Genomic DNA, 43,541 nt, shown 5'->3' with positions numbered 1-43,541 from the left:
GTATTTATCAGCCATGATGTGTCTCCCCCCGTTTTTAGGAAGTGTAGGAAAAGACACAAAACTTTGAACACTACCTTAATGCCTGAATATGACTGCTGATGCCAGCCGGATCATTCGTGTAATCTGTAATGGTAATGGACGCTGAGATAAATGTGCCGTTATCACTATATTGCGGAATACCGGTGATCTGAACGCCATTATACGGAGCTTGGCTGTTGGCTTTTTCTTTCCAGTCGCCAGACTGCCAGGTGTGTACAGTCGCGGGTGTTTGCTTATCAGTCATCATCGTTTCTCTTTGCAGAAGAAGGAATTGAAGCAGGTGTTACAGTCACAGCTGTAACACCTGGGCTATTCAGTCTTATTTGTTGATGTTTTCCAGATGGAATTCAAATGGTGAAGCTGTTGGCCCAGAACCACCACCTGTCATCACAAGATCGGCACTTTGAATGCCGAACAGGTTAATTTCAGTGTTTACTTGCTGGATAATCGCTGAATTCATCACTTCGCCTTCAACTACTTGCGAGACAACCCCGACGAAAATACTTGGATGGAATTGGAAAACCCCTTTCTGGCCAGGTGACACATTGGTTTTAGCTGCCAGTAGCTTTCCATCACGATAGATATTGGCATTAATCGAACCACTGCTCAGGTTATTACGCACTTCGACTTCTTGCTGAGATACGGCGGGTGTACTGGCAAGCCGCAGGACATCACCCGAAGTATCTTTTACCATTTCATAAGCCTGGCCGTCGTAGGCTGTCATCTGTGGTGTGTAGTTACCGAAGGAATCACTTGCACAGACTTCGAATTTCAAAGGATAAACGAAAGGATGGTTATCATTACGCCCACAGTTTTGGATAACACGCCACGCAATGGCTATTTCGTCAAAACTCTCGGCGACATTTTTCTGGAAAATAACCACTTCGCTGTTGTTGACATCATTAGAGCGGTTAATGAAGTTTAAGTTGATTTGTGACTGTGACATATTATTTTCCTCATAGATTAACTGACGTTTATATTCGTTGGTTAAGGTGCTTGAGTTTTCAAGCACAAGTTAAAGGTAATGCTATTTTGTACTAATAACCTTTGTTTCATACCTTATTTTCTTTTTGATATCTTGGTATTCGGTTTTTAATGTGATGGACTTTGTCCTTTAAATAAAAAAGCCCATTCAATGGGCTTTTTTATTTGTGACGGGAGACGGATGGGCTATGGCGCTGTACCCGTCACCTGATAACTTGCAGCATTGTCAAAGCTTTGATTCAGTGCTGATTGCACTTTTCTCAATACCCCTTGTTGGTTGGGCTGATCGTTAGTCATTGTTTCTTCGGACACATTGACGTGAGCAACAGTGCTATTGCCATTCACGCCATTGACCTGAACCTGAAGGTTATGAAAACGATAGTTACCTTGCATAAAGGTTCCCTGCATGTCCAGACGCATGGTTTGGTTTTGGACAATTGTGCCTGCATTATTACGGTAAATATCTGCATAGGTCAGTTGTCCGATAACATTGTAAACCGCTTCCTTCTGATTGTTGTTAAACACATTGGGTGAGCCAGGGAATAAATTATTGATGGGGCCTGTTTGTTGTACGTTAATTGCCATGATAAATTTCCTTCTAACGTTATAGTGAATTTTCCTATATTGTTCTTTGACGTTGAAAATGACTGTCTCAGAACAATGTAATTGTTATGTCATCTTGACATATTTTCCTTTTGTACAATCACCTTAAGCTTTGCGTTCAGCATAATTTATGATGGGTTAATCCTGCATGGAGGACTTAAATTGCTTTCTGAACTGACTAGGACAGTTATGGTAGATACGCTTAAATGCCGTTGAAAAATTGTTTGAGTCCATGTATCCCACTTTTTCTGCGATTTGAACAATGTTGAGAGAGGATGTTTCTAGTAATTCTGCTGCTTTATGCATTCTCTGTTTTCTTAACCATTCAAAGACAGTCATACCTAAGTGATCCTTAAATACTTGATTGAGTTTATTTCTGTTTGTTCCAAGTATCCGGCAAAGTGTTTCTAGCCTGACATCCTCAGATATCGAACCATTGAGGTGTTTAATGCACTTCTCAATTAAAATAAGTTGTGAGTCCATGGAATCCCGGTTGTTGTTTATTTGTTCCGGTAGGGATTCATTACTTTGGTGTGTGTTGTTTGTTTTTTCATTGGAATGCAGTATATGCATTATTCGGTAGTTAATCTCTTTGCTGATGAAAGGGCAGCTAATGTAATCAGTGATACCAATGTCAAATAATTGCTTCTTGTGATTGTATTCACTATTAATGATTGCAATGAAATCAGGTGACGTTGTTTGTTGCAGTAGAAAACGAAATGTTAGCGCATTTTTTGTGACCTTTATGAGTTCGAAATCATTGTTGATAGCATCAATGATGACCAAGTCAGGTGTGTCTCTAAATTGTAAGTGTGAGATGTTTTTGATGTTTTTATGAGCAAAAAGGACATTTCCTTTAAAGAGTTTCTCTTGCAGTTCTATGGAGTAAGTTGGTTTTTCACTCAATACCCATGCCAATGACAAGTATTTTTTTTACAGTTTGTTATATTCATTTTGATATTCCTTTATTAATTATTTCTTATATTGGCGTACTGTTAAGTAACGCTCTGACGTTGTATGTGTTAGCAATGTTATTGCTGTCTCAGTAGTAACTGTAAGAGAGTTGTCTCTATATTGCCTTTGAGATAATCACTAACAGCTTTGTATTATGCACTAGGGGTCTGCTATCTATAGGTCTGAGGGTTTTATAAATATTGTGGTTGGTGTTTTCTTGTCTAATGATGGCTTAAGGCAAGGCTGATATAGATGTAATTTATGGCCAGTAACACCGATTAGCATTTCTGGCATTAAGGTAAACAGAAGTTGATTTAACATTTCGACTTGAAATATATAGCGCAATATTCTGTTTAAAATGGTATGTAAACATATGTTACTGTTTCAGGAGAATTATTCAAACTTACGCTTTTTGTCGTGCCGATACGACTTTGCACTGTAGCTGGATACCATAGTCTCAGAAACCGACTTATCTATGGAGGCTTTTAGCCCTTCCATTAACAGGATTTCATCTGATCGATCTATATAGTCTTTGATGCCTTGTGCCAGCTTTTCAATGATCTTATCTGCCTGCCGAATTCTGAAGCTGGTGGACTCGGCCAGTTTTAACAGATGGTGTTTATCCGGAAAGACTTTGCTGTTCGCCATCTTGAGTGCCATTTTATTGTCAATGGTGTCGTAAATCAGGGTATGGGTGATATCAAAAGGCGGGGAGACAAATATGTGTTTCATGTCTTGTGTGTATTGCAATGCGAAGTTTTTCAGATGTGCATCACCGTTGCCGATCAGGCAGTTAAAGACAATGTATTTATACATTTTCTCCACCTCAGCCAAACTATTGGTGTACAGGTGGGTTGCTTTGAGCAGAGTTTCGTAGCTGCCTGTATATTTGGCATCCGGGTTGTTGGGCTTTTTCAATAAGGTGGTGAAGTCCTCATATCCCAGTAACTGGTCATCTGGTTTGTCAAAACGTTCGACAATAAAGGTTTCCATATTGTCGGACAGATAGGTGGCCGGCGGCGCTAAGCCGCAATGGCGCGCCGCTTCCATACAGACATATTCATTGACCGTCAGTAACGGAAACTCCGCATCGAAAGATTTAACGATCAGATCTTTTTGTTCAACCGTTCGGTCTGTTTTGGGAATGCTGACCTTAGGCTGCACACCGGCCAGCGCATTGCGCAGGTAATATTTCTCGAGCAGTTGCGGAAACAAAGGTGTATTACCCTGGTAAGTCAGAATGTCAGTGAGGGATACCGAATCGGCTTCCGGAAGCTGCAATTCACTCTGGTAGCTGAGCATACCTATGCTGTGTTTGCCCTGCAGTGCGAGCAGATACATGTCATTGACTCGGGCGTATCTTGCCAGTTTTTCAGCAATGAACCGGCGGTTGAAGCCTTCGGGTAGATTCTGCGCAAAAATAGGGTGTAATGCACCGGAGGAATAGCCATCCAGATTAGGCTTTGTCATGGTAAGAGAGGCATGGCGCTGAGTTTGTATCGGCTGATAATGATGAACGGAACCATGCGTTAACACGCCTAATTCGTCTTCATCCAGACACACAGTTATCTTTTCTATTTTGGCGGGCAGGTGATCAAGAGCCATGCTCAGTCCTCATCAAACAGTGTGTCGATATCATCCCAGTCTGGTAACTGATGTTGCTTGGGCGATACTTGCAATTGCAAGTCAACGGCATCCAGGTAGCGCTCGAAAATGTCCAGGGAACCGGTAAAGCGGCCATTTTCAATTTCTGACAGGGTGGTTTTGTTAATGCCTGTCTGTTCTGCCATGGCTTTCTGTGTCGCGCCTTTGGCTTTTCTCGCTGCGGCTATTGCTTTACCTATGCTCTCTCTGTTGGCCATGTTGAAATCCTATTAGCTATATAGCAAACAGTGTAGTTGATTGTTTGTAAGTTATCTATATAGCTAACTTGTAAGTGGATGATTGATAAGTTAGCTATATGGCTAATATTGCTGATGTGAGATACAAAAATTGTGGCTTGTTGTCAGATCAGACCCATGACCTGTAATTTCAGAAAGACTGCCAGTGTTTTGGCATCCTGGATCTCATTGCTGACCACCTTTTCGGTGAAAGCCTTAACGGTCATAGTCACGACTTCGAGGATTTCATCTGCATCAAGATCACCTTCAGCCGGCGAAAGCCCTTTAGCCAGAAAGACATGCTGAACCTCATCACAAAAACCGGGAACAGGCAGGAGTTCACCCAGAGCCAGCCACTCACTGGCGGCGAGTTGTGTTTCCTCCGCCAGCTCTCGCTTCGCGCAATATGCGATCTCTTCACCTTTTTCCAGAGTGCCAGCGGGAAATTCCAGAATCCAGCGTCCGATTGCTGGACGGTATTGGCGTAACAGAACCAGTTCCCCGTGCGCCGTGACAGGCACAATGACCACCGCGCCCGGATGGCGGACTGTGGTAAAAGTGATGTCGCGTCCATCCGGCAATTGGTGTGTCCCTTGTTCTACGGAAAAGCCTTTCCATTGGCACAGGGTTTGTGATTTCATATTGCCTCAATGTGTTTTCATAACTGAATGTGTCAGCCAGTGTAACACTGAAGGCTGGGCAGAGTGTTTATCGCTGCGATAATGTCTGGCATTGATTACAAAGAAATTCTCGGTTTGTGGGCCACGAGCGAAGCGGCACAAGCCATGCGCCAGATGACGGTTGAAGATTCTCTGATATACTCAGCATCTGCAGCATAATGAAGAACTAAAAAACAAGGAGATTGTATGCGCGTTCTGGTCACAGGCGGTATGGGGTATATTGGCAGTCATACCTGCGTACAAATGATAGAAGCGGGGATGACCCCAATCATTGTCGACAACCTGTACAACAGTAAGAAGACCGTGCTGGAGCGAATTGAAAAACTGACCGGCGTCAGACCGGCGTTTTTTGAAGGCGATATTCGTGATCGCGCATTTCTGGATAAAGTATTCCGTGAGAATGATGTTGAATCAGTGATTCACTTTGCAGGTCTGAAAGCCGTAGGTGAATCGGTTGCAAAGCCACTGGAATACTATGACAACAATGTTCACGGAACGCTTGTGTTGGTTGAAGCAATGCGTGAAGCCGGTGTGAACAGCATCATCTTCAGTTCTTCGGCCACAGTATACGGCGATCCGGCGAGTGTGCCGATTCTTGAATCCTTCCCGACCAGCGCGACCAACCCTTACGGCCGCAGTAAACTTATGGTAGAAGAGTGCCTGACGGATATTCAACATGCTCACCCCGAAATGAGCATCACACTGCTGCGTTACTTCAACCCGGTAGGGGCGCATGAATCTGGTGAAATGGGAGAAGATCCTCAGGGGATCCCCAACAACCTGATGCCGTTTATTGCTCAGGTCGCCGTGGGCCGTCGTGAATTTTTGTCTGTGTTTGGCGATGATTACCCAACGGTTGATGGCACGGGTGTACGTGATTACATTCATGTTGTCGATCTGGCGGATGGCCATGTGGCAGCACTGACGCACAAAGGGAAAGAAGCCGGTCTGCATATTTATAATCTGGGAACTGGCAATGGTCTGAGCGTTCTGCAAATGGTTGATGCCTTTGCAAAAGCCTCAGAGAAAGCGGTGCCTTATCAGATTGCACCGCGACGCCCCGGTGATATCGCAGAATGCTGGGCAGATCCAGCCAAAGCAAAGAAAGAATTGCATTGGGCTGCGTCCCGTACTGTCGATCAAATGACGCGCGATACCTGGCGCTGGCAGTCTCAGAACCCGCAAGGTTATCCGGACAGCCATTAACAGTAGCGATATGTATTGCAAAAGCGGCCTATGACGGGCCGTTTTTTATTGTCACTCCTAAACCACCGCCGATGGCGGGGTGATTGTAAAAGCCGCCTTCTCAAAAGGCGGCTTTTTACTTGCGTAATATGATTAACTTACTGCTTTTTAATGCCTTTTCATCGTTAAGACACATAATCTTCATGAGTTTGTAAGATTTAGTGCATATGCTCCGCTCGTTAAACCTATTTGGATATGCGAAGAATAATAAGGAGCATACAATGTGGAAGCGTGATGAGCAGGACTCGCAACTAACTAAAATGATTGAGGCGAGATTATCGCGCCGTCATTTTCTGACTGGAACCGCTGCTGCAGGTGCAGGGGCATTTCTGGCATTAAACCCGGTAGCCAAAGCCGTGGCTGCTTCACCGACATCCTCCCTGCTGAATTTTGAAGCCGTGCCCGTTTCTACCGCAGATACCGTAGTGGTACCAAAAGGTTACAAGGCAAGCCCGCTGATGTCATGGGGCGATCCGATCTTTCCCGGTGCGCCTGAATTTGACCAAAGCGGAAAGCAGGATTCACGCACACAGGAGCGTCAGTTCGGTGATAACACAGATGGCATGAGCTTTTTTGCCGTTAGTGAAGATCGCGGCGTTCTGGCTATCAATAATGAATACACCAACTACGAGTATTTGTTTGATCACCAGGGTGGCAACATGACGGCGGATGATGTGCGTAAGGCACAGGCAGCCGTCGGTGTGACTATCGTTGAAGTTGTGCGTAAAAACGGCCAGTGGGCTATTGATAAAAGCGGTAAACGAAATCGTCGTATTACTGCCAATACGCCTATGATGCTCACAGGGCCGGCCGCGGGTCATGAACTGATGAAAACCAAGGCGGATCCGGCAGGAATCAAGCCATTAGGCACGTTCAATAACTGTGCGAACGGTCAAACACCCTGGGGAACCTATCTGACCTGTGAAGAAAACTTTGATGATTTCTTCGGCAGTGATGCAAAAGGTGATGTCAACGCAGATCAGGCCCGTTATGGCATATCGGCGTCGCCCAGTGACTACAAATGGCATCAGCATGATGAACGCTTCGATGTACTGAAAAACCCGAATGAAGCCAACCGCTTCGGCTGGATCGTCGAGATCGATCCAAATGATCCACAGTCAACACCAATGAAGCGTACGGCATTAGGCCGTTTTAAACACGAAAATGCTGAATTGACGCTGAATAAAGATGGTCATGTTGTGGTGTATCTGGGCGATGATGAACGCGGTGAGCACCTGTACAAATTTGTTTCTAAGCACCGTTTTCAGCAAGGTAATGATGCCGCTAACCGCAAATTGCTGGAAGAAGGCACTTTGTATGTTGCCCAGTTCGGTATGAATGACGATCAGCTGAAAGGTCAGGGGAAGTGGATTGAGCTGACGTACGGTAAGCATGGTTTAACACCGGAAAATGGGTTTAATGATCAGGGCGAAGTGTTGATTTTTGCCCGTCGGGCTGCCACTCAGGTTGGTGCAACTACTATGGACCGTCCTGAGTGGGTGGCTGTGCATCCGGACAACAAGCATGTGTTTTGTACACTGACGAATAATAAGAACCGTGGTAAAGAAGGGCAGCCCGTTGGGGGGCCGAATCCACGAGCTAAGAACAACTATGGTCAGATTCTGTGCTGGATGCCATTAAATGGTGATCACACCAGTGAAGGTTTTGTCTGGGATTTGTATCTGATTGCCGGCAACCCTTCGGTTCATAACGGTGACTTGTACGCCGGCAGCGACAATATCAATACCGGGAATATGTTTAACAGCCCGGATGGTATCGGGTTCGATAGCGCAGGCCGTTTGTGGATTCAGACCGACGGTAACTACTCGAACAAAGGCGATTTTGCCGGGCAGGGCAATAACCAGATGCTGTGCGGTGACCCTATGACGGGCGAAGTGCGCCGCTTCCTGACCGGACCGGTCGCTTGTGAAATTACAGGGCTGGCATTCTCGCCGGATAACAAAACCATGTTCGTGGGCGTTCAGCACCCAGGCGAAGAAGGTGCGCCATCGCATTTCCCTTACGGTGGTAACACCAAACCGCGCTCGACTATCATGATGATTACCCGGGAGGACGGGGGCGTGATTGGTGCCTGATGGCGCGTGATAGCGAAACATTAACAGCGTACTACTAACCAAAACGAAAATGGCCTCAGTAATGACTGGGGCCATTTTGTTTCAGGCTTTACTGTCTCTGATTACGGTTTAACACTGTAGTGATGATCAAAATGCGTTGTACGATGTCCTGTTATCTTGTCGTGGTTAATCAGGATAACTATGGTATAATCCGCCGCTAAATTTTCTTCCGGCTGTGAGCCAGATCACAAGCAATCAGCGGGAAATATTCTTGTTTTAGAGCGTTTTACCGGAGCAATACTTTGCACTTTAAAGATCTTGGTCTTGATCAGCGACTGTTGAAAAAATTGAATCATATGGCCTTCTCGCAGGCGACAGAAATCCAGCAGCAAGCGATTCCTGTTGCGATTGCTGGAAAAGATTTGCTGGCTTCCTCGAAAACCGGTTCCGGTAAAACTCTGGCATTTTTGCTGCCGGCCATGCAGCGCATGTACCGCGGTAAACCTTTTACCAAACGTGACCCGCGCGTGGTCATTCTGACACCGACCCGTGAGCTGGCAAAGCAGGTTTATGCACAGTTACGCACCCTGAATGCCGGTACACCTTATGACAGCACGCTGATCGTAGGTGGCGAGAACTTTAATGATCAGGTAAAAGCGCTGCGCAATGACCCAATGTTTGTGGTGGCAACACCTGGCCGTTTAGCGGACCATCTGGAGCACCGCAGCACGCACCTGAACGGTCTGGAAATGCTGATCATGGATGAAGCGGATCGCATGCTGGATCTGGGCTTTGCGCCGGAGTTGCGTAAAATTCACCAGGCCGCTGATCACAGACGCCGTCAGACCCTGATGTTTTCCGCCACATTAGATGATCCGGAAGTCATTGATATCGCATCTGAAATGCTGAATGAACCTAAGCGTATTGCTGTTGGTCATGCGGCTCAGGATCATGGTGATATTGAGCAACGCTTTATCTTGTGCGATCACCTGGATCACAAGCAGGCTATTTTGGATCGCTTGCTGGAGCAGGAAAATTATGACCAGGTCATTATTTTTACCGCGACACGCGAAGACACAAACCGCCTGACTGAGTTGCTCAATGAACGCAAACTCAAAGCGGTGGCCTTGAGCGGTAACCTGAATCAAACGCAACGTAACAACATCATGAGCCAGTTTGAGCGCAATGTTCACAAAATTCTGGTGACGACGGATATTGCATCGCGTGGTTTGGATATCAGTAAAGTCTCACACGTGATTAACTTTGACATGCCCAAGCATGCCGAAGAATATGTTCACCGTATCGGACGTACTGGCCGGGCCGGTAATAAAGGTGACGCGGTTTCGCTGGTGGGGCCGAAAGACTGGAAAAGCTTTAAGAATGTGGAAGCTTTCCTGCAGAAACAAATCAGTTTCACCGCCCTGGAAGGGCTGGAAGGTAAGTTTAAAGGGCTGAAACCTGCGCCTAAGAAAACTTATCAGCCGAAGAAAAATACCAAGGCGAAACCTCAGCAGGATAAAGCCAAAGCGGCGTCTAAACCGAAGAAGAAGCTGGATAAACGTTTCTATGACAACATGGCTGTCGGGGACAATGTCTTCATGCCGAAAAAGAGAAAACCGGCAGAGCCGTCAGCAGATGATGAATAACTGAAGAACAGAACTGAAGAAAAACAGGCCAGCTTTGCACTGGCCTGTTTTTTTATGCGTTAACTTTTTATGCGTTAACTTTTTATGTGTTAACCATGCGGTTTTGACAGGTGTTGAACAAGGGCTCTGACAAACCGGGCAGCTTCGCCCCCGGTGCAGGCTCTGTGATCAAAGGTCACTGACAATGGCATGGCTTTCACAGAAAGCGGTTTATTATCTTTCATCGCGAGTTTATCAATGAGCCGGCCGGCCCCTACAATGGCCACCTGTGGCGGAGTGACGACCGGCGTTGCATAAATGCCCGCAATCGCACCGAAGTTAGACAGTGTGATGGTGGCATGCTGAAACTCTTCCCGGCCTATTTTTCTGGCCCTGATACCTTCTGCTGTTTCGTCTATCCAGCGCCGGATGGCTTTGGGATTCAGACTGCCCGCATCCCTAAGTACCGGAACATACAGACCATGAGGACTGTCTACCGCGATACCAATATTGACTTTATGGTGTACGCAGCGCGTCATGGTTTCGGCATCAAACCAGGCATTCAAAGCCGATTCCTGTTCGCAGGCAGAAACGATGGCCTGAATAATACGAGTGGTGATGTCTTCGTCTTTCGGCCATTTGTCCAGCAGTGCTTCTTCTGTGATGGTAACCGCAGCGACCTGCTGATGAGCTTCTGTCATGCTGCCGACCATAGTCCGGCGAGCGCCTTTTAGCACTTCAGTGCCCGGCAGTTGCTGATCGCAGGCCCGGTAGACATCGGCTTCGACAATGACGCCATTGGGTCCGCTTCCGTTGATCTGCTTAAGGTTTACCCCCAGTTTCTGAGCCAGCAACCGAGCGGCAGGTAAGGCGCTGATCTGTTCTGATGATGGCTTTACCTGACTGCCAACCCAAAATTCATCAACGCTGACGCTCTGTGCATGGTGAGAGACGTTGCCCACCACAGTGGCGGCATCGGCACGCTGGCTTTTTTCAGATTGACTGACTTCTTTGACATTGGCATCGGTAGAATTTGTTTCGTCGATCTCCAGCAGCAGACTGCCAATAGAGATGACATCACCTTCATTACCGTGCCGGCTTACAATGGTGCCACTGTAGGGCGCAGGCACTTCAACTGTGGCTTTTGCTGTTTCAACGGTCAGCACGACCTGGTCGACTTCCACGGTATCACCGACACTGACATGCCATTCAATAATTTCAGATTCGGCGAGTCCTTCGCCCAGATCCGGCAAGGAAAACGTCTTCATTTCCACCCCTCCACAAGTTGTTTGGCCGCAATGACAATGTCGTCTTTATTAATCATGAAATACTCTTCATTACGGTAATAAGGCATGACAGTATCCATACCAGTGACCCGAATCGGTGGCGCTTTTAACAGGCACAAAGCCTTCTCAGAGACTTGCGCCAGCAACTCAGCACCGACACCGCAGGTTTTGCTGGCTTCATGCACCACCAGTAATCGACCGGTTTTTTCCAGCGAGGCAATAATGGTGTTGATGTCGATGGGTTTGATTGAGGCCAGATCAATAACTTCTGCTTCAATGCCCATTTTGGAGAGTTCGTTCACAGCCTCCAGGCTTTCGACAACGCAGGCCCCCCAGGTGACTAATGTCAAATCTCGTCCTTTACGCAGTGTGAAACAGGTATCCAGCGGAAGTGCTTCACCGTTGTCGATGACATCGGATTTCACTGTCCGGTAGATGCGTTTGGGTTCGAAGAACATAACAGGATCATTGCTGCGGATAGCCGCGAGCAGCAGGCCGTAGGCTCGTTTTGGCGATGAAGGGATAACTACTTTCAAACCCGGAGTATGGGCAAAAATTGCTTCAACACTTTCGGAGTGGTGCTCCGGGGCATGAATCCCGCCTCCGAAGGGAGCGCGGAAAACGGCCGGGCAGGTGAGCCGGCCACGGGTACGGTTACGCCAGCGGGCCGCATGGCAAATCAGGTGTTCAAGCGCAGGAAAGACAAAGCCCTGAAACTGGAACTCAGCAACCGGGCGAAGCCCCTGGCTTGCCATTCCTATGGTGACACCGCCGATCAGAGATTCAGCAAGCGGGGTGTCAATCACACGCTTTAAACCAAATTCTTGCTTCAGGCCAACAGTGGCACGAAATACACCGCCGTTATCCCCCACATCTTCACCCAGTATGACCACATTAGGATCCCTGGCCATTTCGTGATGCAGAGCGAGGTTGACGGCTTCCAGCATGGTAATCTCAGCCATGGCGGCCTCCCTGCATGCGCATTGCTTTATTGATAATGGCATCCCGTTGGGGGTGCATGTCATCAGTCGGTTGTTCATACAGATAATCGAAAGCAGACTCAGGGGGCTGAGGAGCAATGGCAAGATAGCGCTCTACGGCTTCTTCCACGACTTTACGGCAGTGAGCCAGCCAGTGTTTTTCATCGTCTTCAGACCAGGCGCTTTGCGACACGAGAAACGCTTTCAGGCGTTTTACCGGCTCATACTGCCAGGCTTGCTGCAGCTCATCTTCACTCCGGTAGCGGCTGGCATCATCAGCTGTTGTGTGATCACCTAAGCGATAACTGACGGCTTCAATTAAGGTCGCACCTTTGCCTTTTCGCGCTCGGTCCAGACTTTTCATAATGATGTCATACATGGCGATGATGTCATTACCGTCGACGGTGATGCCGGGGATGCCAGCGCCTTTGGCTTTATCGGACAGAAACTCGGCGCCGCACTGTAACTTGCGTGGCACAGAGATCGCCCACTGGTTATTGTTGATGACAAACACCAAAGGGATGTTCCAGGCACCGGCGCAATTGATGGATTCCAAGAAATCCCCTTTCGATGTCGCGCCATCACCACAGGTGACCAGTGCAGCATGATGGCCGCCCTGGATTTTCAGTGCGGCTGCAACGCCAACAGCATGCGTGCATTGCGTGGCAATAGGCACACAAAAAGGAAGATCCCGGCAGGGTTGATCGTTAAACGCAAAATCACTGCCTCGCTCGTCACCACCCCAGTATTGGAGATTTTTTTCCATTGCTATTCCGCGCGCCCACATTGCAGGCATGTCGCGGTAGTAAGGCACAAAGACATCGTCTTGCCTGAGGGCGCGGCCAACAGCAATACCTATGGCCTCGGATCCTAAATGGGATGGGTAGGTCCCAAGTTTACCTGTACGCTGAAGCGCGACAGCTTTGTTGTCGTAAACTCTGGTCAGCACCATGTCCCGGTAAAAGCCTTGCAGCGTCGGGATATCCGCCCATGCCGGCAGAGGCGAGAGCAGTTGCCCCTGAAAATCTAAGTACCGGTGCATGCTTGTGGCTTGAACATTCATATCAAGCTCCTTCTGTCACTGCCCGAAACCATTAGGGCAGAAAAGTCACTATTGTTAATTGTGTATTGCTAACCCTGGCTATCCCATTCATCCTTGGCGTTGCAATTAGTTTCGCTGCAACCTGGCATTTTTGGGTATAGTAGGTGCTTTACATACATGGAGTGGCGAACACTTCTAATTGTAATCAAAGTGTTAAAAAATGCGTTGGTAGCGCATTGCCAACATAGTAAAGAATTCGGTACAGCAGGTGATTTTCCAGTGTTAAATGCTGTATTTTTATGGGTGTTAGGGAGATGTTTGGATGAAGTTGATTGGAATCGCCAGACGTAAAGCGTCACGTGCTGTTATGGAAGAATTAAATCAAGTCAATGTAAGCTGTGAAAACGGTGTGGAAGATGACTTTCGTGGTAAACCCGGCAAGCGACAGGTGACAGTATTGTCCCTTGATTCCTGGCAAGATGCCTGTGATGAAGTGGGGGAGACATTGCCCTGGACCATCCGCCGAGCCAATCTGCTGGTGGAAGGGATACGCTTTTCCGAGCGCAATGTCGGCGATATCATCGCGATTGGTAGCTTGCAGCTTCAAATTACACGAGAAACCGATCCCTGCCCCCGTATGGATGAGCAATTTCAGGGAATGACTCAGGCACTCAGGCCGGAATGGCGCGGCGGAGTATGCTGTCGCGTGTTGTCTGACGGCGATATTCAACTGGGGAACAGTGTGCAGCTCGTTACTCAGGTTGAGCCCTAGGTTTCTCGGGCGTCGGTTTCTGTGTCATAGATTTCACAGACATAGTTTTCACAGACATAGTTTTCTCAATAGATAACAAGATGTCTCAGTGCTAAGAAATCGCGGTCTTTGGGCGTGTTGAACAGGGTATTTCAGGCATACTTTTCTATATATGAAGGGCAGCAATGTGCTGACGCTGCCCGGATTCAGGAACGGGAAGTGTGAGAAATGAAGTTGTATTTTATTGTCTTTATTGCCTGCTTTACTGCATCTGCCTGTTCGTCCCAACGCGGCAGTGATAATGTCTATGCCCAGCAAGAGAGATATGTGCAGCAGGCATGTTACAGCCATTCAGCGATAGACAGCTACGCAGAGAACTTCAACCTATTCCTGACTGAGCGCAAAAAGGAATTAAAAGTTCTTCGCCCAGAGTTAAGTTCGGAGAATTACCGGCAGCTGGATACAGCGTTGAATCATTTTGCCGACTATTGGAAAACGCTGAACGATGAGAGGGATCTTGCGTGTGAAGAGCAGGCGGCCTGCGAGTTCATGCAGCTGAAATCGCCCCAGATAAAAGTAGCCGATTCTGAAATGTGTGACGGTACAAAGTTCATGTACAGTGTCAGCCGGGCCAAGATCATCTCATTTTTTAGTGATATTGAACGGCTTCAGTTGCAGCGCACTGATTTTTGAGTTTGCTGGCAGAAGCTGCGACTTGTCCCACTCTGTGATATTGAGTTAAGTTAACGGGGCTGGCTCTTGCCGTTATCCTGGTTTTTTATAAGTTGTGGTATACTGGCGGAAATTTGTATCAGACGGCCTGTCTGAACAACAAAGAACAGGCCGGAAAATAGGAAAAACATGCCAAGTTTTACTGTGAGCTGTCCGCATTGTCAGAAGGCAGTGTCTCTGCAGACCACGTCATTATCCAATACCGTTTCTTGTTCGCATTGTTCTAAAGCTGTATTGGATGGCAGCCCGGTTGAGGCCGACAGTAAGAACTTTGCTATGCTGATTCAAAGTCCCAAACCTGTGATAGTGACGTTTTGGGGTAATAATTGTGCTCCCTGTCAGGCATTTAAGCCAGTGGTTGAGCAAGTCGCTAAACAGAAAAAGCAATACCGTTTTGTCAGGGTGAATGTTAACCAGCATCCGGATCTGGCAAAGCGCTACAGAGTAAGAGGTGTTCCGACTGTTCTGGTTTTCAGAAAAGGGCGCCAGCAGGCTACCTTGAACACCGCATTACGAAAACCTGCGTTTTTGCAATGGCTTGAAGATGCACTTGAATGAGGGCATGTCACCAAAGCGAGTTTCGCAGGTTCATTAAATCGTCATGCTTCAATGGTTGACTGTCAATAGGTCAACAGTTTAAAGCTGATACTGATATCAACACTTTGGGAAAAAATGAGGAGGAATTTATGGCTATCAGCCGTAAAATTAGTAAGGAACGTCTGGCACTGAAAATGTCTCTTGCCGGTACGGTCCTGCTTGCCACTATGGGTATAGGTTATGGGCTGTATGTGGGATCTAGTGCGATTCTGCTCGACGGTATGTTCTCTTTTCTGAGTATGGGTATGACAGGCCTGAGTCTGTATACCGCCTACCTGGTCTCAAGACCGGACGATAACCACTTCCAGTTTGGTTACGCCCACATCGAACCTTTGATCAATGTCGTCAATGGCTTGCTCATCTTGGTAACCTGTTTGTTTGCACTCGTTAGTGGTGTGCAAACCATTGTCAACGGTGGCCATGAAGTTGTGTTGGAACATGCAATGGTATACGCAGTGTTGTCTACCATCAGTTGTTTTGGCATCTATTTCACGGAAACTCACATTGCCCGTAAGGTAGACTCCGAACTTGTTCGGGTCGACTCACAGGAATGGTTGGTCGATGGCATCTTGAGTGCCGCAATTTTAGTTGGTTTTATGCTGGTCATGGTTTTCGACAAAATAGGCTATTCACATTGGAATGCTTATGTCGATCCCATTCTTGTGTCTGCAATGGCGATTGCTGCGTCGGTCCTGCCGATTAAGGTGTTACGCCGTAACCTGCGCGAGGTGCTTTTGGTCGCTCCGCATGACCAGGTGCAGAACCGGGTGGATACCGTGATTGAAGATCTGTCTAAACAGTATAACTTCGATGACTATACTCACCATTTCGCTAAAACAGGCCGTCAGTACGATCTGGAAATCAACATCCTTGTAAAAGACGATAAGTACTGGACCACAAAACGCCAGGACAAGATTCGTCAATTATTGTGGGATAAATTGAAAGGCGAGCTGGGTGATACATGGCTGTCTGTTACCTTTACCGGTCAAAAACGCTGGCTGTAATGCATCAGGCAGGTAGATAAATGAAATGCGGTCCACTCGGGCCGCATTTTTTATTAGTTAAACTTATATCAAAATCAAAGAATAGTAAGGCAAATTTTGCTGGAACTTTGTGCAAATAAAGCGCAGAATACGCGTGGCTAAAAATTAGTCGCCGGAATGTTATAGCAAACTTTCAGTTGGAAAGCCGGATTTGAACCTTTTTCTCAGTATGCTATTGATACTGGGTCCCTTTCGGATGTGCTGCCTGAACTGATAACCGCCAAACCGGAGACGGAAAAACTACTTTTATGTAGATTTTAGCTGCTCTGTTTATTTTTTCTTGGCTGGTCGTTTAAGACTGCAGTGATTATCTGAATTTGGGGAAAGTTATGTTCGAGACACTACTGGTTATGGCGTTTATTGTTGGCGGGATTGTGGTTGTATTAAAAGAAAAGAAAACCTGCAAGAACATTAACTACTCCAGTAAATCACTGTAAGTCAGCACAGAGATTCACTAGCACATGGCGGCATAAGCGCGCCTCATTACACATCAATCCCTGAGCACTGCTCGGGGATTTTTTTTTTACATTTTATCAGGCAAAAAAAGCAGGCGATGAACGGTACGGAAATTCACCTGTTTGGTTTCCAATGTCTGCCAGTGAGAAGCTCCGGGCTGGTAAGTGTGGGCATGCAGACCAAAAGTGAAACACTGGAGTTTATGTAATGAAGTGTTTTCGATATTATTGCCATGAATGCAAACTTTTACTTTTCATAAACATCAAGGATAAGTCGAGATGGCAGCTAGTTCTCGAAAAACGACAAAGGGAGAGCTTACCCGACAAAAAATCATTGAAGCAACATTGGATTTGATTGCGACGACAGGCTTAAACAGCTTGTCACACCGGAATATTGCCAATGCTGCTCAGGTTCGGTTATCACTTACCAGTTATTACTTTGAAAGCATGGATCATTTGATCCTGAGTGCATTTGAAGAATTTGCCAGACGAGAAGTGAAACAGATTCAATGGATTCAGGAGCAAGTGGACACGATACTCAGAGAATACCTGGCAAAGGGAGCCACCGAGGATCGTGAATCATGTGTTCTGCAGCTAACCGAATTGTTAACACAGTACATTTCGACGGAGTTGACAGATGAGACGCGCAGAAAGCAGCTGACAATTCGCTGCCATTTCCTGTTTGCTCTCGGGCAGTCTGAGATGCTGGTCAAGCGAGTCAGTGAGTATAAATTACAAGTGCTGAGCCTGATCAAAAAGACGGCTGAACTGATAGGCAGTCCGTATCCGGAAATTGATGCCAATCTGGTCATTTTTACCTTCAGGGAGTTTGAGTTTGCTTTGGTCAGTGGTGATCAAAACTTCAATCAGGAAATTGTTTCTAAAACCCTAAAGCGATTATTGTCGACACTTATTGCTACTGAATAACTCTAACTTTTGAACTGATTTTTTCATTTCCTTTACCTTCTTCTTTTTCGTAGCTTGACCTATAACAGCCGCTGTGTGTGTGACAACACAGCGGCTTCTTCGCTGAACTCCGCATTGTTACTGGCTTCATCAATCTGAATTGTTTGAATCATAGTCACATCTCGTTGAGATGATTTTGTGATCAATCAGTATTTATTTAAAATAATCGGACGTATGACCTATTTTGTGTGGACGTTCAGCTTTGATTCAGATAACCTCATTTCGAAACAAAATAATAACGAAGTGTTAACAATATTGTTGAGAACTTCGAAGATGAAACGACAACGGATGTCTCGTCTCACCGGAAATAGATAGCAGGGGTTGTTGCTAACCGTTTTTGCTGATGACTGTCTTAAGAGCAGTTCAAGCGGGTTTGCAATAGGGGGGAAAACCCTTGTTATCACACAGTGGTGAGACGGGTTCACATGTAGAGGTATTCGAACAATGAAGCTGAAGTATCAATCATTACTCGTCGCAATTTTGTCAGCAACGAGCTTTTATTCTCATGGTGCGGCCTATGAGTTTGGACGCTATAGCTACAGTAATTTGTACAGCCCCGATGATAAGGTGGCGGCGTCGTATTCCTATTTTAACTACGACATTCAGGGTAATCACCCTACCTTTGGTAACACTGGTGATATTTTCAATGATACTCACTATGTCCAGGGTGCAGTGAATTACTTTTTTACTGATAAGTTCTCAGGAAATGCGCAGTATTATCTTTCAAATAATATTGATACTCAGCACACAGGCGGTTTTTGGCAGGGTTCCAGCGCTAACGTAAAAACCCGCACCCTAGCCTTAACGGGCAAGTACCAAATTACCCCTTCATTTTCAGCTTTTGCTGGCCCTACCATCAATCAGACTGAAATTAATGCGAAATTTAACACCAACATGAATGGTGGTTTTGGTGGTTTAGATTTGGATCTGGGTGATGACATAGGTTTCGGTTATACAGTGGGTGCGTCTTACCACATCCCTAAAATCGCGTTACGCGCTACTGTAGCGTATCAGTCAGCGGTTGAGCACTCGTTTGATACGACCGAATCCGGTGCCTTAATTGTGAATAAAACAGGGGGTAAGGCAAGCTCAGTATCAAGCCAGGCGGAAATTGAACTACCAGAAACCATAGATTTTGATTTCCAGACGGGGGTTGCCGAGAATACATTACTGACTTTTTCTGCTCACTGGCGCAGATGGAGCGAGCATGTGATAAAAACTCAGGTGCGCGGAGAAGTCGTTACCTTTGATCGCGACAGTGTCACTTATGCGCTGGGACTGGCTCGCCAGTTTACGCCATCCTTTGGTGGTGGTATCGAACTGAATTATGCCGAAGGAGCCGGTGAGGGTAATCTGAATCCTCTGGCGCCAGGAAACGGTGCAAAGGGTGTGCAGGTAGGAGGCAAGTATTCCTTTGGCAACACCTCGCTGTTTGGGGCTGCTCAGTACAAAATGGTCAAAGACGGTAAAGATATTTCCGGCACTATCTATCAAGATAACAGCCTTTATGGCCTGACAGTCGGGGTTGAACACAAGTTTTAACTCAGCGGCATGTCCTGTCTCGATAACAACGCCCGGTCTTCCGGGCGTTTGTGTTCAGGTAAGCTGAATGGGACGCCAGACAGTTAAAAAAACCACTAGTGCGATTTTTCCTGCCATTCTTGTTGCAGTCGGCGAATGGCTTCAGAGCGCTGCTTCCATTCAGCCGTTCTTACCATCTCTGCATACTGTGCAAATGGCTTTTTGAGTAAGTTATTAAGCACGGGAGCCTGGGTTTGCGGCAATGCTTCAAGTGCCTCGATTGCTCCGCTGCGGTTATTACATAACATCACCATATCGCAGCCAGCTTGCAGAGAAGCAACAGCACGATCGCCGTAGGAGCCCAGTACATCAGCACCTTTCATGTTCAGATCATCTGAAAAGACAACCCCTTTAAAATTAAGCTGTTGCCGAAGCACCTTCTTTAACCAGTATTCAGAGCCGCTGGCGGGTTTATCGTCGTAGGAAGGATAAATCACATGGGCTGGCATCATGGCATCAAGTAATTGTTCCTCGATTAATGCTTTGAATACCGACATATCACGAACGGCAATATCATTGCGCTGATCAACAGGGGTTTCATGATGCGAATCTGCGATAACGCCACCGTGTCCGGGGAAATGTTTACCTGTTGCCGCCATTCCCGCCTCTTTCATACCGCGTATAAACTCACTGGCAAATTGAATGATTTGTTCGGGCTGATCTGAAAACGCACGGTCTCCAATGGCTTTACAGTCAAAGCCGATATCCAATACAGGTGCCAGGCTGAGATCGATATCCATAGCCAGTAATTCCGCGGCCATCAACCAGCCCCCCTGACGGGCAAGTTTGACTCCATTGTCGGCCGTTGCAAATGCCCGGGCAGGAGGCAGTAAAGTAAAACCCTCACGAAAGCGTTGGACTCGTCCGCCTTCCTGATCCACCGCAATGATCAAAGGACGTTTTGCTGCCTGACGAATGGATTGTGTCAGAGCAAACAGTTGCTCTCTGTCGTGGTAGTTGCGGGCGAAAAAAATGACTCCGCCTACTGTGGGGTGTTGAAGAATTTCACGCTCTTCGGCATCAAGTTCGAAACCTGACACATCTAGCATTAAAGGCCCCATGGTGGCACTCCGTTTTGACTGCATCTCAGAAGAAACATAGGTTTTAGAAAGCATTAAGTTATCACAAGCTGATCAGACTCAAAACAGCATTTTGCTGATTGAATCTGGCGTCAGTTAGCTGATTACTGTGTCATTGTTCACTGTATAAAACATTGTGTTTCATTTATTTCATTTGATGTGTGATTTGTGTCAATTTATTGGGCGGGCAGAGTGATTAGACTTCTTCCTTCATCGCATCGAAGATATCAAGTTAGCGTTTTCAGAGGTCTTAACATGTCAGCATTAATCGCTATAGCAATTACAACCGGTTTGTTATCTGGTCTGTGGGGCTGGGTAGCTGTTTCACTTGGCTTGTTGAGCTGGGGCGGATTTCTGGGGTGTACCACCTATTTTGCGGCACCTCAGGATGGCTTAAAGGGCATGGGCATCAGTATGGCGACCAATTTGAGTGGTGTCGCCTGGGCAATGCTGATCATTCACGGCTCAACATGGATAGGAATGGAGCTGTTCGGCTATATTGCAACCGGCATTGTTTCATTTCTGATGTGTGTACAGGCAAAGCGCGAGTGGCTGAGCTTTATTCCGGGGACATTTATCGGCTGTTGTGCGACATTTGCTGCCGCGGGTAACTGGCAACTGGTTATCCCTTCGCTAATGCTCGGCGTAGTATTTGGTTATGCGATGAAAACATCTGGTTTGTGGCTGAAGGCGCAAAGTGAAAAACGCGCGCAGAAGGCAGCGTTTAAGTCTGAACTTGCACCCGCCGCTGCCTCTACAAAATAAACGGTTACAGTGAGGGAAGTACCTCACCCTTGTGCTGCTGACAAAAAGCAGAAAGTGATGCAGAAGTCCTTCCTTTTTTGACCAGAATACAGACGCGGACAGCCTGGCTGAGCAGGGCATCCGCTTTTTGCAACAGATTCTCCTCACTGCAAGCTTCACGATCAGCATCTCTGCGGCAAAGATCAATGAAACCAGCCTGACTCTCTTCATCGGTGTAAAGCACCATTTCGGCCTGCTGCATCAGTCGCAACGCTTTCAATGTCAGCATTTCAACATCTGTGCCTGTCTCTATAATGCATACCGTCCCTGTTGCCTGATTGTCTTGAGCCAGTAGCTGGACAAAAGCCGCTTCAAGCACCTCAACAGACTGGGCATTTTCTACCTGAGGCAAGCGGAAGAATAGCTCCCAAAAGTGTCTTCGTTTATCGACGGTATCGTAATGTTGTTTCAGGCGGTTTCTTTGTTTTCCAGCGAAATCTGCCAGAAGAGACAAGTTTTGCGCGAGCTGGGTTTCCAGCTTTTCTCTGAGGTAACGTACGAGTACCGGTGAAGCGCCACCACTGGATATGGCCACCTGAATGGGGGAGCGATCTATCATGGATGGGGTAATAAAATCGCAATGGGCAGGATCGTCGACGGCATTGACCCAAATTTTCTTCTGTTGGGCATCATGAAAGATACGCTTATTCAGTTCGCGATCATCCGTCGTTGTCCACACCTGATAATAGCCCCCCAGACTTCCCGGCTGGTAAGACTCTGCCAGCCAGCGCAGTTTTTGCTGGCTGGCCAGCTTTTGTAATGCAGGATGCAGGCGTGGTGATATCAGTGTGATTGCTGCTCCGGCCCGTAATAGAAGATCGACTTTACGGCAGGCCACTTCTCCGCCACCTATGACCAGTACAGGTTTGTTGTGTAATTGGGTGAAGACCGGAAAATAGTCCATATTCGCGTCCTTGCAATAAATCAGAAAAGTGCGGGCACCGAGTTCAGGGACATTAACCCGATGAACAATCGGATTCAAGTTCAGCCTGCTTCTGTTTGTTGTGGCAAGTGGCTGGATTACAGAGAAAAAGGTTTAGTCTGGTCGTATTACCTGCTATCACTATCACAATATAAGGTTGATAACTGAAATGGCTGTGATGAATATGGTTATCTGGTTTTAATACAAACAGCTGAAATTCATAGGGATAGGTGATTAGGGTATGACAAAGAATTCATTACCGTCGTCTGTTGTCAGTGCTGACTGGTTGCTGGAACATGCCGATGCGGAAAATATCGTGATACTGGATGCGAGCTGGTTTATGCCGGGCAGTGGCCGTGATGCCAGGGCAGAGTGGGAGAGTGAACGCATTCCAGGTGCTGTTTATTTCGATTTTGATAAAGAGATATGCGATAAGGACTCCAGCCTGCCGCATATGTTGCCCGGTGCAGAGCAGTTTGCCAGCCAAGTGGCGGAATTAGGTATCAGCAACAAAGACACTCTCGTTGTTTATGATTCTCACGGACTGTTCTCATCACCGCGCGTGTGGTGGATGTTTAAAGTGATGGGGCATGACAAGGTCGCGGTGCTGGATGGCGGATTGCCCGCCTGGAAAGCGGCCGGAGGCTCGGTAGAATCAGGTGCTGTTACTGAAGTGTCTGAAAAAGGGCAATTTTCTGCCAAGTTCAGATCTGAATGGGTGATGGATGCCCAGACATTGGTGGAAAAATTAACCGACCCTCAGGTTGTGGTGCTGGATGCACGCCCTGCAGCACGTTTTTATGCCCAGCAGCCAGAGCCGAGAGAAGGCATACGCAGTGGTCATATGCCGAATGCCAAGAGCCTCCCGTTTGGTCAGTTGGTGAAAGACGGCAGGTTAGTGCCGCAATCAATACTGAAACAACGTTTTGATGCGTTTTCAGAACACGATCAGCAGCTGATTTTCAGTTGTGGATCCGGGGTAACGGCGTGTATTCTCGCCCTTGCAGCTGATGTAGCCGGCCGGAAAAATCTGACTGTCTATGACGGTTCCTGGACGGAATGGGGCGCAGGCATGAAATACCCTGTGGTATCCTGATCGAGCTGTGGCTTACCTGAGTGATCAGGTAAGCCAGAGAGTGTGTATTGGTTAATGCACAACGGGAATGTAACCGCGATCATGCAGTAATTTCTGGCTGGTTTCAGACAGGAGATAATTGAGGAAGTCACGACCATCTGATGTGAGCTTTTTGCTTTTATAAAGCATGATGAAAGGGCGGGAGATTTGATACTGGCCCGACTCCAGGTTGGTCAGGCTGGGTGAAACACCTTCGAAATCCAGCGGTTTTACTGAATCATCAACAGAGCCGAGCGACATATAGCCAATGGCGTGCTTGTTTCTGGCAATCAGGCTTTTCACCATGCCATTGGTGTTAACCACCAGAGCTTTCGCATTGATATCAGAGACGCTTTTATCTCCGATAGTACGTGTCAGACCCATAAAATCTTCAAAAGAAAATCGTGAACCGGAAGCGTTCTCTCTGCTGACAACCGCTATGGGGAGGTCATCGCCACCGACTTGTTTCCAGTTGGTAATTTTCCCCTGATAAATACCCATAACCTGTTCTTTGCTCAGGGTGTCAATCGGGTTGTTCTTGTTGACCACCAGTGCGATACCATCATGAGCAATTAATGTGGTCGATACATCCGGACGTATTTCGTCGTCATTCAGAAATCGCGAACTCATTCCAAGCTCAGCAGCCTCTTGTTTGACTGCCGAAATACCAGCAGATGACCCAGTCCCTTGCACAGCAATGGAAGCATCAGAATGTTGCTGCTCATATTGTTCAGCTAATACTTCAAGTATATGACTGACAGATGTCGAACCGGATACGGTAACGGTTTTGGCATTAGCCTGAATGGGTAACAGGGTGATAACGGCCAATAAAGAAGCCAGGCGAAGCAACATTGCGTCTCTCCAAATTTGAACTACGGGGGTAGCCGCTATGGTATGACGAGGATATGACAGAATTGTGAATCTGAACTGAAGTTACTCGACACGACTTTTTTGTTCTTTTTCCTGATACATGGCGTTATCTGCTTTAGCGAGCAGTAAGTCCGGATCACTGAGATTACCAGGATGAAACGGGACAAGGCCGACACTGATACCTAATTTGAACGTATCTCTAAGCGCTTGAGTTTGTTCATAGAGCTGATCAAGCCATTCCTGGCTTTGATATTGGTCTTCACTGGGCAACAGAACAATGAATTCATCACCGCCTATGCGGTAGACCTGACTGCCGGTAGGTGAATGCCTGAAGATAATGTTAGCTATTTCAATCAGCACCAGATCTCCCTGGCGATGACCAAGACGGTCATTAACCTGTTTGAAGTTGTCTATATCAATGTAAGCCATAATGCCGCGATTAAGGTTAATCGCCATGTGATCAAATCGTCTGAAAAGTGAGCGTCTGTTCTGCAGCCTGGTCAGATCGTCTTGCAATGCCTGCCGGCTGAGTTCCAGCTCCAGTTGACGGGATTTAGCAATTTGCTGCCTGAGTTTTTGTATTAACTCGCGGCGTTGATGCAAGAGTTTAATGAAGCAGAAACACAGTAAAAAAACACCAATATTGCTGAACACATCATCGGTGCGTGTCAGCAACCAATGATTGGCAAGTTCCGGAATGTCATCAAGAAGATCGGCAATTACACCAATCCCGTAGGTACAGGCAGACAGAAGTAATAAAAACTTCATTTCTTTACTGGCGACTTCGCGGACCAGCAGGATAATCAGCACCAGTGTCAGGCTTGAAGTAACGGCATCCAGGTTACCTTGCATGGGGATAAAGGTGGTTATCAGTACCCCAAAACATACAAAAATTGTCAGCCCGACAGGCAATTGAGAGATCTTCTTCATAATTGACTAAAATATTATCACGATGATTTGTGTTGAGATAGCGCTATGTAGTAACAAATCGAGACATAGTCCGCATCCCGAAGCCTGCAGCGCAATCCATTACACTCTGTGATCTTGTGCTCATCCTGAATGCATCAAAAATGAAATCAATGATTGATCTATGTTGGTTGCCTACCCAGTTTGATATACCCTGTTTGTAACAAATTATGTATATTAACATACTTGTAACAATGTGTTTTTTACGGCTATTCTGTGGCTAGAATGAGATTTTTCAGCGCCACCCATTTCATTGCTACATCAGACCTTTTTGCCTCGAGGAAATGACCAATATGCTATCTATGGCGGCCAATAGTTTACCCAATAAAGCGCTGCTTGCTGAGCGGGTAGAGAAACTTATCCAGGCTCTGTCAAACGGGGTCTATGAAAGAGAGCATACCATTCGACTCTGTCTGTTGGCGGCACTGTCTGGTGAGAGTGTCTTCCTGCTTGGCCCTCCCGGAATAGCAAAGAGCCTGATTGCTAAGCGACTGATCGAAGCCTTTGATGGCAGCCGCTTCTTTGATTATCTGATGACGCGGTTTTCGACCCCGGAAGAAGTGTTCGGGCCTTTATCGATTCAGGAGCTCAAAGACCACGGTAAATATGTTCGTTTGGTTGATGGCTACTTACCCACAGCCGAAGTCGTTTTCCTGGATGAAATCTGGAAAGCGGGTCCTGCCATTTTGAATACGTTACTGACTGTCGTTAACGAGCGGACGTTTAAAAATGGTCAGGACACACTGAACGTACCAATGCGTTTGCTGATTACGGCATCCAACGAATTACCGGATGAAGACAGCGGTCTGGAAGCGTTGTACGACCGTATGCTGGTTCGTGTGTTCGTTAATCGCATACAGGAAAAACAAAATTTCAAAGCCATGTTGCTGGGCGAAGGCCCTGAGATGGCGAGTTTGCCCGCTGAGCTGAAAATTAAAGAAGAAGAATATCAGCAATGGCAGGCATTGATCGATCATATCCAGCTTGATGAGGCGACATTCGAAACCATTTATCAGCTGAAATCCATGATCGAGGAGAAAGTCGAATCGGGCAGCAGCGAGCTTTACATCTCAGACCGGCGATGGAAAAAATCGGTAAGGCTGCTCAAAGCCAGTGCTTTCTTCAATGGCCGGGACAGTATCAATCCGCTTGATTTGCTGTTGCTGCAGGAGTGTTTGTGGCACAGCCCGGAATCCCGACAGGATATCCGGGAGATCTTACGCGACTTTGCCGTTAACCAAGTCTTCGGACAGCAAGCCGCCACTCAGCAGGCCGATACGGCGCAGCATCAGATAGAGGAAGTCCACCAGGCGGTTGCCAGCAAGCTTAGTGTGGCATTCGGGCATGACACGCTGATGGGCAAGGAAAGATACAAGTACGATTTTTCCGGCGCCAAGCGGTATACGGTCAACAACAATCCGCGCATGATCAAACTGGTGATGCTGCAGCATAATCCTTCTGTTTCTGAACAGGAAACCGGCGATAGCCGCTGGGTGTATGTGGATGGTGATGAATTCGAGAAAAAGATCAAAGTAGGACAATGCGATATCTATGGCTTTGTTAATAAGAATACGCATTTATGCCGGCTGCATTTTGAGATTGATGCCACAGATCGCCTGGTGATCAAAGATATTGCTAACCGGAATGTGCTGGTCGGCATGGCCGGAGATTACGGCGTCAGCCAGGAACAGCTGGTTGGCTGGCAGCAAAAAGTCGAGCAAGCAACGGATGCCATCAGTGAGGCGGCTCATTTATTGAAACTGGCACGGAGCCGCTTTCACGGGGCATTACCGCACAACTTCGTTGACCCTGAATTTCCGGTGCTGATTGAACAAAGTCTGGCGACTGCAAGTGATGAAATTGCGACAATTCAGCGGCATTTGGACAAAAGTGCTATGCGGTTAACCCGCCTGACCGAATACTTCGCATAGCTGGGAGGAGACAATGCCAGTCACCGAAGGTATTAACCTGGCTCTGATGCTGACAGAGTCGGGTATCATTGAAAATGCAGTGAACGAACTGATGACCCGGCCACAGCTGATGATGGCAGCGGACTCCAGTCCGGGAATTAAGTCGTCTATGAAGCTGCAGGTCAGTAAGTGGCGCAGCTATGTGCAGCATCGCATCGCAAAAGTGGATGTGGCCGAGCGGTTCAGTCAGGAGCTGGCTTTATATCAAAAGGTTCGGCAATGGTCTGCGGACACTTTTATGGACAATGCAGAGCAGGTGGTCAGTGAGCTTGAAACGACGTCCGGTTTTTATTTTAAAGCGCGCCGATTGCTTGACCATGATCAGAAGAAACATAACCCTATGTTTCACAGCTACTTTTGTCATCAGTGGTATGAACATTTGCAAGTAGCACTCAAGAAAGCGCAGGAATCTGAGTTAGAGCATCATAAAGAAGCACTGTTGAAAGACCTGTATCAGCGCATTGAAACCATGCAGCAAATGGAAAAAGTCGATGAAGCAGGCGATGAAAAACGCGCTGGCCGGCTTTGGGATATGGCGAAAGCCAAACTGACCAAAACGGATGTGGAACGTTTAAAATCTATCGCAAGATTTCTTCAAAAAAATAATGAAATTCAGGAGATTGCTGACAAGTTAGGCCGAATGGCTAACGCGGTCGATGATCCGAATCAGGCCAGGGTTCAGACGGAAGAGCTGAAAATGGTCGAAGAAAAGAGTGACAACGTCACTGATGATATTGTAGGTGTGCATCCCAGCGATGATCTGGCGCGTTTACTGCCTAACGAGGCGATGTTTCTTGCCTATCCTGAGCTGGAGGTGGTGTTCTACAAGCACCTTGTTGATAAGCGTTTAATGAATTACAGAATGCAGGGTGCCCAGCGCAAACTGCGCAAAGTGAAAGCCTACAGGAAGCAAAGTAAGCAGGTTGAACAGGACAAAGGGCCGTTTATAGTTTGCATTGATGCTTCTGGTTCAATGTCCGGTTATCCAGAGCAGTGCGCGAAAGCGTTGGCTTACGGATTGATGCAGATTGCACTTGCCGATGACAGAGACTGTTATGTCATGCTGTTTTCTACCCAGCACATCACGTATGAGCTGACCCGGCAGGATGGCTTAAGTGAAGTGTTAAATTTCCTTTCTTATTCTTTTCATGGCGGCACAGATTTAACGCCTGTGTTGGATCAGTCTTTGATGCTGATGAGTGGCGATAAGTATAAAAATGCGGATCTCATTGTGCTGTCCGATTTTATTGCGCCGTCGCAATCGCCGGAGATGCAGGAGCGTGTGGCAAAACTGAAACAGCATAAGAATCGTTTCCATGCCGTTTGTCTGTCACGGTACGGCAACCCGGCTTTGATGGACATGTTTGATACGCACTGGTCTCACCATCCCTCGGCGCTTGGCCGACTTTTCTCTCGTCATATTCCCTGAGTTGCCAGCCGCTGTGCAGGCTGTCATGGCTCTGCACGGCTATCAATCCTACACCGAATTCTGTGCGCTATGCTTAAGGTGGTGGATAACCAACGCCTAAGAGTTCAGGTTTTCCTATCTGGTTCAGTCTGGTACACCTACTGGGAGCATGCGTCATGAAGCTGTTTTCCATTCTGACATTATGGCTGGCTGCGCTTTGGCCAATGTGTTCTCAGGCATCCGATGTATGGTTAATTGATATCAACGGCGGGATCGGACCTGCCGTCAGTGATTTTGTATCGCGTGAAATTAACCAGGCCCATGAAGAACAGGCTGCACTTATCGTGCTCAAAATGGACACACCTGGCGGTTTAGATACCTCTATGCGGGAAATCATCCGCGCTATCACAACATCTCCGGTTGCAGTGGCCACCTGGGTTGGCCCCTCAGGAGCCAGAGCGGCAAGCGCCGGGACGTATATTCTCTATGCCAGTCATATTGCTGCGATGGCACCGGGTACAAACCTCGGTGCCGCTACCCCTGTGTCCCTGACAGGCGGATCGCCAGGCGGGAAAAAAGACAATCCTTTTGATGACTCAGACGAGCAGGAATCGGCTGGGAAAGATGACGCAGCTCAACAATCAGAGCAAGGAACACAGCCAAGTGAGGAAGTAAAAGCTGAAACAGCGATGGAGAAGAAAGTGATTAATGATGCCGCAGCGTATATCACCAGCCTGGCTAAATTGCATGGCAGAAATGAAGTCTGGGCAGAGAAAGCGGTGCGGGAAGCGGCAAGCTTGGATGCCGAAGGGGCATTGAAAGAAAATGTCATCGATTTTATGGCCACAGATCTCGATGATCTGGTTAATCAGATCAATGGCCGTACCGTGCTTATTAACGGGGTACAGCAGACATTATCGCTGGAGAATGTCGCGTACGTAGAACGCGAACAGGACTGGCGGTTTAAGTTTCTTGCTGTCATTACCAATCCGAACGTGGCCTACATACTCATGCTGATAGGCATCTATGGCTTACTGTTAGAATTTTACAATCCCGGAGTGGGTTTACCTGGTGTGCTCGGCGGTATTTGCCTGATTCTGGCGATGTATTCGCTTCAACTTTTGCCCGTCAGTTATGCGGGACTGGGATTGATTCTTCTGGGGATCATTCTGATGGTGGCAGAGGCATTTAGTCCCAGCTTTGGCATATTGGGTTTGGGCGGTATCGTTTCCTTTGTTATAGGGTCTGTCATGTTGATGGATACCGAAGAACCAGGGTATCAAATTGCCGTCCCTTTGATTGTGGGTCTGACTGCCACTTCCGCGCTGTTTACTTTTGTCATTCTTACCTTATTGCTAAAAACCCGCCGTAAACCTGTTTCAACCGGGGTAGAAATGCTCCTTGGCGATCACGGTAAAGTGGTCAGTGGCTTTCCCGGAGAGGGGCGGGTGCTGGTAGAAGGTGAAATCTGGCAAGCCCGTTGTGATACGCCATTGCGGGTGGGTCAGGAAATTGTCGTTAAGCAAGTCGAAGGCTTGTGTTTGCATGTTGCGGCCAAAGAGAAGGAATAAACCATGATTACGTATTCCCTGGCAACCATCGTTGTGCTGGTACTCGTGCTGATTATCAGCATGTTCAGAGTACTGCGTGAGTATGAGCGTGCCGTCGTCTTTCTGTTGGGGCGCTTTTATGAAGTAAAAGGACCTGGGTTGATCATCATTATCCCAATCATTCAACAAATGGTTCGGGTTGACCTGAGAACAATTGTACTGGATGTGCCAACACAGGATCTGATCACCAAAGATAATGTATCGGTTAAGGTTAACGCTGTGGTTTACTTTCGGGTGATTGACCCCAAAATGGCGATCATCAATGTCGAAAATTATCTTGAAGCCACCAGCCAGCTATCCCAGACAACATTACGATCAGTGCTTGGTCAGCATGAACTGGATGAATTGCTGTCGGCAAGAGATGAACTGAATAAAGATTTGCAGGGCATTCTTGATATGCACACCGATAACTGGGGCATCAAGATAGCCAATGTTGAAATTAAGCATGTCGATCTGGATGACAGCATGGTGCGTGCATTAGCACGCCAGGCTGAGGCCGAACGTTCACGTCGTGCAAAAGTTATTCATGCGACGGGTGAGCTGGAAGCCTCTAAAAAGTTGATGGAGGCTGCCGAAGTGCTGAATAAAGCCCCGAATGCGATACAACTTCGTTATCTGCAGACATTGACTGAGATTGCCAATGACAGGACATCAACCATAGTATTCCCTTTGCCTATCGACTTAGTCGATAAAGTCAAAAATATCGTTAATAAGAATAATGAGTGAAGTTCTGAACAAAAATAACGATATTGCGTTAAGCGACTCCGCCCTGATTGGTTATTTTTAACTCAACTAAAATGGGCGGATTTTTTAAAAAGTGGATTTTGAGCTAAGAAAATGTAAACAAATAACTTTTTGCCCTGTATAAATTGAAATATAGCTTTAAGTTGTTATGATTTTGGACGCATAAAAGTGATGCAAGCAATTTGTGTTAATTAAGTCTAAGGAATAACAATGAAAAAAGTATTTGCAGTGGCAGTTTTCGCGGGCATGATGCCTTTCTCTCAAGCAATGGCTGACCAAGATATCGGTTGTGGCCTGGGCTCTATGGTTTTCGCTGGCCAAGAAGGCAAAGTATTTAAAGTACTGGGTGCGACAACGAACGGTACTTCAGGTAACCAAACTTTCGGTATCACTTTCGGCACACTGGGTTGTGACGGCAACGGCGTGATCACTTCTCAAGAAAAACTGGCTATGTTTATCGACGGTAACATGGATAACCTGGCTCGTGATATCGCACGTGGCGAAGGTGAAACGCTGGCAACTCTGACTGACGTTTGGGGCATGAGCGAAGAAGCAAAAGCGGAATTTAACGCGACTGCTCGTAATAACTATGCGTCTATCTTCGCTTCTGAAAATGTTACTTCTGCAGATGTTCTGGCTAACCTGAACACTATGGTTGCTGATCAGAATACGCTGGCAGCTTACGCTCTGTAATTTATTACAGGTGTGAACCGCTCAGATACAGCGCCAATGGGCGCTGTATCTTTTTCTAATCTGGTGCCTTGTTCATTCAACGCGCTTGACTGAACCTATTTGATCCCATCGATGTTTTCATGAAGTTCTGGTTATCTCTGCTCCCTCTCAGCGTTTTCAGCAGCACAGCTTTTGCGTATACCCAGCAAGATCTGGTGCATCTTTCCGCCTCTGATTATTGGCATACCCTGGGGCATTATCAGTCCGGAGTGACCGGCTCGTTCACAAGCCTGGTCGATTCGCCTTCTTTCTTTGTCAGTCCGCAGGGAAAAGATGATCCTCTGGCCGAGCTTAATGCCACCGTCGAGGGGTTTGAACGCGAAGCGAAACAGCCCGATAGCTCACCCAATGATCAGAGTTTGAGCTGCCGGTATCCGGCCCGTTTCCATTGGTTAAAACAAAAATTACATACAGATTGGCCAGTAGCCGTCTGCCCTGAGCAAACCCTCTGGAAGCAGGCGCTGAATCCCAAGGGGCTGACACTGGTCTTCCCGACAGCATTTATGAACAGCCCATCGTCTATGTTCGGGCATACTTTGCTGCGTGTTGATGCCAAAGATCAGAATCGAAACCGCGAATTAGTGGCCTTTGCCATCAATTTTGCCGCCACGCCAGAGAGCAATGACAATGCGTTTCTGTACGCGGCAAAAGGACTGTTCGGGAATTATCCCGGCACGTTCAGTGTCATGCCGTATTATCGCAAAGTGCGTGAATACAACGATTTAGAATCAAGAGATATTTGGGAATATGCACTAAATCTGGACGAGGAAGAAGTTCAGCAGGTGCTGCGCCATCTCTGGGAAATGAACGGTGTTGAATTTGACTACTATTTCATCGATGAGAATTGTTCCTATCAGCTGCTGGCACTGCTCGAAGCGGGCAGGGAAGGGCTGGATCTGACATCCGGTTTTGATTATCGGGCAATTCCATCAGACACAGTCAAAGTGCTCAGAGAAAACGGACTGATTGAAATTCCCAAATACCGGGCCTCTTTTGGTACACGTTTAATGCACTATGCTCAGCAACTGGATGATCAACAACTGCTGGCCGCCCGGGCTGCCATGACGGGCCAGTACCCGACTGAAGGTTCACTGAGCGAAAGAGCCGCCATTCTGGAAATGGCTTATGAGTGGCTCAACTTTGAATTTTATGATCAGGCGCTCGCCCGGGAAGACATTGCGCCTCAGTTACAGAAATTGTTGATTGCCAGAAGCAAGCTGAATACCTCATCGCCATTTTCTGAACCCGCAAGGCCTGCCGTATCGCCTGATGAAGGCCACAATTCAAGCCGGTTAGGATTGGGATACCGCTACAGCAATCATGGCGCCGATCAGGCGCTGCTGGAATGGCGAGTGGCCTATCATGATTTACTGGATAACGCTGGCGGTTACATTCCGGGGGCACAGATCAGCTTTTTCGACCTGCAGCTAGGGGTTGACCAGGATGGCGATGTGGATCTTAACCAGCTTTATCTGCTCGACGCCATGTCACTGGCGCCTGATTATCGGGTATTTGATTCCTTATCCTGGAATATCCGTGCCGGCTACGACCGGCAGCCAGATACTACCGGCTTGACTGGCCGGTACTTCATGCAGGGCGGGTACGGTAAATCCTGGGGAGATGCTAACCGTCTCCACGCTTATGCGCTAGTGTCGTCAGAGCTGAACTATTTTGATGCTCAGGGTGAGAACCTGTCGCTGGGGCTGGGGATGGAGTCGGGCTTGGTCTGGCAGGCTAACGAAGAGCATAAACTGGCCCTGTCCGCCCAGGGGTTGTATCAGTGGGATGCTATGCGCTGGCGTACGGAATCACAGGCAAGTTGGCACTGGGCGTTCAGCCAGCAGCTGGGATTACGCACCGAAGTTACCTATCAGCAGTGGCAACGTGATGAGCTGTCCTCCACATTGCGACTCTTTATCTATTTGTGATTGTCTATTTGTGATTGTCTATTTGTGATTGTCTATTTGTGACTGTCTGCTGTGATTGCCTATAGTGATAACGCCTTGCGGTTGTTTGCCGCAGGGTGTTTTTACCGGTAATCAGCTCGTTCTTCTTTGACTGTTCACCGCATGTTTCTGCACTCAGTATGCAGTGAGCCGGACTGTGAGATTTATCAGCGTAATGTGATAATTTTGCTACCATAAAATCCGTAAACCCATTATTCTTGGCGCCGCTTGATTCCAGTGCTAGTAACTACGTTCGTACAACCTGTTTTTTTACTCATTTTTGAACGTCATTTTTTGCTAAACATTGGGATGTACATACATATGATCACCGCATCAATCGCCATATTGCTGGGTTTTGCTCTTCTAGTCTGGAGTGCAGATAAATTTGTCGACGGGGCTGCGGCCAGTGCCGGTCATCTGGGTATGCCGCCATTGCTTATCGGCATGGTTATCGTGGGCTTTGGCACTTCGGCGCCCGAAATGGTTGTCTCTGCCATGGCGTCCATCGACGGTAAACCGGATCTGGCGCTCGGGAATGCCCTTGGTTCCAATATTGTCAATATCGGTCTGATTCTGGGTATTACGGCACTCATCGCGCCTATTGCCGTTCATTCAAACATCATCAGAAAAGAGCTTCCGCTCCTTGTCCTTATCGGTATCCTCGCAGGTATTCTGCTCTGGGATGGTGAGCTGACGCGCGTTGAAGCGGTTGTCTTGCTGATTGGATTTTTTGGCTTGATTGGCTGGTCTATTTATTCTGCTTTGAGAGGTAAAGGCGATGCGCTGGAAGCAGAAACCGAAAGCGAGCTGAAAGCACATGCAATGCCGTTAAAGAAAGCTGTCATGTGGTTGCTAATCGGTTTAGTACTTTTGGTGGTAAGCTCCCGAATTCTGGTTTGGGGCGCAGTGAGCATTGCTCAGTCACTTGGTGTCAGTGATTTGATAATCGGTCTGACAATTGTGGCTCTGGGGACGTCATTACCTGAACTGGCGGCTTCTGTGGCTGCGGCACGCAAAGGCGAACACGATATCGCTATTGGTAATGTTGTTGGTTCAAATATGTTCAATATACTGGCAGTTATTGGTATCGCTGGGGTTATTTCTCCGATCAGCGGCATTGGCATTGAAGTGTTTGCCCGTGACTGGGCCGTCATGATGGGACTGACCATTGCCCTGGTTGTGATGTGCATGGGCTTCCGCGGACCGGGTCGCATCAACCGCTTTGAAGGTTTATTGCTACTGATTGCCATCGTCGCCTATAACTTATTTTTATTCAGCACTGTAGCTGGCTGATTATTTTACAGGCAGCAAAAAGAGAGGGGGCGATTAAGCCCCCTTGGTTTTTCTTCTATCGACTTTCCCGTCAAAAGTGATCTTTCTTCGGTCTTACTGCCTGTATTTTGTATGCATTGGACTGAAAATGAGAGTTCACAGAGGATTGTATTCAATTCTCTGCTGTCTTATTTATCATTACTTAAAAAGTCGTCCATGATTGGTTTGGATAATTTTCTATCTGAACCAAGTAAGTATCTCTTTGGAAAACCTTCATTTGAGAGAATAAGGACGTTAACAATGCGAAAAACCCTCGTTCATACGGCAATTGCATTGGTATTGGCGAGCCCAGTATCGGCCTATGCGATTGACTGTACAGCTTTGCCTGTCTGGGCAAGTGGAACTCCATATAACGGAGGGACACAAGTACAGCATCTTGATAATGCCTATCAGGCAAATTGGTGGAGCCAGGATAAGGATCCCGTTCAGTATTCTGATCCCTACGAAGAATGGTCTTTGCTGGGTGTGTGTGATGCACCAGACGGTAATCAGCCCCCGACAGTGACTTTGACGTCACCGTTGAATAATGCTCAGTTTGGTGTCAACCAAGCGATTTCTTTGACCGCCAATGCGGCGGACAGAGATGGTCAGGTGATTGACGTCACGTTTAAAGTGGACGGCAATACCATAGGCATTGATGATACCGCCCCGTATTCAGTGCCGTGGAATACGGTTGAAGGTAGTCATTCTGTCACCGTCGTGGCAGCCGATGATAAAGGGGCGAGCCGAACCGATTCCGTGACTATCACCGTGGTGGCCGAAGGTAACAACCAACCCCCTAGTGTGGCACTGACGAATCCGACGACCGTATCACAAATCAAGGAAGGTGACGTTGTCACTATTAGCGCTGATGCCTCGGATCAGGATGGCACAGTGACTTCCGTTGAATTTTATGTGGATGACCAGCTGGTGGGGACAGCAAGTTCTTCGCCCTTTGAATCTGTCTGGTCTGCCACCGCGGGCAGCCACGAATTTAAGTCGAAAGCCACAGACGATAATGGTGCGGTGACCTGGAGCTCAGTGGTTACTGTCGCGGTTTCCGGTGCTACCGGTGGCGGCTGTGCTGGCGTACCTGTCTATCAGGCTGGCACCAGTTATCAGGTGGGTGATCTGGTTCAAAGTGCAAATTACAAATATAGCTGTGATGTGGCGGGCTGGTGTTCGTCAGAATCGGCCTGGGCCTACGAACCGGGCACCGGCCTTTATTGGACCGATGCCTGGACAGAGCAGGGAATATGTGCGGTTGTGCCGACTGTCACCTTTAGCTCTCCGTCCGATAATGCGACCGTTCTGAACGGTGACGTTGTCACGCTATCTGTCGATGCAACAGATGCTGATGGCTCTGTGTCGCAAGTGGAATTCTTTGCGGCTGGACAAAGCTTAGGCATCGATACGTCAGCACCCTACAGTGTTACATGGACAGCGACAGGAACAGGGTCTGTCAGTTTGTCGGCTGTGGCAACAGATAATGAAGACAATCAGGGCAGTGCGGGCGTTCTGGTCAATGTCAGTGACGAACCATTGGTTGTCACCCTGACATCACCATCATCCGGCACTGCTGTTGGCTTAGGAAAGGCTGTTGTTGTGTCTGCTGATGCAGCATCACTGAACAGCACGGTGAGCAGTGTTGATTTCCTGGTCAATGGTGCGGTGATGGCCACTGACACTAGCTCCCCATACAGCACCCACTGGGCGCCAGGCGCTGTGGGTAATTACACAGTCTCTGCGAGGGCAACAGATGCAACCGGACTGGCCGTTACATCTGCCGCCTCGACCGTCAAGGTGCTTCAGCAGTCAGCCAAAACCCATAAGCTGATTGGTTACTGGCATAACTTTGTCAATGGCGCGGGTTGTCCTATCAACCTCAGCGAGATGTCAGATGCATGGGATATCATCGATATTGCCTTTGCGGAGAACGATCGTAACAGCACGGGCACTGTCCATTTCAATCTGTACAGTGGTGATATGCACAGCAGCTGTCCGGCGCTGGATCCTCAGAAATTCAAACAGGACATGGCCGCACTTCAGGCCCAGGGTAAGAAATTTGTCTTGTCTCTTGGTGGCGCCGAAGGAACCATTACCCTCAATACGGATTCCGATGAGCAGCATTTTGTCAGCAGCCTGACTGCGCTGATCAACGAATGGGGATTTGACGGGCTGGACATTGACCTTGAAAGCGGCTCCAATCTGGTTCACGGCTCTCAGATTCAGGCCCGTCTGCCTCGTGCGCTGAAGCAGATTGAAGCGAATATGGGCGGTGACATGTACCTGACCATGGCTCCTGAACATCCGTATGTGCAGGGAGGTATGGTGGCGTATTCCGGTATCTGGGGCGCTTACATTCCATTGATTAATGCACTGCGCGATACCTTGGATCTGCTGCATGTGCAGTTATATAACAATGGTGGTTTGCCAAACCCATATCTGTCAGGTGCGGCGCCAGAAGGCTCGGTGGACATGATGGTGGCACAGTCCAAAATGTTGATCGAAGGATTCACGTTAGCCAATGGCGAGCAGTTTGCGCCACTGCGTGATGATCAGGTCGCCATAGGTCTGCCGTCCGGGCCCAGCTCTGCCAACTCAGGTCAGGCGCCGACTCAGAATATTCTGGATGCGTTAGACTGCCTGACTGTCGGTACGCATTGCCAGACTGTGGTTCCGGCGTTTAATTACAGCAATTATGCCGGGGTCATGACCTGGTCAATTAACTGGGATAAACACGACGGTTATAACTTCTCCGGCCCGGTAGGTGCCAAGCTGGATGCGATGAACGCGCAGTAACATATGCCTTATGGCTTTAAATGAAATACGGGCTGCCGCTGGCAGCCCGTATTGTTTGTTGTCTACCTGACTCGTTCTCTATACCGGCAATGTTTGTTTAGTAAGCTTTTACGTCCGTCACAAACCCTTTGGGTTTGAGGGCCAGAATGGAGCATTTAGTGTTCTGGATAATGTCTTCGGCAGTATTTCCCATAATAAATCCGGGTATGCCCGATCTGGCAACTGTTCCCATAATCAGCAACTCAATGCCTTCGCTTTCAATGATGGCCGGGATGCACTTCTGCGGAAGACCTTTGGGGTGGAATTCTTTCACTGGTCCGCCAATACCAGATAGCGTGATCAGCGCTTTCAGTCCATGAATATGTTTTTGTTCCGCCTCTTTGATGGATTGCTGAAGTTCTTGCTCAGGCACATGAATAAACGGGTTGCCGGCAATTTCTTCGTACGGGAAATCCCAGCAGGAAATGATGTTCAGGCTGCCGTCACAGTTGTCTGCCAGTGATCGGGACAACTGGAGCAGCATCAGATCCAGATCTGTTTCTTCTCTGCTATCGTTTTCAGCATCAATAGCAACGGCAACATGGACCTTCTTCTGCGCATGCGTAATGGGACGGCATAGCCAGACCGGGCAGGGGCACTGCCGGAGTAATTCCATATCAATCGCTTTCAATCCAGTTTCACACTGATTGAAACTGGCGGATTTGATCACCATGTCATAGTTGTCTCTGAGTACATGCTGAATAATAAGTGTGGAGGGTTTTTTGCTGCTTTCCGCCAGAATGATCGGCATCACAGATTGTTCAGACAGAGACAATGCTGATTTTGCCTGCGCAAGCTGCAGTTTCGTGTTTTCAATGAGTGCTTGTTCCCAATTTCCCTGATAATTACCCAGTGACTCAGGCAATTCAGGATAAATAATCAGCACAGTCAGGGTGCAGTGGTGAGCCTGTGACAGGCTTAGCGCCTGCTTCAATCCATCCAATTCATCCTGCACACCATCACTGATAAAGAGCAAGTTTTCAAATCGACGCATAAGCATGATCTCCGGTGCTTACAGAGGTGTATTGTTAGCCTAGACCAAAGTACCGGGGTTGAGTGCATCTGGTTGATAATAACCGACGGTATAAAAATTGTGCTTTAACTACTTATGGTTATAACGAAACCTGCTTTCTTAGTGTGATTAGGTATTTTTATCTGCAGTGGTGCTTAAACAATAATGAGCGTCAGGAAAGATAAAAGCAGTAATGACTCAGATGGAAAAGACAAAGAAATGGGTAGCACTGGTATTGCTGCTGACATTAGGCGCAACAGTGACAACGGGCGGCTGGAGCGCTTTGCTGAGCCTGATGGCTTTTTCGCTGCTTTTTTATCAGGTTGCCACAAGAGCCTGGTCTGGAAAAAGACGCAGCAGCGAACAAGAATCGGCACCGCAATGGGATACCGACTAAGTCATCAGACGGCCCCGAGCAATATAGCAAGCAGTGAACCAAGGCCAATAATTAACCACAGCATCACACCCAATAACAGCGGTTTGAAACCGGCCGCACGCAGTTTCTGTACTGTAATTCCCGCCCCAATCATAAATAAGCACACCACCAACAGGCGTTTCGAGAGGGCGAATATCCCCTGATACAGCTCAGAGAATTGGGGAAGCCAGTGTGCCGTCAGCATGGCAATACAATAGAAGACGATGAACATTGGCACGGTGAGCTTTTTCTTTTTCCCCCGAAACATCAGAGCACTGATAAACGCGAGCGGGATAATCCACAAGGCTCTGGCTAATTTGAGCGTGGTAGCTGTTTTTAACGCCTCGTCGCCATAAGCCCCGGCAGCGCCCACCACTGAGGAGGTGTCATGAATGGCAATGGCAGCCCAGACACCAAACTCATGTTGCGTCATATCCAGCAGATGGCCAACAGAGGGAAACAAGAAGAGTGCTGCTGAGTTCAGTATGAAAACCGTCGCCAGTGCCAGCGAGGTCTGATGGCTGTTAGCGCCTATTGCCGGAGAAACTGCCGCGATTGCGCTACCGCCGCAAATTGCTGTGCCGGAAGCAATCAGATGTCCTGTTTTGCTGTCTATCTTCAGCCATCGGGTGAGTAACCATCCCATGGCTAAAGTCACGACAATGGACGCCACAATGAGCCCTAAACCGGCCTTGCTCGCTGCAATCGCAACATCAAGCTGAATGCCAAACCCCAGACCGATGATCGCCATCGACAGCAATTTCTTTGTGATGGCAGCGACAGGAATATCGGCAGGGACAAGTCCTAAGGTGGCGAGCGAGAAACCCAGAATCAGCGCCACCGGGGAGTTGATGAATGGCATCAGGCAAATCAGCGCACTAAGCCAGAAAAGTGGATAGCGCGTTAACTGTTGTTTCAGTAAGGCAGGTTGGAACAGCATCTTTCTACAGCACACAGAAAATGAGAGCTGAAGTATACCTCTTCTTGGTAGTGAATATGACTGAAAATTTCAGTCATTAAGGCGTGTTATCTGTTCGGGGTGACTGAATGGTGTGCTGAAATCACGCTTACTTTTTGACCCACAGGCCGCTTGGGCTTTGATAAAAATGGCCGCTTTCGGTTTTTTCTATCGCTTTTTTGTACGCGAGTCGGCTTACTTCGGGCAATGTCAGACCGTGTGATACGGCGATACGCTGGTAACTTTCTTTTCGTTCACTGTTTACGGTTTGAATCAGCTGGCGCACTTCCGCTGAAGGTGACGGTGCCAAAGCGGCTATGTAGCCATTGTTTGCTTCACCGACTAAGCCTTGTGCTTTCGCTTGTTGTAAATCGAGCGCGAATGCATGTGCGCAAAACAGCAACATTGCCAGGTAAGTCAGTATGCGTTTCATAACAGGCGCTCCGCCTTGTCAGAAGACATCATCGTCACTGAAAAGATCATCGATTTCCTTATCCACTTTAATCCTGATTTCATGTTCAATTTTCACGTTCAGATTAACTTCTATCGGCTTGTCAGACGCCGCAACCTGTACAGTAGGCGTGCATCCGACCAAACCAGAAGTCATTAATAAGAATATCACTGCGAAACAGCCTGTCATACAGTAATACTTAAACTGAATATCCATGGGCGTCGACCTTTTCAAGTCATTTGCAATAAATTCAGCGCAAAAGTCTAATTTTCAAGACCAAGCTGCTTCACAAAAATCCGCTCAAACTGAGAAGTATTTATCGTGTTGAGCGTTTTGATCAGTGCTGGTATATCGTCTTCAATGTTCAGATTGATGTTGACCGGTCTTCCATTCTGAAAGTGAGGATTCCGGCCTTTGAACCTGGCACTAGCATTTAATTGACCCTCTTTGGAATAGTCTATATCAACCGCAAGAGAGTCGTATTGATAATTTCTGAGAATCCTGGTGATCACTTTGAGGCTATTTTCGCCTCCGGCTCTGACGTTATCATCGATACTTGCCCCTTCTTTATATCTCAGAACGCCACCCGGACTTCTTGAAAATAAAGCACCTTTTTCAATGACGGGATTTCCGTTCACAATGCGGATCGGCAGTAATCCATCCAGGGCCCCCGTTAACTCAACATCTTCGGGGTTAAATAAATCCATTAATTTCTTAAGATTGAGACTCTGGATACGCAAGGGAATCACGTCAATATTGGTCAAAGAATGGCTCACTACGTTGCGGGTACTTAGCTGACCACCAAGCACCTTGGCGGTTGCTCTGTGCAGCGTATAGAGAGGCTCATCTGTGTTGAAATGAAAGCTGGCTGTGACGTCCTGAAACAAGGTGCCGAAGTGGAGCCAACTGGCGTGAACAGTCAGCGGTTGACGGCTCCGTACCGCATTGTTGGTCACCTGGCTGGTCAATGACACATTCAGATCGGCAAAGTGGGTGTCTTTGATATGCCCGCTTAAATGTGTTGTGAAGATATCCAGCGTGCCAGACCAGAGAGCATTCTTATATTTCAGATCGGCGCGGAGACTCACGCTGCCATTATGCAGATCAGCACTGACAGGCAGCGGCGCGAGGTAGTACTTTTGCAGGCTCTGTTTTGCGGAAAAAGAAATGGGCTTTTGTGCTATCTGAATACGGCTGATATGACTTTTCCACTCCTGAGTGAATGAAAAATCTAACCATGGCTGACTTTGCGCGGTACTAAGCAGGCCGGTTATTGCGAGTGCGTCTGAATTGAGTGTCAATTTACCCTGGTTGCGGATGACAGGCAGCGCCTGGTTATTCACATTAAGCGCCAGTTGTGTCGAATAATCGCTGGCCAGTTTCCATGCCTGAGCGTTTTTCTCTGCCCTTAGCCCGTTTAACGTGATCGTGAGATTACCGTCAAATTGCTGTACGGGGAGAGAACCTTGATCCTTTCTCGGCTTAGTGTCTGTAGTCATAGTGCGTAAGCTGCTGAATGCCGCATTCAGTGTGGCCGGTGCTTCTCCGACATTGAGCAGCCACAGTTGGGGTGACTTCGCTGATGCTGGTGAAAAGAGATTGTCCAGCTGAATGGCTGTGTCGGGTATATCTATGCGTACCTGACTTAAGCGGTTTTGTTTTTGAGCAGCATAGTCAGGCAAGACGATCGTTTCTGCGCTGAGCCGGGTGTTTTCCAGATTCAGTTTGAGTGCGTTGCCAGTGCTTTGTATGTCGATGCGCTGTAATAACTGCAGATGACTGATGTTGAGTGGGTCGAGTTCAAGAAGAGGTGCCTGCGCGGTAAGCGTATTGGTGCTGCGGCATTGAGGCCAAGCGCTTTGTGTCTGCTGGTCCGGTATGGTTAGCGATACTTGGCAAGAGAGGCTGTGTATCACAATTTGTCCCCGCGCTGCCGGGCTGTCAACGCCTATGTCTAACTGCTCCGGGCTTATTAACCTTAACTGTGCCTGTTGCTGATCAAGCGACAGGGCCCAACTCCAGATACCGTCATGGTTTAACGCGATGGCACTATAATCGTTTGGCCCGCTGTGCTGATGTGAGCGGGGTAAGCTGAATTGAATGCTGGCGGGTGCTCTTATCTCAATCGCATAATGCCAAACCGGCGAGAGCGAATCTGGCTCAGAGGCTGAATCAGGCTGGTGATCTTTTCTCTCTGGTTGCCTTTTCTCAGGTCGACTTTTCTTTAGTTGCTTTTTTTGGGGTTGATTAGTTTCTGTCAGTTTTGCCACAAAGGCAGCCTGTTGTTGATTCGGATCAGGCAGCACTATGGACTGGATGGCAAAATAATTTATCACTTTGGTGACGTTGTCACTTTTGCAGTTGAGAGATTGCGGCATGTCTGACGTCAATTGCCAGCTGGCATGACAGCTGACTAAATCAACGCCAGGAGGACTCGCTGGATCAGCATCAGTGAGCTGTACAGTAAAAACAGCCGGTTTGTTTTCAGAAGCCATAAAGTGGCTGGTAACAGGTAATAACGTATTTTTGGCAGTTTGCACCTTTCCCTCTAATTCAAATCGTGTGTTTTCTGTCTCTTGCTGAAAAGCAAATCTGGTCTGCGACAAGTAATCGACGATTGTCATTGAGGCGACTTCAATGTGTTTAACCGGAGCCTGAAACAGCAGGCGAGTGATGTGCCCGAGGTGGGGAAAGTCGGTTGATGCTGAGGCCTGTTGTTGAGACAGGAATGGCGCAGGATCCCAGTGTAACGTTTTAATGCGCAGATCGAGTGAGTTCAGCGGCGATAATAAATCGACAGCCAGGGATAACTGGTGAACCCCATCCGGTTCAGACTGATCTGACGCTGCTGTTACTGGCGCAATTACTGG

The 43,541-nt window shown here is 47.6% G+C and carries 39 protein-coding genes (1 of these 39 running past the window's edge); 20 read left to right on the top strand and 19 right to left on the bottom strand.

Annotated elements, in window-relative coordinates; all coding sequences use genetic code 11:
• Nucleotides 1-70 precede the first annotated feature (70 nt).
• The 7 genes from P0Y67_RS07500 to P0Y67_RS07470 form a co-directional block, all read right to left on the bottom strand.
• Nucleotides 71-283 carry a hypothetical protein gene (locus tag P0Y67_RS07500; protein WP_342391384.1) on the bottom strand — a complete coding sequence of 71 codons (213 nt, stop codon included), beginning with the start codon at nucleotides 281-283 and terminating at the stop codon, nucleotides 71-73.
• 75 nt (nucleotides 284-358) lie between these two features.
• Nucleotides 359-985, bottom strand: coding sequence for a hypothetical protein (locus P0Y67_RS07495; protein WP_120513075.1), 627 nt, complete (start codon nucleotides 983-985; stop codon nucleotides 359-361).
• 224 nt (nucleotides 986-1,209) lie between these two features.
• Nucleotides 1,210-1,608, bottom strand: coding sequence for a hypothetical protein (locus tag P0Y67_RS07490; RefSeq protein ID WP_342391383.1), 399 nt, complete (start codon nucleotides 1,606-1,608; stop codon nucleotides 1,210-1,212).
• Between the two features lie 156 nt (nucleotides 1,609-1,764).
• Nucleotides 1,765-2,532: a helix-turn-helix domain-containing protein gene (locus P0Y67_RS07485; protein ID WP_342391382.1), complete on the bottom strand. Its 768-nt coding sequence runs from the start codon at nucleotides 2,530-2,532 to the stop codon at nucleotides 1,765-1,767.
• 441 nt (nucleotides 2,533-2,973) lie between these two features.
• Nucleotides 2,974-4,185, bottom strand: coding sequence for a type II toxin-antitoxin system HipA family toxin (locus tag P0Y67_RS07480; RefSeq protein ID WP_342391381.1), 1,212 nt, complete (start codon nucleotides 4,183-4,185; stop codon nucleotides 2,974-2,976).
• A 2-nt stretch (nucleotides 4,186-4,187) separates the two neighbouring features.
• Nucleotides 4,188-4,442 carry a helix-turn-helix domain-containing protein gene (locus tag P0Y67_RS07475; protein ID WP_342391380.1) on the bottom strand — a complete coding sequence of 85 codons (255 nt, stop codon included), beginning with the start codon at nucleotides 4,440-4,442 and terminating at the stop codon, nucleotides 4,188-4,190.
• Between the two features lie 143 nt (nucleotides 4,443-4,585).
• Complete coding sequence (locus tag P0Y67_RS07470) at nucleotides 4,586-5,101, bottom strand: NUDIX hydrolase (protein WP_342391379.1); 516 nt, start codon at nucleotides 5,099-5,101, stop codon at nucleotides 4,586-4,588.
• A gap of 225 nt (nucleotides 5,102-5,326) precedes the next feature.
• On the opposite strand from P0Y67_RS07470, the gene galE reads away from it, so the two are divergent.
• The 3 genes from galE (at nucleotide 5,327) to P0Y67_RS07455 (ending at nucleotide 10,106) form a co-directional block, all read left to right on the top strand.
• Nucleotides 5,327-6,346 (top strand): UDP-glucose 4-epimerase GalE, encoded by a 1,020-nt coding sequence (gene galE, locus P0Y67_RS07465; RefSeq protein WP_342391378.1) that lies wholly within the window; start codon nucleotides 5,327-5,329, stop codon nucleotides 6,344-6,346.
• A gap of 260 nt (nucleotides 6,347-6,606) precedes the next feature.
• On the top strand, nucleotides 6,607-8,481 hold the full coding sequence (locus P0Y67_RS07460) for a PhoX family protein (protein WP_342391377.1): 1,875 nt from the start codon (nucleotides 6,607-6,609) through the stop codon (nucleotides 8,479-8,481).
• Between the two features lie 281 nt (nucleotides 8,482-8,762).
• Nucleotides 8,763-10,106: a DEAD/DEAH box helicase gene (locus tag P0Y67_RS07455; RefSeq protein WP_027251365.1), complete on the top strand. Its 1,344-nt coding sequence runs from the start codon at nucleotides 8,763-8,765 to the stop codon at nucleotides 10,104-10,106.
• An 89-nt stretch (nucleotides 10,107-10,195) separates the two neighbouring features.
• On the opposite strand, the gene P0Y67_RS07450 is transcribed toward P0Y67_RS07455, so the two are convergent.
• The 3 genes from P0Y67_RS07450 to pdhA are packed head-to-tail and all read right to left on the bottom strand — an operon-like array spanning nucleotide 10,196 to nucleotide 13,414.
• Nucleotides 10,196-11,353 carry a dihydrolipoamide acetyltransferase family protein gene (locus P0Y67_RS07450; RefSeq protein WP_342391376.1) on the bottom strand — a complete coding sequence of 386 codons (1,158 nt, stop codon included), beginning with the start codon at nucleotides 11,351-11,353 and terminating at the stop codon, nucleotides 10,196-10,198.
• On the bottom strand, nucleotides 11,350-12,333 hold the full coding sequence (locus P0Y67_RS07445) for an alpha-ketoacid dehydrogenase subunit beta (RefSeq protein WP_342391375.1): 984 nt from the start codon (nucleotides 12,331-12,333) through the stop codon (nucleotides 11,350-11,352). Before P0Y67_RS07445 ends, P0Y67_RS07450 begins: the two co-directional genes overlap by 4 nt.
• Complete coding sequence (gene pdhA, locus P0Y67_RS07440) at nucleotides 12,326-13,414, bottom strand: pyruvate dehydrogenase (acetyl-transferring) E1 component subunit alpha (RefSeq protein ID WP_342391374.1); 1,089 nt, start codon at nucleotides 13,412-13,414, stop codon at nucleotides 12,326-12,328. The genes P0Y67_RS07445 and pdhA overlap by 8 nt, the downstream gene beginning before the upstream one ends.
• Before the next feature lie 301 nt (nucleotides 13,415-13,715).
• Between pdhA and P0Y67_RS07435 the strand changes: the two genes are divergently transcribed.
• From P0Y67_RS07435 to P0Y67_RS07410, 6 genes are all read left to right on the top strand, one after another.
• Nucleotides 13,716-14,165 (top strand): MOSC domain-containing protein, encoded by a 450-nt coding sequence (locus P0Y67_RS07435; protein WP_342391373.1) that lies wholly within the window; start codon nucleotides 13,716-13,718, stop codon nucleotides 14,163-14,165.
• A 207-nt stretch (nucleotides 14,166-14,372) separates the two neighbouring features.
• Nucleotides 14,373-14,837: a hypothetical protein gene (locus tag P0Y67_RS07430; protein WP_342391372.1), complete on the top strand. Its 465-nt coding sequence runs from the start codon at nucleotides 14,373-14,375 to the stop codon at nucleotides 14,835-14,837.
• Nucleotides 14,838-15,005: 168 nt separating this feature from the next.
• Nucleotides 15,006-15,434: a thioredoxin TrxC gene (trxC, locus tag P0Y67_RS07425; RefSeq protein ID WP_342391371.1), complete on the top strand. Its 429-nt coding sequence runs from the start codon at nucleotides 15,006-15,008 to the stop codon at nucleotides 15,432-15,434.
• A 128-nt stretch (nucleotides 15,435-15,562) separates the two neighbouring features.
• On the top strand, nucleotides 15,563-16,477 hold the full coding sequence (locus P0Y67_RS07420; RefSeq protein WP_337110990.1) for a cation diffusion facilitator family transporter: 915 nt from the start codon (nucleotides 15,563-15,565) through the stop codon (nucleotides 16,475-16,477).
• Between the two features lie 773 nt (nucleotides 16,478-17,250).
• Entirely contained in the window at nucleotides 17,251-17,898 is a 648-nt protein-coding gene (locus tag P0Y67_RS07415; protein WP_342391370.1) for a TetR/AcrR family transcriptional regulator, read from the top strand.
• A 483-nt stretch (nucleotides 17,899-18,381) separates the two neighbouring features.
• The gene (locus tag P0Y67_RS07410) at nucleotides 18,382-19,479 is read left to right on the top strand and encodes an outer membrane protein transport protein (RefSeq protein ID WP_342391369.1); all 1,098 of its coding nucleotides are present in this window, start codon (nucleotides 18,382-18,384) and stop codon (nucleotides 19,477-19,479) included.
• Between the two features lie 95 nt (nucleotides 19,480-19,574).
• Here P0Y67_RS07410 and nagZ read toward each other — a convergent pair whose 3' ends face one another.
• The gene (gene nagZ, locus P0Y67_RS07405; RefSeq protein ID WP_342391368.1) at nucleotides 19,575-20,579 is read right to left on the bottom strand and encodes a beta-N-acetylhexosaminidase; all 1,005 of its coding nucleotides are present in this window, start codon (nucleotides 20,577-20,579) and stop codon (nucleotides 19,575-19,577) included.
• Between the two features lie 273 nt (nucleotides 20,580-20,852).
• Here nagZ and P0Y67_RS07400 point away from each other — a divergent pair, with 273 nt between their 5' ends.
• Nucleotides 20,853-21,362, top strand: coding sequence for a DUF1097 domain-containing protein (locus P0Y67_RS07400; RefSeq protein WP_218385771.1), 510 nt, complete (start codon nucleotides 20,853-20,855; stop codon nucleotides 21,360-21,362).
• A gap of 4 nt (nucleotides 21,363-21,366) precedes the next feature.
• Here P0Y67_RS07400 and P0Y67_RS07395 read toward each other — a convergent pair whose 3' ends face one another.
• Nucleotides 21,367-22,305, bottom strand: coding sequence for a precorrin-2 dehydrogenase/sirohydrochlorin ferrochelatase family protein (locus tag P0Y67_RS07395; protein ID WP_237795556.1), 939 nt, complete (start codon nucleotides 22,303-22,305; stop codon nucleotides 21,367-21,369).
• Nucleotides 22,306-22,564: 259 nt separating this feature from the next.
• On the opposite strand from P0Y67_RS07395, the gene sseA reads away from it, so the two are divergent.
• A complete protein-coding gene (gene sseA, locus P0Y67_RS07390; RefSeq protein WP_342391367.1) occupies nucleotides 22,565-23,419 on the top strand; it encodes a 3-mercaptopyruvate sulfurtransferase in 855 nt (284 codons plus the stop codon).
• A gap of 51 nt (nucleotides 23,420-23,470) precedes the next feature.
• Here the strand turns inward: sseA and P0Y67_RS07385 are convergent, their stop codons facing one another.
• Together P0Y67_RS07385 and P0Y67_RS07380 are read right to left on the bottom strand one after the other, a co-directional pair.
• Nucleotides 23,471-24,289 carry a phosphate ABC transporter substrate-binding protein gene (locus P0Y67_RS07385; RefSeq protein ID WP_342391366.1) on the bottom strand — a complete coding sequence of 273 codons (819 nt, stop codon included), beginning with the start codon at nucleotides 24,287-24,289 and terminating at the stop codon, nucleotides 23,471-23,473.
• Nucleotides 24,290-24,370: 81 nt separating this feature from the next.
• Nucleotides 24,371-25,237, bottom strand: a complete 867-nt coding sequence (locus P0Y67_RS07380) for a GGDEF domain-containing protein (protein ID WP_342391365.1) — start codon at nucleotides 25,235-25,237, stop codon at nucleotides 24,371-24,373.
• 329 nt (nucleotides 25,238-25,566) lie between these two features.
• Here P0Y67_RS07380 and P0Y67_RS07375 point away from each other — a divergent pair, with 329 nt between their 5' ends.
• The 8 genes from P0Y67_RS07375 (at nucleotide 25,567) to P0Y67_RS07340 (ending at nucleotide 37,796) form a co-directional block, all read left to right on the top strand.
• Nucleotides 25,567-27,204: an ATPase RavA domain-containing protein gene (locus P0Y67_RS07375; protein ID WP_342391364.1), complete on the top strand. Its 1,638-nt coding sequence runs from the start codon at nucleotides 25,567-25,569 to the stop codon at nucleotides 27,202-27,204.
• A gap of 13 nt (nucleotides 27,205-27,217) precedes the next feature.
• Entirely contained in the window at nucleotides 27,218-28,672 is a 1,455-nt protein-coding gene (gene viaA / locus P0Y67_RS07370; RefSeq protein ID WP_342391363.1) for an ATPase RavA stimulator ViaA, read from the top strand.
• Between the two features lie 155 nt (nucleotides 28,673-28,827).
• Nucleotides 28,828-30,222 (top strand): NfeD family protein, encoded by a 1,395-nt coding sequence (locus P0Y67_RS07365; RefSeq protein ID WP_342391362.1) that lies wholly within the window; start codon nucleotides 28,828-28,830, stop codon nucleotides 30,220-30,222.
• A 3-nt stretch (nucleotides 30,223-30,225) separates the two neighbouring features.
• Complete coding sequence (locus P0Y67_RS07360) at nucleotides 30,226-30,987, top strand: slipin family protein (protein WP_342391361.1); 762 nt, start codon at nucleotides 30,226-30,228, stop codon at nucleotides 30,985-30,987.
• A gap of 228 nt (nucleotides 30,988-31,215) precedes the next feature.
• The gene (locus tag P0Y67_RS07355) at nucleotides 31,216-31,698 is read left to right on the top strand and encodes a DUF3015 domain-containing protein (RefSeq protein ID WP_027251347.1); all 483 of its coding nucleotides are present in this window, start codon (nucleotides 31,216-31,218) and stop codon (nucleotides 31,696-31,698) included.
• Between the two features lie 119 nt (nucleotides 31,699-31,817).
• Nucleotides 31,818-33,665 carry an Lnb N-terminal periplasmic domain-containing protein gene (locus P0Y67_RS07350; RefSeq protein WP_342391360.1) on the top strand — a complete coding sequence of 616 codons (1,848 nt, stop codon included), beginning with the start codon at nucleotides 31,818-31,820 and terminating at the stop codon, nucleotides 33,663-33,665.
• A 339-nt stretch (nucleotides 33,666-34,004) separates the two neighbouring features.
• Nucleotides 34,005-34,976 (top strand): calcium/sodium antiporter, encoded by a 972-nt coding sequence (locus P0Y67_RS07345; protein ID WP_342391359.1) that lies wholly within the window; start codon nucleotides 34,005-34,007, stop codon nucleotides 34,974-34,976.
• Nucleotides 34,977-35,255: 279 nt separating this feature from the next.
• Nucleotides 35,256-37,796: an Ig-like domain-containing protein gene (locus P0Y67_RS07340; protein WP_342391358.1), complete on the top strand. Its 2,541-nt coding sequence runs from the start codon at nucleotides 35,256-35,258 to the stop codon at nucleotides 37,794-37,796.
• 97 nt (nucleotides 37,797-37,893) lie between these two features.
• On the opposite strand, the gene P0Y67_RS07335 is transcribed toward P0Y67_RS07340, so the two are convergent.
• The gene (locus P0Y67_RS07335; RefSeq protein WP_342391357.1) at nucleotides 37,894-38,829 is read right to left on the bottom strand and encodes a universal stress protein; all 936 of its coding nucleotides are present in this window, start codon (nucleotides 38,827-38,829) and stop codon (nucleotides 37,894-37,896) included.
• A gap of 220 nt (nucleotides 38,830-39,049) precedes the next feature.
• Here P0Y67_RS07335 and P0Y67_RS07330 point away from each other — a divergent pair, with 220 nt between their 5' ends.
• A complete protein-coding gene (locus tag P0Y67_RS07330) occupies nucleotides 39,050-39,244 on the top strand; it encodes a hypothetical protein (RefSeq protein WP_161446550.1) in 195 nt (64 codons plus the stop codon).
• Between the two features lie 4 nt (nucleotides 39,245-39,248).
• On the opposite strand, the gene P0Y67_RS07325 is transcribed toward P0Y67_RS07330, so the two are convergent.
• From P0Y67_RS07325 to P0Y67_RS07310, 4 genes are all read right to left on the bottom strand, one after another.
• The gene (locus P0Y67_RS07325) at nucleotides 39,249-40,202 is read right to left on the bottom strand and encodes a YeiH family protein (protein ID WP_342391356.1); all 954 of its coding nucleotides are present in this window, start codon (nucleotides 40,200-40,202) and stop codon (nucleotides 39,249-39,251) included.
• Between the two features lie 127 nt (nucleotides 40,203-40,329).
• Nucleotides 40,330-40,653 (bottom strand): YdbL family protein, encoded by a 324-nt coding sequence (locus P0Y67_RS07320; RefSeq protein ID WP_027251338.1) that lies wholly within the window; start codon nucleotides 40,651-40,653, stop codon nucleotides 40,330-40,332.
• A gap of 18 nt (nucleotides 40,654-40,671) precedes the next feature.
• Nucleotides 40,672-40,887: a YnbE family lipoprotein gene (locus P0Y67_RS07315; RefSeq protein WP_446728808.1), complete on the bottom strand. Its 216-nt coding sequence runs from the start codon at nucleotides 40,885-40,887 to the stop codon at nucleotides 40,672-40,674.
• Nucleotides 40,888-40,934: 47 nt separating this feature from the next.
• Nucleotides 40,935-43,541 carry the 3' portion of an intermembrane phospholipid transport protein YdbH family protein gene (locus tag P0Y67_RS07310; RefSeq protein WP_342391355.1) on the bottom strand. 792 nt of this gene lie beyond the right edge of the window, so the window shows 2,607 of its 3,399 coding nt (coding positions 793-3,399); the start codon falls outside the window, past its right edge; it ends in the stop codon at nucleotides 40,935-40,937.

It is taken from the genome of Photobacterium sp. SP02 (genome assembly GCF_038519165.1).
GTDB classification, from domain to species: Bacteria; Pseudomonadota; Gammaproteobacteria; order Enterobacterales; family Vibrionaceae; genus Photobacterium; species Photobacterium halotolerans.
This window is presented reverse-complemented; position numbering and strand designations above follow the sequence as displayed.

Bases quoted from the DNA above. Each gene is read 5' to 3' on its own strand.
- P0Y67_RS07500 (WP_342391384.1), bottom strand. From the start codon at position 283: ATGACTGATAAGCAAACACCCGCGACTGTACACACCTGGCAGTCTGGC.
- P0Y67_RS07495 (WP_120513075.1), bottom strand. From the start codon at position 985: ATGTCACAGTCACAAATCAACTTAAACTTCATTAACCGCTCTAATGAT.
- P0Y67_RS07490 (WP_342391383.1), bottom strand. From the start codon at position 1,608: ATGGCAATTAACGTACAACAAACAGGCCCCATCAATAATTTATTCCCT.
- P0Y67_RS07480 (WP_342391381.1), bottom strand. From the start codon at position 4,185: ATGGCTCTTGATCACCTGCCCGCCAAAATAGAAAAGATAACTGTGTGT.
- P0Y67_RS07475 (WP_342391380.1), bottom strand. From the start codon at position 4,442: ATGGCCAACAGAGAGAGCATAGGTAAAGCAATAGCCGCAGCGAGAAAA.
- P0Y67_RS07470 (WP_342391379.1), bottom strand. From the start codon at position 5,101: ATGAAATCACAAACCCTGTGCCAATGGAAAGGCTTTTCCGTAGAACAA.
- galE (WP_342391378.1), top strand. From the start codon at position 5,327: ATGCGCGTTCTGGTCACAGGCGGTATGGGGTATATTGGCAGTCATACC.
- P0Y67_RS07460 (WP_342391377.1), top strand. From the start codon at position 6,607: ATGTGGAAGCGTGATGAGCAGGACTCGCAACTAACTAAAATGATTGAG.
- P0Y67_RS07450 (WP_342391376.1), bottom strand. From the start codon at position 11,353: ATGAAGACGTTTTCCTTGCCGGATCTGGGCGAAGGACTCGCCGAATCT.
- P0Y67_RS07445 (WP_342391375.1), bottom strand. From the start codon at position 12,333: ATGGCTGAGATTACCATGCTGGAAGCCGTCAACCTCGCTCTGCATCAC.
- pdhA (WP_342391374.1), bottom strand. From the start codon at position 13,414: ATGAATGTTCAAGCCACAAGCATGCACCGGTACTTAGATTTTCAGGGG.
- P0Y67_RS07435 (WP_342391373.1), top strand. From the start codon at position 13,716: ATGAAGTTGATTGGAATCGCCAGACGTAAAGCGTCACGTGCTGTTATG.
- P0Y67_RS07430 (WP_342391372.1), top strand. From the start codon at position 14,373: ATGAAGTTGTATTTTATTGTCTTTATTGCCTGCTTTACTGCATCTGCC.
- trxC (WP_342391371.1), top strand. From the start codon at position 15,006: ATGCCAAGTTTTACTGTGAGCTGTCCGCATTGTCAGAAGGCAGTGTCT.
- P0Y67_RS07420 (WP_337110990.1), top strand. From the start codon at position 15,563: ATGGCTATCAGCCGTAAAATTAGTAAGGAACGTCTGGCACTGAAAATG.
- P0Y67_RS07415 (WP_342391370.1), top strand. From the start codon at position 17,251: ATGGCAGCTAGTTCTCGAAAAACGACAAAGGGAGAGCTTACCCGACAA.
- P0Y67_RS07410 (WP_342391369.1), top strand. From the start codon at position 18,382: ATGAAGCTGAAGTATCAATCATTACTCGTCGCAATTTTGTCAGCAACG.
- nagZ (WP_342391368.1), bottom strand. From the start codon at position 20,579: ATGGGGCCTTTAATGCTAGATGTGTCAGGTTTCGAACTTGATGCCGAA.
- P0Y67_RS07400 (WP_218385771.1), top strand. From the start codon at position 20,853: ATGTCAGCATTAATCGCTATAGCAATTACAACCGGTTTGTTATCTGGT.
- P0Y67_RS07395 (WP_237795556.1), bottom strand. From the start codon at position 22,305: ATGGACTATTTTCCGGTCTTCACCCAATTACACAACAAACCTGTACTG.
- sseA (WP_342391367.1), top strand. From the start codon at position 22,565: ATGACAAAGAATTCATTACCGTCGTCTGTTGTCAGTGCTGACTGGTTG.
- P0Y67_RS07385 (WP_342391366.1), bottom strand. From the start codon at position 24,289: ATGTTGCTTCGCCTGGCTTCTTTATTGGCCGTTATCACCCTGTTACCC.
- P0Y67_RS07380 (WP_342391365.1), bottom strand. From the start codon at position 25,237: ATGAAGAAGATCTCTCAATTGCCTGTCGGGCTGACAATTTTTGTATGT.
- P0Y67_RS07375 (WP_342391364.1), top strand. From the start codon at position 25,567: ATGCTATCTATGGCGGCCAATAGTTTACCCAATAAAGCGCTGCTTGCT.
- viaA (WP_342391363.1), top strand. From the start codon at position 27,218: ATGCCAGTCACCGAAGGTATTAACCTGGCTCTGATGCTGACAGAGTCG.
- P0Y67_RS07365 (WP_342391362.1), top strand. From the start codon at position 28,828: ATGAAGCTGTTTTCCATTCTGACATTATGGCTGGCTGCGCTTTGGCCA.
- P0Y67_RS07360 (WP_342391361.1), top strand. From the start codon at position 30,226: ATGATTACGTATTCCCTGGCAACCATCGTTGTGCTGGTACTCGTGCTG.
- P0Y67_RS07355 (WP_027251347.1), top strand. From the start codon at position 31,216: ATGAAAAAAGTATTTGCAGTGGCAGTTTTCGCGGGCATGATGCCTTTC.
- P0Y67_RS07350 (WP_342391360.1), top strand. From the start codon at position 31,818: ATGAAGTTCTGGTTATCTCTGCTCCCTCTCAGCGTTTTCAGCAGCACA.
- P0Y67_RS07345 (WP_342391359.1), top strand. From the start codon at position 34,005: ATGATCACCGCATCAATCGCCATATTGCTGGGTTTTGCTCTTCTAGTC.
- P0Y67_RS07340 (WP_342391358.1), top strand. From the start codon at position 35,256: ATGCGAAAAACCCTCGTTCATACGGCAATTGCATTGGTATTGGCGAGC.
- P0Y67_RS07335 (WP_342391357.1), bottom strand. From the start codon at position 38,829: ATGCGTCGATTTGAAAACTTGCTCTTTATCAGTGATGGTGTGCAGGAT.
- P0Y67_RS07330 (WP_161446550.1), top strand. From the start codon at position 39,050: ATGGAAAAGACAAAGAAATGGGTAGCACTGGTATTGCTGCTGACATTA.
- P0Y67_RS07325 (WP_342391356.1), bottom strand. From the start codon at position 40,202: ATGCTGTTCCAACCTGCCTTACTGAAACAACAGTTAACGCGCTATCCA.
- P0Y67_RS07320 (WP_027251338.1), bottom strand. From the start codon at position 40,653: ATGAAACGCATACTGACTTACCTGGCAATGTTGCTGTTTTGCGCACAT.
- P0Y67_RS07315 (WP_446728808.1), bottom strand. From the start codon at position 40,887: ATGGATATTCAGTTTAAGTATTACTGTATGACAGGCTGTTTCGCAGTG.